We start from the raw sequence: 57671 nt of genomic DNA on the forward strand, positions 1-57671 counted from the left end.
CGAGCCCCACCGGCTGCTCCAGGTCGAGGGTGGCGCGGGCCCCGTAGAGGATGGCGTGCGGGTCGCGCAGATCGGCGTCGAGGTAGGAGGTGCGCCCCTCGGGGCCGCCCGTCAGCAGCGCGCGGGCGTGCGCGAGCACCACCGGGTCGTGATCGACGTACACGACGCGCGCGTCGGGCACGACGGACCGGGCGATCTCGTGCACGTTCGGCGACGTGGGCAGCCCGGTGCCGATGTCGAGGAACTGGCGCAGGCCCGCCTCGCGGGTCAGATGCAGCACCGCGCGCCGGATGAAGTCCCGGTTGTGCCGCACGTCGAGGTAGCCGCGCGGATTGCGCTCCAGGGACTTGAGGGTGACCGCGCGGTCGACGGGGTAGTGGTTGCGGCCGCCGAGGAGCGCGTCGTAGACCCGCGACGGGTGGGGGCGTGTGGTGTCGATGCGGTCGCGGACGCGGGCGGCGGTCTCGGCGTCCGCCTCCGTGTCTTTGTCGAGGTCGGGGGAGGTTCTCGGGGACGGTGCGGAGTCGGCCATCGGGTGTCCCTGTCGCGGTCGTGGGGGCAGGTGAGGAGGGTCGGGCAGGGCACACGGTAACCCGGTGCCCTGTGCGACAAGTCCCCTTCGGCCCAGGCGCGTTGGAGAGACCCGGGGTGACAGCGGTGGTTACGGACGGACCGTCAGCACCAGCTTGCCGGTGACCCGGCCCGTCTCGCCCTCCTCGTGCGCCTTCGCGGCGTCGGCGAGCGCATACGTCCCCGAGACGTGCACCCGCAGCTTTCCGGCGTCGACGAGACCGGCGACGGCCCGCATCCCCGCCTGGTCGTGCTCGACCAGCATGGCCGTGGCCCGCACCCCCAGCTCCCGGGCCCGCTCCGGGACCTCCCCGAAGCCGTTCGGCAGGATCGAGACGAGGATGCCGCCGGGCCTGAGGACCTCCAGCGAACGCAGCCGGGTCTCCTCGCCCAGTGTGTCGAGGACGACGTCGATGTCGCGGGCCTCGGCACGGAAGTCCTGGGTGCGGTAGTCGATGACCTCGTCGGCGCCGAGCGACCGGACGAAGTCGTGCTTGGGCGCCGAGGCCGTGCCGATCACGTACGCGCCGCGCGCCTTCGCGATCTGTACGGCCACGTGGCCGACGCCGCCCGCGGCGGCGTGCACCAGCACGCGCTGGCCCGGCCGCACGTCGGCCAGGTCGACGAGGGCCTGCCAGGCGGTGAGGGAGACCAGCGGCAGCGCGCCCGCCTCGACGTGGCCGAGCCCGGCGGGCCTGGGCACGAAGGCGCGGGCGGGCCCGGTCACGTACTCGGCGTGCGAACCGGCGCCGTACGGGTACGGCAGCATCCCCATGACCTCGTCGCCGGGCTTGTGCAGGGCCACACCCACGCCGACGGCCTCCACGACGCCGGACACGTCCCAGCCGAGCGTGAACGGCGGCGTGCGCAGGAAGGCGCCGAACCTGCGGTGCTTCCAGTCCGTCGGGTTCACCCCCGCCGCGTGCACGGCCACCAGGATCTGGCCGACGCCGGGCTCCGGCCGGGCGGTCTCGATCTCCTGGAGCACGTCGGGCTCGCCGAGGGCGTCCTGGCTGATGGCCTTCATGGTGGGCTGTGCGGTCGTGTCACCGCTGTTCTTGGTCATGCGTCCAGCCTGCGCCAGGGCCACCGCACCGGCAATGGCAAGATGGTCATTAACCGATAGGATCGTGCCATGTCCGCGACCCCTTTTTCTCCCGGCTCCGTCCAGCCGGTCGACTTCCGTGCGGCCCCGCCGCACCGCGTCGTCGTGCTCGCCCTCGACGGCGTCTACCCCTTCGAGCTGGGCATCGCGAACCGGGTCTTCCCGATGGTCCCGGGCGCGTACGACGTGGTGACCTGCGCGGCCGCGCAGGACCGCACGGTGGCGACGAACGCCGACTTCACCATCACGGTCGGACACGGCCCGGAGGCCCTGGAGACGGCGGACACGGTGATCGTGCCCCCGTTCGACCTGCGCTTCCTCTCGGCCGAGCTGCCGGATCCGGTACGCGCCGCGCTCGCCCGGATCCGGCCCGGCACCCGCATCGTCTCCATCTGCACGGGCGCGTTCACGCTCGCCGCGGCGGGCCTGCTCGACGGGCGGCCCGCGACGACGCACTGGGCGCTCGCCGACCTGTTCCGCCGGATGTTCCCGCACATCGCCCTGGACCCGGACGTGCTCTTCGTCGACGACGGCGACGTCCTCACCTCGGCGGGCGCCGCCTCCGGTGTCGACGTGTGCCTGCACGTGGTCCGCTCCGACCACGGCAGCGCGGTCGCGAACCGGGTGGCCAAGCACTGCGTGGTACCGCCGTGGCGGGAGGGCGGCCAGGCCCAGTACATCGAGCAGCCCATGCCCGACGACAGCGGGACCGGCACCGCCGACACCAGGTCCTGGGCCCTGTCGCACCTCGAACGGCCGCTGAAGCTGGGCGAGTTGGCCGATCACGCCCGGATGAGCCGGCGCACGTTCGCCCGGCGTTTCCAGGAGGAGACCGGCACCAGCCCGGGCCGCTGGATCGTCCAGCAGCGGGTGCACCGGGCCCGGCAGTTGCTGGAGACCAGCGACCTGCCGGTGGACCGGATCGCGGCGGAGGTGGGCTTCGCCACGGGGACCTCGCTGCGCCAGCACCTGCATGCGGCCATCGGGGTGTCGCCGCGGGACTACCGGCGGACGTTCAGGGCGGGTGCCCTGGAGGAGTCCCGCGGCTGAGCCGGACGCCCCTTACAGCGCCGCCGTCACGATCGCCCGCAACTGCGCCACGATGGTCACCCGGTTCCGTACGAACTCCGGGTCGGTCACGGTCCCCGTCGCCGGGTCCGTGTTGGTCTCCGCGAACTGCAGCACCGGCGTGTGGACATGGCCGCCGGGAAGGGTGTCGTGCAGGCCGAGGCGGTCGCGGAGCAGGGTCGCGCGGTAGGCGATCTCGTTGGAGAGATAGTCGCCGCCGCCACCCGCGCGGGCCGTCGAGCCGGGGGTCGGGCCGTCCGGACGGACGACCGGGTCCGTGCCGCCCGCCGGGATCTCGGTCACCGACGTGTGGTCGTAGACCGGGAAGGCGCCGGTGTCGGCGGCCGTGATCTTCGCGTACGGCAGTGTCGTCGACGTCCATTGCGGCTGGGTCGCCGGATCGGAGACGGGGACGGTCTCCGTGCGTGAGACGTTGTCGTTGTCCGGATAGCCGCCCCGCCAGGCGCCGTTGGTGCGCTCGATGTCGAAGCGGCCGACGCGGCCCTGGCTGACCGTGGTGAACAGGTCGGCCTTCGGCAGGACCCCCTTGAGCGCGCGCTCCACGGTGCCGTCGGCGAAGTCCTGCCACAGGACGGGGAAGGTGACGGCCTCGACGCGGGCGGGCCCGTCCGCCGTCCTGACCACCGTGCCGTCGAGCGCGAGGGCCCCGGCGCCGGACGGATTGGAGCGACGTACGTCGATGTCGAGCTGGAACGGGTCGAAGCCGGTCACGAAGACCCGCTTCAGTCCCTTGCCGCGTGGATACCCGACGTCGCTCCGCCCCCGCGAGGTCTCGTCGAGCCGGTCGAGAAGGGCGTCCCTGCGGGACTCGCCCAGCCCGAACTCCGGCTCCCAGGCTCGCAGTTCACGCGTCATCGACAGCCGCGCCCAGTACAGCGGCCGGTCGTCGTCGCGGCTGAGGTCACCGCCGGCCGGGCCGCGCCCCTGTACCCGGTCCACGGCCCGGCGCCACAGCCGCTCGCCCTCCCGCCCGACGATCTGCTCGGCCTGCCGGTACGTACGGGCGTCGGTCAACGCCCGTACGAACCGGGGCCGTATCGCGTCGAAGCCCGAGCGGCGCAGGATCTCCTGGGGCGCGGCCCGGTCGAGCCGGGCCTCCTCGACGGTGTCGGTGGTGCTTGTGGGGGAGGCGGCGGCCGCCGGCACCGGAGCGGCGAGCCCCGCCAGCAGTGCGAGACCAACGGCGGTGAGACGAACACGTGGCGCTCTCAAGGGAGTTCGGTCCTCTCGGTCGACGATCAAGACGTCCGAGAGGACCGTAGCGCGATCAGTCGCCGATGTCGGCGGGGTCCCAGCGGTCCAGGTCCCGCAGCCAGGCCCGCGCCGAACTGTCCGACGGCATCCGCCAGTCGCCGCGCGGCGAGAGCGAACCGCCGGCCGACACCTTCGGCCCGTTCGGCATCGCGGACCGCTTGAACTGGGCGAACTGGAAGAAGCGACGGCAGAAGTACTCCAGCCACTGCCGGATCTCGGCCAGGTCGTACGCCTTGTGGTCCGCGTCCGGGAAGCCGGGCGGCCACGCGCCCGCCGTGGTGTCCCGCCACGCGTGCCACGCCATGAAGGCGATCTTCGTGGGCCGGAACCCGTACCGCAGCACGTAGAACAGCGTGAAGTCGTGCAGCGCGTACGGCCCGATCTTGTCCTCGGTGGACTGGAGTTCCTCGCCGGGCACCAGCTCCGGGCTGATCTCGGTGTCGAGGATCGCGGTGAGGATCTCCCCGGCCTCGTCCCCGAACTGCCCACTGCTGACCACCCAGCGGATCAGGTGCTGGATGAGCGTCTTCGGCACGCCGCTGTTGACGTTGTAGTGGCTCATCTGGTCGCCGACGCCGTACGTGCACCAGCCCAGCGCCAGCTCGGACAGGTCGCCGGTGCCGAGCACGATGCCGCCGCGCTGGTTGGCCAGGCGGAAGAGATAGTCGGTGCGCAGGCCCGCCTGGACGTTCTCGAAGGTGACGTCGTAGACCGGGTCGCCGCCCGCGAACGGGTGGTCCATCTCCTTCAGCATCAGCCGCGCGGTGTCGGTGATGTCCAGCTCGGCGGCGGTCACCCCGAGGGCCTTCATCAGGGCGTGCGCGTTCGACTTGGTGTGCTCGCCCGTCGCGAAGCCCGGCATGGTGAAGGCGAGGATGTCGCTGCGCGGCCGCCCCGCCCGGTCCATCGCCCGAGCGGCGACGATCAGCGCGTGCGTGGAGTCGAGGCCGCCGGACACCCCGATGACGATCTTCGGGCCGCCGATGGCGCCGAGGCGCTGCATGAGGCCCGCCACCTGGATGTTGTACGCCTCGTAGCAGTCCTGGGCGAGCCGCTCGGCGTCGGCCGGCACGAAGGGGAACCGCTCCAGGCTGCGGCGCAGGCCGAAGTCGGTCGCGGGCGCGTCGAGCCGGAAGGAGACCCGGCGGAAGTCGCCGGTGCGCGCGGTGTGCGTACGCCGGTTGTCGTCGAAGGTGCCCTGGCGCTGCCGCTCCTGGCGCAGCAGGTCGAGGTCGATGTCGGCGATCGCGGCGCGGTCGCCGAGCGGGAAGCGCTCGGTCTCGTCGAGCAGCGCCCCGTTCTCGTAGATCATCGTCTGCCCGTCCCAGGACAGGTCCGTGGTGGACTCGCCGAGTCCGGCCGCCGCGTAGACATAGGCGGCGAGGTAGCGGGACGACGCCGACCGGCACAGCAGCTTGCGGTCCTCGGCGCGGCCGACGGTGATCGGGCTGCCGGACAGGTTGGCGATGACCGTCGCCCCGGCGAGGGCCGCCTCCGCGGCGGGCGGCACCGGCACCCACATGTCCTCGCAGATCTCGACGTGCAGCACGAGGCCGGTCACGTCCTCGGCGGCGAACAGCAGGTCCACGCCGAAGGGCACCTCGGCGCCGCCGAGCCGGATCGTTCCGCCGCGCTCCGTGTCACCGGCCGCGATCTGGCGGCGCTCGTAGAACTCGCGGTAGTTCGGCAGGTACGACTTCGGGGCGACACCGAGGATCCGGCCGCGGTGCACGACGACCGCGCAGTTGTAGATCCGGTCCCGGTGGCGCAGCGGGGCGCCGACCACGAGCACCGGCAGCAGCTCGGCGGACCCGGCGACGACGGCGGCCAGCGCCTGCTCCACCTCGTCGAGCACGACGTCCTGAAGCAGCAGGTCCTCGATGGAGTAGCCGCAGAGCCCCAGCTCGGGGAAGACCGCGACGGCCACCCCGTCGGCGGCGCGCTCACGGGCCTGGCGCAGGATCGCCTCGGCGTTGGCGTGCGGATCGGCGATGGCGGCGTGGCCGGTGCATGCCGCCACCCGCGCGAATCCCTGACTGTAGATCGACCGGAAGTTCACGTGCCCCATGATGTCAAGCGGGCGCGGGCGGTGCCCGCCGGGGCCCCGGGTGCGGGTCCCGTCGTGGCTGGTCGCGGGGTCTTGAGTCTCCCGTGACGGGAGACATCAGGATGGCCCCATGGAGAGCCACAACTTCCCCATCGGTGAACTGGCCCGCCGCACCGGTCTCACGGTCAAGGCGATTCGGTTCTACTCCGACACCGGGATCGTCGTTCCGGCCTGCCGCACCCCCGCCGGCTACCGCCTCTACGGCACCGATGCCGTGGCCCGTCTCGCGCTCGTGCGCACCCTGCGCGAACTCGGCCTCGACCTGCCGACGATCCGGCGGGTCGTCGTGGACCGGGAGGTCTCCATGGCACAGGTCGCGGCCGCGCACGCCGAGGCCCTCGACGTACAGATCCGCACGCTGCGCCTGCGCCGCTCGATGCTGACCGCGGCCGCCCGACGCGGTTCCACCCCCGAGGAGTTGGACCTGATGCACCGCCTCGCCACGCTCTCCGACGCCGAACGCCGCCGCCTGGTCGACGACTTCCTGGCCACGGTCTTCGACGGGCTCGACACCCACCCGGTCCTCGCGGGCGTCATGCGCTCGCTCACCCCCGAGCTCCCCGACGACCCGTCCGCCGAACAGATCCAGGCGTGGGCGGAGCTCGCCGAACTCCTCCAGGACACCGCATTCCGTACGCGTCTGCACGCCATGGCCGAGGATCTGGCCGGCCAGGACGCCCGCACAGGGCCGCTCCTCGTCCTCGCCGAAGAGGTACGCCGCCTGGCCGGGCCGGCGCTGGACGAGGGCGTCGCCCCGACGGATCCGGGCGCCGGGCCGGTCGTCACGGCGCTGGTGACGCAGTACGCGCGCAGCACGGACCGCCCTGACGACCCCGGCCTGCGCCGCCGCCTCGCGGCCCACCTGGAGGACATGAACGATCCGCGCAGGGACGACTATCTGCGCCTTCTCGCGGTGGTCAACGCCTGGCCCGCGCCGGAGAGTCTCGCGCCCGTGCTGGAGTGGAGCGTCCGGGCGCTCACCGCTTCGGCTCCGTGACGGCCCGCGGCGGACCGGCGAGCAACCGGTCGACCAGCCCGTCGACGTACTCGGCGGTGAGCGGGCCCACGTCGAACAGGACGCGGATGTACATCGGCGCCATGACGTGATCGAGGAAGGTCAGGGCGTCGAGCGGCTGTTCGCCGCGGTCGCGGGCGCGGTCGAGCATGGACTGGAGCCGGCGGGCCCGGTCGGCGAGGAAGTCGTCGCGGGCCCGCAGGCCCTGCTCTCCGGTGCCGGACAGGGCGACGGTGAGGCGGAGCACCGTCAGGCCGTCGGGGCCGGTGATCTCACGGGCCACTTGGGCCGCGTAGGTGTGCAGGTCGCCGGCCAGGCTTCCGGTGTCGGGCATCGGTGAGCGGGTGTTGAGCCGGGTGAGCGTCACGTCGGCGAGGAGTTCCTCCAGGCTTCCCCAGCGCCGGTAGACGGTGGTGTCGGCCACGCCCGCGCGGGCCGCGACCTCGCTCACGGTGAAGCCGCTGTAGCCCCGTTCCCCCACCAGGTCGGTGACCGCCTGGTGCACCGCCGCGCCGACGCGGGCGCTGCGTCCGCCGGGGCGCCGGGAGCGCTGCTGCTTGTCGTCCATGCCCTCACTCATGCCCTCACTCATGCCCCCACCTTAACGCAGTCAGTGGTTGCGTTTGTGGGGGGAGGTGCTCTACATTCCCGTCTAACGCAGTCGATGGCTGCGTTTAGGTGAACGGGGTGTCATGGCTGCAACATCTGCTACATCCGCATCCGCTGTACCGGCCGCGTCCGGAGGCGGCCGGTCGAACCGGGCGGCTCTGCTCGCGGTGACCTGCCTGGGGCAGTTCATGGTGCTGCTCGACAACACGATCGTCGGCGCGGCGCTGCCCGACATGCAGCACCGGCTGCACACGCGGCTGACCGGCCTGCAGTGGATCGTCGACGCGTATGTGCTGCTGGTCGCGATGCTGCTGCTGACCGGCGGGGTCTTCGCCGACCGGTTCGGCCGCAAGCGGGTCTACCTGAGCGGCGTCGCGGTGTTCACCGTCGCGTCGGTGCTGTGCAGCGTCGCGCCGTCGGTCGGCTGGCTGGTGGCCGGGCGGGCGGTGCAGGGGATCGGAGCGGCCGCGGTGAGCCCCGCCTCGCTGGCGCTGCTCGTGGCCGCCTACCCCGCGGCGCAGGAACGGGTGAAGGCGATCGGGCTGTGGGCAGGGCTCAGCGGAATCGGCCTGGCCGCCGGGCCCGTCGCCGGCGGCGTACTGACGGAGGCCTTCGGCTGGCCCGCGATCTTCCTGGTCAACGTTCCCATCGGCCTGGTCCTGCTCCTTGCCGGCCGGCGCGTCCTGGGCGAGTCCCGCAATCCGGCCGCACCCCCGCTCGACATCCCGGGGACGGTCCTCTCCGTCCTGGGAGTGGGGGCCCTGACCTACGGGCTGATCGAGGGCGGTGCGCGCGGCTGGACCTCACCGGTGATCCTGGGCGGCTTCGCCGCAGCGATCGCCCTGCTCGTCGCCTTCGTCGCCGTCGAAGGGCGCCGCGCCGCGCCGATGCTGCCGCCGCGCCTGTTCCGTCAGCGGCTGTTCACCGTCTCCAACACCGCCATGGTCGTCGTGGGCTTCGCGCTCATGGGGTCGTCGTTCTTCTTCTCCCAGTTCTTCGTGTACGTCCAGGGCAGTTCGATCCTGATGGCCGGACTGAAGACCCTGCCGATGACCCTCGCCATGGTGGTCGTCAGCCCGTTCGCCGGCCGCCTCGCCGCCCGGTACGGCTTCCGGGGCGTGGTCGCCGTCGGCCTGTCGCTGGCCGGTCTCGGGCTGCTCACCCTGGGCTCGGTGCACGCCGACACCGGCTACGCGAACGTGTGGTGGCGCCTCACGACGGCCGGTGTCGGCTTCGCCCTGACCCTGTCCCCGCTGACCGGCGCCGCCATCCAGGCGGTCAGCCCGCGCGAAGGCGGCCTCGCCTCGGGCATCAGCAGCACCACCCGGCAGATCGGCGCGGTGCTCGGGGTGGCCGTGCTCGGCGCCGTGGTCCGCAGCCGGCAGTCCGGTGGCGCCTCCTTCGAGGCCGGTCTCGACAGTGCCTTCGTCGCGGCGGGCGTCGTCACCCTGGTCTGCGCGGCCTTCACCGGCCTGTGGCTGGTGCGGTCCGGGCCGGACCCGGCGCTCAGCGCCCCGCCCACCCGTCGAGCATCAGCCTCAACGGCTCCACCACCTGCCGCCGAAGCCACTCCCTCCGCCCCGCGTCGTACCGGCGCGGTGCCACCTCCACCCACATGATCAGATACAGGTACGCCTGATAGAGCGCGAGCCGCCGGCGCCCGCCCCCGTCGATGACGGCCGGGCCGCCGGCGGCCCGGTATCCGGCCAGGAAGTCCTCGTCCCGCTCGATGTCGTCGAACAGGGCGAGCGACACGAACTCCGCCAACGGGTCGCCCCAGAAGGCCCGTTCGGCATCGATCAACGCGCTGACGCGGCCCTTCTCCACGAGGATGTTCCCGTCCCACAGGTCGAAGTGGACGAGCCGCGGCACGGTCACCTCGTCCAGTGACCCGCCCTGCCCGGCGAACAGTTCCCGCACCTCGTCCACCGGCCGGGGCAGGGCGACGCCGAACCGCTCGGCGTCCAGCAGAACGGCGTCGACCATCCCGAGGAACGCCTCCCGCCAGGTGGCGCGCAGGGGCCCCAGGGACAGTGCGGGATACCCGAAGCCGTCGTTCCCCTTCAGGGAGTGCAGCCCGGCGACGTGCCGCCCCAACTCGCCCCGCAAAAAGCGCCGTTCATCGTCGCTCATCCCCTCCCCGAGCTCGGACCACGGTCTGCCCGCGCACTCCGACATCACGAGGTGATCGGCGGTGGCAGGCGCCAGCGCGACGGGCGTGGGCACCTCGGGCGCCCCGTCCCGCACGACGTCGTAGAACCACGCCTCGGTCCCGAGGATCCCCTCCTCGTACCGCAGCACGGGCACGCCCGCCCCCGGCGCGAGCTTGACCACGATGCCGTCGCGACTCCCCGAACTCCGCACGCGGAAAACCGTGTTGAAGGTGCCGCCGTCGATTTCCTCGTACGCGTCGACCTCACTCCATACGACACCCGCGGCGGCCAGCGCCGCGGCGAGACGTTCCGGCGCACCGGTGCTCATCATGCTCCTCGCAGTCGCTTCGGCGGGCTCACGGAGTCCGCGGCATCGTCGCCACCGCGGCCATGACGCTCTGGCGCGGCAACCTTTCGCGTACCGGCGGCGACCAGTTCACCGGACGGCCGCGGCACACCGCACCGCTCGCCCCATGCCGCAGACGCCCCTCGCCTCGGCACGCAGAGGGCGGCCGGCGCGGCGGTGGCGGCCGTCCCGGCCGGGGCGGCGCACGGGACCGCCGCCCCGGCCGTCCAGATCACCGGCTCACCGCGCCGCGACCTCACCGAAGACGAAGGTGAACTCGGCGGGCTCCGGCGTCAGGCGGTACCGCGGCAGGGTGCCCGGGCCGCACGACTGCGAGCCGATGCCCTGCTGGCCGTGGTCGAGGTTCACCCATACCGTGTCGCCGTCGCGGCTGAGGTCCGTGCGGTGCTCGGCCGCGTCCAGCTGCTCCGTCGTCCAGCGACGCGCGGTGAGGAAGAACGCCGGGTCGCCCTCGATGCGCAGCCCGCCCAGCTCGGCCCAACGGACGTCCGCCCGCGCCCCGTTCTCCTGCGGCCGCACGTACGGGGTCTGCAGACCGTCCACGGTGTCGTGCCACAGGCCGACCGACGACGCCTCCCTCGTGTCCGGGTACGCCTCGCCCGGGCCGCCGCCGAACCAGCGCACCCGGTCGGCGCCCCCGGGCAGACCGAGCCGCACGCCGAGCCGGGGGAGCGGCAGCCGCCAGTCGCCCTCCGGTGCCACCGACACCGTCAGCCGCAGGCGGCTCGCGTCGGCGGTCCAGCGGTAGACGGTGCGCAGGCCGATGTCCCGGCCCGCCGGGGCGACCCGCGTCCGCACGGTCAGCGCGTCGTCGCCCAACTCCACACCGTTCGATCGGTGTTGCATGCGGTGCAGGCCGAACTCCCGCCAGCGCAGGCCGAGTCGCTCGCCGTCCTGCCAGCTCGCCCCGTTGTCGTTGTCGGTCGGCGCCCGCCACACGTCGAGCCGGGGCGCGAGCACCTCGACGCCGCCGATCGTGCGCAGTTCACCGGTACGGGCGTCGAACGCGGCCGGGCCGAGCGTGACCAGCCGCCCGCCCAGGACCGGACGGTCGTCGAAGAGACCGGCCGGAGCGGGCCGCGGCGCGGCGACTGCCTCGCCCCAGGCCACCTCGTGAGCGTCGCCGTCGACGGCGCGCACCGTCCACTGCGTCTCCGCGCCCCGGCCGTCGGCGGGCGGCGCGGGCAGTTTGACGTCGGCGCTCTCGCCGGGGCCCAGCGCGGGCACCGAGAGCGTGCCCGCCTCCGCCGTCTCGCCGTCCACCTGGTACGACCACTCGAAGGACAGGTGCGACAGGTCGCGGAAGTCGAAGCGGTTGGTGACGCGCGCCGTCCCGGCCGGGCCGTCGACCGCGATCAGGACCGGCTCGATCACCTTCGCGAACTCGACCAGGCCCGGCGACGGCGTCCGGTCGGGGAAGAGGAGCCCGTCGCAGACGAAGTTCCCGTCGTGCAGCTCCTCGCCGAAGTCACCGCCGTACGCGTACCCGAACCGGTCGTCGGCGATCCCGTGGTCGATCCACTCCCACACGAACGCCCCCTGAAGGCGCTCGTACCTCTCGAACAGCCGCTGATAGTCGGCGAGTCCGCCGGGACCGTTGCCCATCGCGTGCGCGTACTCGCACAGGATGAAGGGCAGGGCGCGGCGCCGCTCCGGGCCGCCGTCCAGGCCCTGCCCGATCCGCTCGACCTCGTCGTGCGGCGCGTACATCCGTGAATAGACATCCGTGTCACGGCAGTTGACGTCACCCTCGTAGTGCACCAGGCGCTCCGGGTCACGGCCGCGGATCCACTCGGCCATGGCGGTCAGCCCGCGCCCGGTGCCCGCCTCGTTGCCGAGCGACCACATCACCACCGACGGATGGTTCTTGTCGCGCTCCACCGTGCGGGCCGCACGGTCCAGGAGGGCCGGGGTCCAGCGCTCGTCGTCGACGGGGTTGTCGCGCCAGCCCTGCTCGACGAAACCGTGGGTCTCCAGATCGCACTCGTCGACGACCCACAGACCGTACTCGTCGCACAGGTCCAGGAACGCGGGGTGCGGCGGATAGTGGGAGGTGCGCACGGCGTTGATGTGGTGACGCTTCATCAACTCCACGTCCTGGCGCATTGTTTCGATGTCGAGGGCGCGGCCGTGCTCGGGGTGCCACTCGTGCCGGTTGACGCCCTTGAAGAGGACCGGGGTGCCGTTGACCTTGATCAGGCCGTCCTCCAGGGCCACCGTCCGGAACCCGACGCGCAGCGGCACGCGCTCGCCGGCCGTGGTCAGCTCGGCCGCGTACAGGCGCGGTGTCTCCGCCGTCCACGGCTCGACCGGCACGGTCGCCGACTCGCCGGTGGCGATGTCGAGCCCCAGCTCGGGCACGGTGACCCGGCCGTCCACGTCACTGTCGACGCGCAGCGTGCCGAGTCCGGCGGTGTGGTCGTAGGACGCGTGCGTGAAGAAGTCCAGGACGCAGCCGGCCGGGCGGTGCAGCAGTGTCACGTCGCGGAAGATGCCGGGCAGCCACCACTGGTCCTGGTCCTCCAGGTACGAGCCCGACGACCACTGATGGACCCGGACGGCGAGGGTGTTCCCGGCCGGCCTCAGCAGATGGCCGACGGCGAACTCGTGCGGGAGCCGGCTGCCCTTGAACTCGCCGAGGTCCGTGCCGTTCAGCCAGACCCGGGCGCAGGACTCGACCCCGTCGAACCGCAGCACGGCGCCGCCGTCCCCGCCCGGCCAGTCGGCGGGCAGGTCGAAGGTGCGCAGATGGTCGCCGGTCGGGTTCTCGGTCGGCACGTGCGGCGGGTCGACGGGGAACGGGTAGAGGTGGTTCGTATAGATCGGGGCACCGAAGGCGCCGTCGCCCTGGAGGACCCAGTGGCCCGGCACCCGCACCTCGGCCCAGTCCCCGGCGTCGTACCCCTCGGCGGCGAACGACTCGTCGTGCGCGTCGGCGGCCGGCGCCACCCGCAGCCGCCACGAGCCGTTCAGCGAGAGGGAGTGCGCGGACGAATCGGCGTACCAACTGCGCGGCGGGAGCGCTCCCGAGCCCGGCAGGACGTCATCGACGTATGAGAAGGACATGCGTCTCCTAGCGAGAGGGCGGCTGATCCTCACGCTAGGCGCCCCGTCCGGGAGGTCGGGAGAAAAGGCGGCGAAAGTCCAACAAGTGGCGTAAAAGTCCAGCAGGCGCCCGGGAGTTCAGTCCTTCGGCAAGAGGTGGCGCACGAAGGTGTTGGCGAACTTGCCCTGGGGGTCGAGCCGTCCGGCGAGCGCCCGGAAGTTGGCGGCCCGCGGATAGCGCGCGGCGACATCGGCGGGCTCGGCGGTGAACACCTTCCCCCAGTGCGGCCGCGCACCGAAGTCCCGCAGCCGGTCCTCGACCAGCGACACGACGGGCAGCACGCGCGCCGTGTCCGCCACCCACGTGAAGTGGAAGGCGACGGTGTCCCGCCCGTAGGCCGGGCTCAGCCACTGCGCGTCGGCGGCCACGGTCCGCACCTCGCACACCTGGAGCACCGGCGCGATCCGGTCCCGTACGCCGTCCAGCGCGGCCAGCGCCGCGACCGCGTGCTCGCGCGGCAGCAGGTACTCCGACTGCAGTTCGTCGCCGCTGCTCGGGGTGAACTCGGCCCGGAAGTGCGGCAGTCGCTCGTGCCAGGGGCCCGGCACCCCGAACTGCTCCGTGCAGTTGACGGCCGGCATGCCGGGGACGGGGTGCTGCTTGTCCGTGGCCGGTTCGGCCCACGGGAAGTCGACGCCCAGCGGGTGCCGCTGCTTCACCCACACCTGGTCGAAGTGCGGCCCGCGCCACTTGGTGAACAGACTCACGCTGTACGCGGACGACGTGACCGCCTCGAAGTCCAGCCCCTGGAAAGGCAGTTCACGGAAGACGTGCTGGCTCACCTCGTAGTCCGGCTCCACGTCCAGGGTGAGGGAGAGGACGACGCCGAGGGCGCCGAGCGAGACGACGGCGCCGTCGAACCCGTCGTCGCCGCGCGCGAGGGTGACGGTGTCGCCGCTCGCGGTGAGTATCTCCACGGCGCGGACCGCCTCGGCGAGCGACCTGTTCCCGTTCCCCGAGCCGTGGGTGCCCGTCGCCACCGAGCCGGCCACCGAGATGTGCGGCAGGGACGCCATGTTCGGCAGCGCCAGACCCTGGGCGTGCAGTTCCGCCGCCAGCTCGGCGTAGCGCACGCCGCCGCCGACCCGTACCGTGCGGGCGGCCGTGTCGACGTCCACCCCGCCGGGCAGGCCGCCCAGCGAGACGAGGGCCCCGCCGCGGTCCTCGTCCACGTCGGCGATCCGGTTGAAGGAGTGGCCGCTGCCGAGGACCCGGACGTGCGGGCTCCGCGCCACCAACTGCCGCAGGGCGTCGGGGGTGGCCGGGCGGTGCACCCCGGCTGCCGAGAAGGTGATGTTGCGGGCCCAGTTCGTGGGGCGGGTGTCGGGCATGGCGGTCGGCCTTTCAACGCGGTCCTGGGGTGATTGGATCACGGGTCGGGTTCCGTGGTTCCGGGGGTCTGCCAGGTGGCTCGAAGGCGGTCACAGCGCGTGCGCACCCTCCCGGGCGGACCGGTCATCGGCCGGGAGTACTGTTCCGGCGCATGACGCACTCGGAACTGCCCCGCACGCTCACGCCCACCGACCGCACGCGACTGCGTCGCTTCAAGGAGAACGCGAGTTTCGAGCGGGCGGACCTGGAGGCGATCCTGGACGCGGGCTTCGTCTGTCACCTGGGCGTCATTGTCGACGGCGCCCCCATGGTCGTACCGACGGTGTACGGGCGTGACGAGCGGTACCTCTACGTGCACGGGTCGGTGGCCAGCCGCAGTCTGGCGGCGGATCCGGAGGCGACGATATGCGTCACCGTCACCCACGTCGACGCACTCGTGCTCGCCCGCTCCGTCTTCGAGCACGGCGTGAACTACCGGTGCGCGATGCTCTACGGCGTCCCGCGCACCCTCACCGACGACGCGGAGAAGACCGAGGCGCTGCGCCTGGTCACCGAGCACACGGCGCCGGGCCAGTGGGACTACGCCCGCCGCCCCAACCGCAAGGAACTCGCCGCGACGACCGTCCTCGCCCTCTCCCTCGAAGAGGCCTCCGTGAAGATCAGCGCGGGCCCGCCGGACGACGGCGACTCGGCAGACGCCGCGCTCGGCCTGTGGGCCGGCACACTGCCGCTGACCTCGCGCTGGGGAGCGCCCACCGCCGACCCCCTGCTCCCCGCCTCGCGCACCGCGCCCGCGCACATCGTCGCCCGAGCGGGGACCCGGCAGGGCTGACCGGGGGACGGGGGATACCGTGGGAAGGACTGTGGCCGTCGATCGAGCAAGGAGAACGGGATGCAGAGCCGTACGGCGCTGGTAGAGGACCTGATGGAGCGCTTCCCGCACGTTCCGAAGGAAGCGGTCTTCAAGGAGGACCTGCTGCGCGGCGGCGTCGCCTTCGACCCCTCGGCTCTGAGCGACAACGAGGACGGCGAGGTCAAGCCGAAGTCGTACTTCATCTTCTCCTTCGACCACGGCACCCTGCCCGAACTCGGCGAGGCCGCGCTGCGCCGCCCGCCGGAGGAGATCGTCCTCACCGGCGGCCCCTACGACCTGCGCCGCACGGTCGTCTCGGTCCGCGTGAACCCGGCGTCCCCGTACCGCGTCGCGGCCGACGACGACGGCGTCCTCGGCCTCTACCTGGACGGCAAGCGGATCTCCGACGTGGGCGTGCCGCCCATGCCCGAGTACTACCGGCACAAGCTCTCCAACGGGAAGTCGGTCATGGAGGTGGCCCCCACCATCCAGTGGGGCTACCTGATCTACCTGACCGCGTTCCGCGTCTGCCAGTACTTCGGCGCCAAGGAGGAGTGCCAGTACTGCGACATCAACCACAACTGGCGCCAGCACAAGGCGGCGGGCCGCCCCTATACGGGCGTGAAGGACGTCGACGAGGTCCTGGAAGCCCTGGAGATCATCGACAAGTACGACACCGCGAAGACGTCGACCGCGTACACGCTCACCGGCGGCGCGATCACGTCGAAGGTCCAGGGCCTGGACGAGGCGGACTTCTACGGGCGCTACGCCAAGGCCATCGAGGAGTACTTCCCCGGACGCTGGATCGGCAAGGTCGTCGCGCAGGCGCTGCCCAAGGACGACGTCCAGCGCTTCAAGGACTACGGCGTCCAGATCTACCACCCCAATTACGAGGTGTGGGACGAGTACCTGTTCAAGATGTACTGCCCCGGCAAGGAGCGCTACGTCGGCCGTGACGAGTGGCACAAGCGCATCCTCGACTCGCGGGACGTCTTCGGCGCGCGCAACGTGATCCCGAACTTCGTCGCGGGTGTCGAGATGGCCGAGCCGTTCGGCTTCAAGACCGTCGACGAGGCGATCGCCTCCACCACGGAGGGGCTGCGCTTCTTCATGTCGAACGGCATCACGCCGCGGTTCACCACGTGGTGCCCGGAGCCGACGACGCCGCTCGGCAAGGAGAACCCGAACGGGGCGCCGCTGGAGTACCACATCCGGCTGCTGGAGTCCTACCGCGCGACGATGGACGAGTTCGGGCTTTCGTCCCCGCCCGGATACGGCCCGTCGGGCGCCGGCCGGGCCGTCTTCTCGGTCAGCTCCTTCATGGACAGCCTCGCGCCCAACCAGGAGGCCGTGGAGGTCTGACGGGCGGGTGCCGGCCCGGTGGGGCTTCTCGCGCAGTTCCCCGCGCCCCTGGAAGCGAGCTTCGCTCGCCCAGGGGCAGGGGAAGGCGCGCGTAGCGCATGCCTTCAGGGGCGCGGGGAACTGCGCGACCAGCCACGACGCAACCCGCACCCGGCAACGGCTACGCGGCGACCGGATCCTGATCCGCAACCAGCTGCCGCAGCACATCCGAGTCGGCGCCCGCCAACAGCGTGGCCAGCACAGCGACGCGCGCCTGCCCCGCCCGCAGCGTCCCGGTGAGCACGGCCCCCGCGGCGACCAGATCCACGGCCCCGCCCCCCGTGTAGATCTCGGCGAGCGGCCCCGCCGGAACGCGCGAGGTGACGGCGACCAGAACCCCGTCGCGCACCGCCGCGGCAATGGCGTCGGCGAACGCCGGAGTCGCGTTCCCGGCACCGGTGGCGACGAGCACGACGCCCCGCGCGCCCGCGGCGATCGCGGCGTCGAAGAGGGTGGGGTCCGCGTCGCTGTGGTGCATGACGATGTCGACGCGCGGCACCGTGCCGTCGTCCGTCTTCGGCATGAGGAGCGGTGCGGGGCGCTCCGGAGTGCGGCGGATGTCGACCCGGCCGAAGCCGAGCCGCCCGAGGGCCTGGGGGCGTGACGGGTCGCTGAACGCGTTCGCCGCGAGCGTCTGCGTCTTCACCGTGCCGCGCGCCGCGTACACGGAGCCGTCGAACGCGATCAGGACACCCAGGTCGCGCACCGACGCGGCGACCTGAAGCGCGTCGTACATGTTCCCCGGACCGTCGCCGTCACTGGCGCCGAGCGGCTTCTGCGCGCCCGTGAACACCACCGGGCGCGGGTCGTCGTGGTGCAGGTCGACCAGGAACGCGGACTCCTCCAGGGTGTCCGTGCCGTGGGTGACGACGATGCCGTCGACGTCCGGGTCGCCGAGCGCCTCGTGCACCGCGCGCAGCAGGGTCAGCTGGCGCTCGCTGGTCATCTGCGAGCTGTTGATGTTGAACAGGTCGACGACCTTCACCTCGACGCCGTCCGGCACGGCGGCGCTGGCCAGCACGGTGTCCCCGCCGGCGTCGGCGGCGTAGCCGGTGCCCTGCCAGCGGCTGGCGATGGTGCCGCCGGTGCTGATGAGCGTGATGCGCTTCATGGAGGGGTGCCTCGCGAGTGGGGGAGAAGGGGAGGGGGGCGTGCCTGTCTACGCGCGTACGTGCGTATGTACGCGTTCCGAGAACACATTCGTGCACCGCAAGGATAGGGCGAAAACCGCGCAATTTGATTGCCAATTCTGGCCCGCGGGCGCCGAAAGTGTGGTGGATAATTGCGCCATGGACGCGATCGACCTGCACATCTTGCGTGAGCTCCAGAGCGACGGGCGGCTCAGCAACCAGGAGCTGGCCCAGCGGGTGGGGCTGAGCCCGTCGCCCTGTCTGCGCCGGGTCCGGCAGCTCGAACAGGACGGTGTCATCCAGGGCTACCGCGCGATGGTCGACCCGGCGGCGGTCGGCCGCGGCTTCGAGGTCCTCGTCTCCATCGAGGTGCGCCGCGACCGCGAGTCCGTCGAGGCCTTCGAGCGGGCGCTCCAGGACATCCCCGACGTGATCGAGGCCTATCGCCTGTTCGGCAGCCCCGGCTGTCTGCTGCGCATCGCGGTCGCCGACCTCGCCGCGTACGAACGCCTCTGGATCGAGCGGCTCACCACCCTCGGCGGGGTCACCGAGGTGAACTCCCAGATCATCATGAAGCGCATCAAGGAGCCGCGGGGCCTGCCCGTCTGAGACCCACCCGTGCCCGCTCGCCCACTCGTGCGACCCTCCACGGCCGCCCGGCGTGGAAGCCCGTACACGCGTGAAGATCGTCGTATCAGTGCCACATGGCCGCTCCTTCTCGTCCGCGCAGGGCGTTCGCCGCAGCACCGCGCGGCGGCGCCCTCCTCGCCGCCCTGACGCTCACCCTCGCCGCGCTGCCCGCCGCGCTCTCCGGCGGCGCGCGGGCGGCATCGGGGGATCCCGTCTCGTCGGCCGCCCAGGGCGCCGTCGCGGACTGCGCCGAGCCGACCCGGACGCTCACCGGCGGCTCCTCCCAGGCGCTGACGTTCACCTCGGACGAGACGGTGCTGCTGACGTCCGGCACGTACCAGGGCGGGATCAACGCCTATCCGGCCGGAGCGACGGTCTGCGTCGCGCCGGACGCGACGTTCGCCCCGTCCTACCTGAACAACCCGATGGGCGCCCTCGTCGTCGACGGCACGGCGAAACTCCCGTACGTGACGGCCTCCGGCGGCTTCATCCTGGTGAACCGGGGCACCACCACCGCCGAGGGGTTCACCGCGGACGGCACCGCCCTCGTCGAGAACACCGAGGACGCCACCCTCGACCTGCCCAACTCGCTGGCCCTGCGCGGCAACAGCATGCTCATCAACAGCGGCACGATGACGGCCGGCTCCGTCACGGTCGCCGCGAACTCCCAGCTCGCCAACAGGGGCACGCTCACGGAGAAGGGCAGCGGCTTCGCCCTCGACGGCACCTTCACCAACACCGGCACCGCGTCCATCACCAACTACCTGAACGCGTCCGGCACTTCACGGCTCGACAACGCCTGCCGCATCACCACCGGCCAGGGCTGGGCCAACGCGGGCACCGCCGTCAACAGCGGCGTGATCACGCTGAAGTCCGAGTACCTCAACAACAGCGGCACCCTCAGCCAGAACAGCAAGGGCCGGATCGTCGGCGCGGACTTCACCAACGGCGGCACCGTCACCGGATACGGCGGCTACCGGTTCACCGGCAACACGACCAACTTCGGCACGTTCCGCGGCGACGCGGCCGACACACCCGTCAGCTTCTGGGACACCTCCTCGACGGGAGCCGTCTTCGACACCACCGGGGGAACCGTCGAGAACGTGGTGCGCGCCGAGATCACCGTCGACGACGGCGAGACACCCAGCGGCTGCGCAGGCCGGAGCACCACCGGGGTCGCCACCCCCACCGCCGACCTGTACGTGTACAAGTCGGGCCCCGCCGAGGTCACCACCGGCGACACCGTGACGTACAAGGTCAACGTCAGCAACCTCGGCCCCGACACCGCCGAGGACGTCGTGGTCACCGACCGGCTGCCGGACGGACTCGCGGACGTCTCCGCGAGCGACGGCGGCACCGTCGCCGCCGATGCCACGAAGGTGACCTGGAACGTCGGCTCCCTCTCCGACGGCGCGGTGCGCACGTTCACCGTCACCGGCAGGGCCGCGGCCGAGGGGACGCTCCTCGACGTCGCGTCGGGGACCAGCTCCACCGCCGACCCCGACGCAGCCAACAACGACGGCAGCTCCACGCCCGGCCGGGTCACCACCACCGTCACCGGACCGGTCGCCGTGAACCACGCGCCCGCCCTCGACGACGAGGACGCCGTGACCACCGCGTACCGCCCGGCCACCGGAACGCTGACCGCCAGCGACCCGGACGACGGCCAGACCCTCACCCACCTGCTGCCGGGCGCCACGCGGGAGGGCGGCCTGCGGGTGACGTCGGCGCGCGGCACGCTCACCCTGGAACCCGACGGCAGATACACGTACACGCCCAAGGGCGGCTTCACCGGCAACGACGTCTTCCGCATCGAGGTGTGCGACAACGGCTCCCCGGTGCTGTGCGACACCGCGAAGTTCACCGTCACGGTCCGGCCCGTCGCCAGGGACGACCGGGCCACCGTGACGGAGTCCACCCCGTACAGCGGCGACGTCACCTACAACGACGTCGGTGACACCAGCCCGCCCGAGATCACGGATCCGGCCCGGCACGGCAAGGTCACCGACAACGGCGACGGCACCTACACGTACACGCCCGACACCGGCTACACGGGCACCGACACCGTCGGCTACCGCATCTGCAGCCCGACCGCGCCCACCGTGTGCGCCACCGCCGTCGTGCACCTCACCGTCGTCCCCGAGGACCGTCCGCCGCTCGTCGGCGACGACACCGAGACCATCCGCACCGGCGAGACGGCGGCGGGCAGTGTCGAGGTCAGCGATCCGCAGGGCAGCGAGGTCGAGGTCGGTCTCGGCACCGGGCCGCGGCACGGCACCGTGACCGTGCGCCCCGACGGCAGCTTCGTCTACACGCCCGACGACGGCTGGACCGGCACCGACACCTTCACCGTGATCGGCTGCGAGAGCGCGGGGCGCAAGCTGTGCGCCACGGGCACCGTGACCATCAACGTCCTCGCCCAGAAGCCGCCCACGCCCAGCCCGACCCCCACGCCCACCCAGACCTCGACGGTCGCCCCGACGCCCACGCCGTCCCCGTCGGTGACGTCCTCCGGCCCGGCGCCCTCCGCGACCGGCACCGCCTCCGGCGGCCCCGTGCCGCCGACCGCCGGGTCGCCCGGACCGACACCGCCGACGCGAACCGCCTCCCCGGCACCGGGCGGCGGACCGGGCCTCGCCGCGACCGGCTCCGGCACCTTCCTGATCGCGCTCGGCTGGGCGGCGGGAATCGCCGCTGCGGCCGGCACGCTGATCCTGCTGCTCGCCAGGCGGGCACGGCACCACTGACCGCGCGCACGAGGGGGACCGGCCCACCCGGCCGGTCCGCCGTTCGAGTTGCGTCGTCAGCGCTCCAAGGGAGGATGAACCGGGGGGCGGCACTCGCCGCAGACAGGGTTCCGGCACCGGTTTCCGAGGAGTCCCGGGCCCGTCCCACCGGGCCGCCACGGCCCCTCACCACGGAGCAGACATGACCGATCTTCCGCCTCCCGTCACGCCCTACCTCGAACCGGCCGCCAGGGAACTGGCCGAAGCGACGGATCCACACCCGAGGATCTACGAGGTCGAGCCGGAGAAGGGCCGCGACATCCTCCTGGGCCTCCAGAGCGACACGAGCGTGCCGCGGCCGGACGTCGACGAGGAATGGGTGGACGTGGACGCCGGGCAGTGGGGCACCGTCCGCACCCGCATCATCAAGCCCAAGGGCGCGACGGGACCGCTGCCCGTCGTGTTCTACATCCACGGCGCCGGCTGGGTGTTCGGCGACGACAAGACCCACGACCGCCTCTTCCGCGAACTCGCGGTCGGCGCGGGCGCCGCGGGCGTCTTCCCGGTGTACGACCGGGCGCCCGAGGCGAAGTACCCCACTCAGGTCGAACAGAACTACGCGGTGGGCCAGTGGGTCCTGGAGCACGGCGCGGAGCACGGCCTGGACACCTCCCGCATCGCGGTCACCGGCGAGTCCGTGGGCGGCTGCATGTCCGCGGTGTTCGCGCTGATGAACAAGGAGCGCGGCGGCATCGACCTCAAGGCCCAGGTGCTGCTGTACCCGGTGACGAACGCGGACTTCGACACCCCGTCGTACCTGCAGTTCGCCGACGGCTACTACCTCACGCGCGACGGCATGATCTGGTTCTGGGACCAGTACTCCGAGCCCGGCGACCGCAAGGAGCCGCACGCCTCGCCGCTCCAGGCGTCGCTCGAGGACCTCAAGGGGCTGCCCACGACCCTGGTCATCACCGACGAGGCCGACGTGCTGCGCGACGAGGGCGAGAGTTACGCGAACAAGCTCCGGGAAGCCGGTGTGGACGTCACGGCCGTGCGCGTCGCCGGCATGGTCCACGACTTCCTGCTCCTGGACAGCCTGCGCGACACCCGGGCCGCCAACGTCGCCCGCCACCTCGCCGTCGACGCCCTGAAGAAGGCGCTGCACGACAGCTGAGACCGGGCAGCGGTACAACGCGTGAGGGGCGGTGCGACCTGTCGCACCGCCCCTCACGCCGTCCCGTGTGCTCAGCGGCCGCAGCGGGCACCGATCCGTGCCGCGCGGATCAGCGGCGGCGCGACGTCCGGCCGCGCGCCGCCCAGCCGCCCGCTCCCGCCAGATGGAGAGCGAGCGCGGTGAGACCGAGGAGCATGACGTTCACGGACGCGAAGACGTCGTTCGTCGAGATGTCGGCCGCGTTGATGAGGAACGCGAGGAAGAACAGCACGGCTGCGGCGATGGCGAACATGGGAACTCCAGTTCCTTGTCGGGGTGTTGTCGCCCGTGTGCCCCCATTCCTGTTCTGTACGGCTCCGTGTTCTGTCCGGCATCCGGGGTAAGCGACTCGATGAACGAGCCGAACGACATCACGGAGGCGTCATGCCGGGCATCCTCGACCGGATCAAGCAGTACAGCCGCAGCCCGCAGGGCCGACGGACCATCGCGACCGCGCGCCGGACCGCCTCCGACCCCCGCCGGCAGGCCCAGGCCCGCGCCTGGCTCGGACGGCTGCGCCGCCGCTGAGGGGCAGGGGAAAAAACCACTGGCGCCGGGTCGGCGCCGGTGGCTAACGTGAGATCCGTTCCCGCGGCGCCTTCGGGCTGCCGCTTCAAGCCGTGTGATCTGGGGGTGTTGACCGATGGCTGTCGTCGCGCCGGGCGTTGCCCGCATCCGGAAGTTCGTCAAGTCCACCTCCGTGGCCACCGGCTGATCTCACACGCCTTCTTTTTCCGCGTCCGAGGACGCGGCGCCGGGGCCACCCCTGTGAAGGGTCCCCCTTGTCTTTCTCTTCGTCCTCCTCTTCTCTCTCCTCCTTTTCTCTTCCGGACTCTCCCTCGGGCTCGCCGCTCGCCGCGCACGGCTGGGACGCGGACTGGGAGTCCGCCTTCGCTCCGTACGGCGCGCAGGGCCTGCTGCCCGGCCGGGTCGTCCGGGTCGACCGCGGGCTGTGCGACGTCGTCACCGCCGACGGCGTCGTCCGTGCCGACACCGAGTTCGTCGTTCCCCGCGACCCGATGAAGGTCGTGTGCACGGGGGACTGGGTCGCCGTCGATCCCGAGGGCGGCGATCCGCGGTACGTACGTACGCTGCTGCCGCGGCGTTCCGCCTTCGTCCGGTCGACGTCGTCGAAGCGGTCCGAGGGGCAGGTGCTGGCGACCAACGTCGACCACGTCATCATCTGCGTGCCCCTCACCGCCGAGCTGGACCTCGGCCGGATCGAGCGGTTCCTCGCCCTCGCCCACGCGAGTGCGAGCGGCGCCGCCCTGCTGCACGACGCGGGACTCTCCCCGGAATCGGCCGCACAGCCCCTCGTCGTCCTCACCAAGGCCGATGTCGTGCCCGACGCGGTCGGTCTGTCGTACCTGGTCTCCGATGTGGAGGCCGCCGCGCCGGGCGTGCAGGTGCTGTCCGTCAGCGCCCTGGACGGCGACGGGATCGATGTGCTGCGGGCCGTCGTCGCGGGCGGCACCTCCGTGCTGCTCGGACAGTCCGGCGCCGGCAAGTCGACCCTCGCCAACGCGCTGATCGGCGCCGACGTCATGGAGGTCCAGGCCGTCCGCGACATGGACGGCAAGGGCCGGCACACCACGACCACCCGGAACCTGTTCGTGCTGCCCGGCGGCGGCGTCCTCATCGACACGCCGGGGCTGCGCGGGGTCGGGCTCTACGACGCCGAGGCGGGCGTGGAGCAGGCGTTCTCGGAGATCTCCGAACTGGCGGAGCAGTGCCGGTTCCACGACTGCGGGCACGCGGTGGAGCCCGGCTGCGCCGTGCTCGCCGCCGTCGACGACGGGACGCTCGGGCAGCGCCGGCTCGACAGCTACCGCAAGCTGCTCCGCGAGAACCGTCGGCTCGCCGCCCGGACCGATGCCCGGCTGCGGAGCGAGATGCTCAAGGGCTGGAAGCAGCGCGGGCAGGAGGGGCGGGCCGCGATGGCCGCCAAGCGGGGGCGGCCGATGTAGGGGCCGGTCCCGGTTCGCGGGCGGGTGCGGCTCTCGTCGTGGCTGGTCGCGCAGTTCCCCGCGCCCCTGAAGCGAGCTGCGCTCGCCCAGGGGCGCGGGGGCATCCGGCGACGGCCCCCGGAGGGCAACGTCGTGTCCGATTCCCGCCAGCCCGAGCGGCGCGGACCGGCGACACTGGAAGCGTGATGATCGACGAGGACACACGCTACGAAGCCGTGCGCAGCCGGGACGCCCGGTTCGACGGTGAGTTCTTCTTCGCCGTCGAGACCACCGGGATCTACTGCCGGCCCAGCTGCCCCGCGGTCACCCCGAAGCGCCAGAACGTCCGCTACTACACGACGGCCGCCGCCGCCCAGGGCTCCGGCTACCGGGCCTGCCGCCGCTGCCGCCCGGACGCCGTGCCCGGCTCCGCCGAGTGGAACGTACGGGCGGACGTCGTCGGCCGCGCCATGCGGCTGATCGGCGACGGGGTCGTCGACCGCGAGGGCGTCGGAGGGCTCGCCGGCCGGCTCGGCTACAGCGCCCGCCAGGTGCAGCGCCAGCTCACCGCCGAGGTGGGAGCGGGACCCGTCGCGCTCGCCCGCGCCCAGCGCGCCCACACCGCCCGCGTACTGCTCCAGACGACACCGCTGCCGGTCACCGAGATCGCTTTCGCGGCCGGGTTCGCCAGCGTGCGCCAGTTCAACGGCACCATGCGCGAGGTGTACGCCCGCACGCCCACCCAGTTGCGGGCCGACGCGCCCGACCGGCGCAGGGCCGTCGCGTCCAGCGCCGGCATTCCGCTGCGCCTCGCCCACCGGGGCGCCTACCAGGCACGGCCCGTCTTCGACCTGCTCGCCCGCGAACGGGTCCCCGGCGTCGAGGAAGTGACCGGCGCCCCCGGGTCCCGGATCTTCCGGCGCACCCTGCGGCTGCCCCACGGCACCGGCATCGTCTCCGTCGACGAGGCCGGGCACGAGCAGCCCGGCGCACGGGCCGAGCACCGCGGCGGCTGGCTCGACGCCCGGATCCACCTCACCGACCTGCGGGACCTGACCACCGCCGTGGGCCGGCTGCGCCGCCTGTTCGACCTCGACGCCGACCCGTACGCGATCGACGAACGGCTCGGCGCCGACCCCCGGCTCGCCCCGCTCGTCGCCGCCCGCCCCGGACTGCGCTCGCCCGGCGCCGCCGACCCCGACGAACTCGCTCTGCGCATCGTCGCCGGGCCCGCCGAGGCGGCCCGCCTCACCGAGCGGTACGGCAAGCGGCTCGACGTGCCCTGCGGCGCCCTCGACCGGATCTTCCCCGCCCCGGACGACCTCGGCGGCGAACCCGGCACGCTCGGCGCCCTGGCCCGCGCCCTCGCCGACGGCACCCTGCGGCTCGACGCGGGCGCCGACCGCGACGACGCCGAGGCCGCCCTGCGCGCCCTGCCCGGCATGGACGCCCGCACCGCCGCCCTGATCCGCATGCGCGCCCTCGGCGACCCGGACGTGACGCTGCCGGGCGGCGACAGCGCGGTGTGGCGGCCCTGGCGCTCGTACGCACATCAACACCTCGACGCAGAAGGACAGTTGTGACCTCCATGAACGCCACCCGCTACACCACCCTCGACAGCCCGCTCGGCGAACTGCTGCTCACGGCCGACGCGTCCGGCGCCCTGACGTCCCTGTCCGTCCCCGGGCAGAAGGGCGGCCGCACCGTCCAGGAGGGCTGGGTGCGCGACCCTGAGCCGTTCGCCGAGGCCGTACGCCAGCTCGCCGCCTACTTCGCCGGTGAACTCAAGGATTTTGACCTGGAGTTGAAGCCGGAAGGGACGGAGTTCCGGCGCCGGGTGTGGGACGCGCTCGACGCCGTCCCCTACGGCTCCACCACCACCTACGGCGAGGTCGCCGCCCGGATCGGCGCCTCGCGCGCCGCGGTGCGGGCCGTCGGCGGCGCGGTCGGCGCCAACCCGCTGCTGATCCTGCGCCCCTGCCACCGCGTCATCGGCGCCGACGGCTCCCTCACCGGCTACGCGGGCGGCCTGGACCGCAAGGTGCGGTTGCTGAGCCTGGAGGGAATCCAGTCCTAGCGCGGCGCGACGGCGACCGCCGCCAGATACCCCTGCGGCACCGGCACGTCCCGCACCGCCCAGCCGCCGGGCGCCCCGGGCGAGTCCGGCAGCGTACCGACGTAGTCGAGGTCGGCGGCGCGGGCCAGGCCGGTGCCGATGCCCTTGAGGTAGGCCTCCTTGCGGACCCAGGCGCGGCCCAGGGCGACGCGGTGCTCGGGCAGCTCGCCGAGCGCGGCGAGTTCGGCCCGCTCGCGCGGGTGCAGGACCGCCGAAAGATCTTGGGCGACCTCGGCCGACGGCAGCTCCTCCACGTCCGCGCCGACCGGGGCGGGCGCCAGCGCGATCAGTGCCAGGTCGCCGCTGTGGGAGAGCGAGAAGTGCAGGCCCTGCGCGTCCGCGACAGCCGGCCGGCCGTGCGGCTCGTCGCACTCCGGGCAGGGCTCGCGGACGAACCGCACCTCACCCGGAGCGCACCCCAGCCGCTCGCCGAGGACGCCCCGCAGCGCCAGATGGGCGGCCACATACCGCACCCGGTGTCGCGCGAAACGGAAGCCGGCGGCCCGCCGCAGCTCACCCGCGTCGAGCACCCCGGCGCCGTCCCCGGACGGCTCCCCGTCCGTGCGCACCAGCCACAGCCGGGCCCGGTCCCGCGGCGCCAGCTCCCTCACGTCGTCCATGTCACCCGCACGGAGAGCGAGCCTACCGGCCCTGTCCGGCCCGGTGGCGGCCCTTTTGCCTGGGCTCCCGCACGCGTACGACGACGTAGGCGACCACCGCGACGAGGGCGGCGCCGAGCACCACCTTCGACAGGACGCCCACGTACCGCTCGACCAGGTCCCACTGGTCGCCCAGCCAGTAGCCGGCGAGCACGAGCACGCTGTTCCAGACGAACGAGCCGAGCGCGGTGAGGGCGAGGAAGGCCGGCAGCCTCATGCGCTCGACGCCCGCCGGGACCGAGACGAGGCTGCGGAAGACGGGCACCATGCGGCCGAGCAGCACCGCCTTCGTGCCGTGCCGCTGGAACCACGCCTCCGTCCTCTGCAGGTCGGAGACCTTCACCAGGGGCAGGCGGGCCCACAGCGCGTACATCCGGTCACGGCCGATCGCGCGGCCGATGCCGTACAGGGCCGCCGCGCCCACCACCGACCCGAGCGTCGTCCAGAACAGCGCGGAGGCCAGGCTGATCGCACCCTGGCCCGCCGCGAAACCGGTCAGCGGCAGGATGATCTCGCTGGGCAGCGGCGGGAACAGGTTCTCGAGCGCGACGGCGAGGCCCGCTCCGGGGCCGCCCAGCGCCTCGACGAGACCGGCCGCCCACCCCGCGATCCCGGTCGTCGGCTCGGCGGAACCGGAACCGGAGACCACACCGGATCCAGAACGGGAGCCGGAGTCGGGGGAGGAGGCGGCGGCCAGGGTCACGAGGTGCATGCAAGGGTAAACGATTGGCAAAGTCAGGAGTTCCCGGTCCGGCGACCGGGCCGGTCTAGGCGGGAAGACCCCAGCGCGGCGCGCCGGCGTTCGGCGCGACCGGCGCGACCCTCGGAACCGGGCGGTCGCCCGCCGCCGTGACCAGCGCGGACGCGCCCTTCGCCAGCTCGATCCGGATCGCGCCGTCACCCGCGTCCGCGTACGGCAGCCGGTGGCCGCGCCCGTCGCGGACGTCGACCGGGCCCGCGATCCCGTGCCGCACCACGCACGGCGCGCCCGCCTCGCTCACCACCCGCACCCACCGGGTGACGCCCTTCTCCCGCACCGCGCTCAGCAGGAACGCGCCCTGTGTGCGGAAGTCGTGCACCGCGAGGTCCGCCCAGGCGGCGGGCAGCGCGGGGAAGACACGGATGATCCCGCCCCAGGACTGGCAGACCATGTCGTGCAGCGACTGGGCGGCCGAGAGCGGTGTCTCGATGACCGGGCCCGACTCCTTGTACATCGTGTTCGCCTGGATGAAGCGGCTCATCAGCTCGCCCAGATACGTCAGCGCGTCCTCGCCCTTGCCGAGCAGCGCCGACATCGAGGCCGCGCCCGTGAACGTATAGCCCTGGAGGGCGCCTTCGAAGCCGACCCAGTGGGCCAGCGACCTCTCGATCAGGGCGCGTTCGTCGGCGGTGCGGCCGGTGAGCTCGTACAGCGGGTAGACGGCCAGCATGTGCGAGTAGTGGCGGTGCGACTTCGCGAAGGGGATGTCCGCGCCGATCATGAAGCCGTTCGCGTCCGTCGGGTACGCGACCCGTTTCGCGAGCACCTCGCGCCAGCGCGGAGCCGACTTGTCCTCGACGCCGAGGAGTTCGGCTGCTTCGAGGAGCGTCCGGCAGCCCCACGTCAGCAGCATCAGGTCGTAGTTGCAGTCGCGGGAGTTGCCGCCGTACTCGGGCGAGAAGGTCGCCGGCAGGTGGAGCCGGCCGTCGTCGCCGGGCTCCAGGAAGTGCAGGTAGTAGGCGATCGCCTTGCGCAGCAGGGGGAACAGGACGTCGCGCAGGATCCGCTCGTCCATCGTGTGGCGGTAGCTCAGCCAGACGTTGTGCAGCGCCCAGGTGAGGTTGCCGACCTCCGGGGTGGGCGGGTCCTGGCCCGGGATGCCGACGCCGTAGCCCTCGTCGGTGGCGGTCGCGCCGCCGTTGACCAGGCTCGCGTCGGTGGTGCGCGGAATGCCGAGCGAGTCGGCGCGGTAGGCGGGCGCCATCTCGGCGCTGAGGTGGTCGCGGAACTCGCCGAGCGCCCGCGTCGGCGCGTCGAGTTCGAGGTGGTTGGAGCCGTGGATCAGCCAGTACTCCAGCTGCACGTTCAGGTTCCACCAGGTCGCGGGCCACGGCGTCGGCTCCAGCCAGGGGCCGCTCGTCGCCATCACCGGGGCGTCGCGGCGGGCGGCCGACGCGGCCTTGTACAGCTGGATCCAGTAGAAACGCTGGATGCGGGCGTCCGGCACGGACAGGAAGCTCTTGCGGTAGTACGCGTCCCACCAGGCGCGGTGCGCCGTGGCCAGCTCCGCGTACGGCAGCCGCGCGGCGGCCCGGACGGCGGCGAGCGCCTTGTCGCGGGCGCTCGCCCTCGGGAACGAGTGCCGGACGTGCGCGTACAGGGTCCGCGAGCCGTCGGCGCGGGTCCGTTCGTGCCAGGCGGTCACGTGCTCGCCGCCGGCCAGCAGCGGCTGGACGGCCGCCGAGACGTTCCCGTCGTACGTGGCGACCTCCGCCGGCGGGTTGCCCTCGTACCCCTCGGGTGTGTCCTTGAAGGCCGCGCGCGGGCTGATCGCGTCGGCCGGGTGGAACACCCAGCGGAAGTCCCGCTCGCCCGCGCTCGGGGTGATCTCGACGACGAGCACGGAGCGGGCGTTGTCGACCTGGGCGCGCAGGGTGAGGGTGCCCCGGTCGGTGGTGAGGGTGCCGGTCAGCTGGGCGGTGCGGAGCCTGAGACGCCAGTCGAGCGCGGTGATCGTGCCCACGGGCTCCAGGGTGAAATGGCCGATCGGCAGCCGGGCGAGGCCGAAGAGCGAGCCGAACTCGGGACGGTGGTCCTGCACCTCGGAGTGCTGGACGTTGAAGCGGACCGCGTTGCGGTCCGGCTCCTGGTAGATGCCGGAGCCGAGGAAGCCGTTGCCGAGGTACGGGCCCTCGTACCAGGTCCGCGGCATCTTCTGCCAGACGAGGTCGGCGTCGTCCAGGACGGTGCGCCAGGCATCCGGGTCCACCTGGACGGGCTGTACGGGCCGGCCGGCAGCTGGCTCGGCCGCGCCCGCCTGTGCGGGCAGCCCGCCCACGAGGGCCGCGCCCCCGAGCGCGGATCCGGTGGCGAGCAGGGTGCGTCTCGACGGGCTGGAGTGACCGGCATGGCTGACGTGACGGGGCACAGCGCCTCCTGGCGGCTCGATGATTCATCGGAGCTATCCCGCGCTGCAAGCTAGAGAGGAGACGGAGGTGCGTCAATAGCAAGGGATAGATCCGATGGATCGGTAACTCGCGTCCGGCGCAGACCGGATCGGCTCAGCCCCAGATCACCGCGCCGATCCACGCCCCCACGATCAGCAGGCACGCGAACAGCTCGGCGAGGACGCTGGAGCCGCCCGCCCGCATGGCCGTCCGGGTCGAGGCGACCGCGTCGCCGTGGCTGCCGAGCCGCAGCCGCTCGGAGACGTAGATCCCGCCGACGTACCCGGGAATCGCGCCGATCACCGGAATCACGCAGAACCCGGCGAGCGCCCCGATGCCCGCCCACATCGCCAGCCGCCAGGTCGCCCCGGCCTGCCGCAGTCGGCGCGGCGGCAACTGCCAGCGCAGCACCTGCGCGGCGAGCAGGACGGCGGTGGCGCCGACGAGGATCCCCCAGGCCAGACCGCTGGGCTCACGCAGGGCCCAGACCGCGACCGCGGCCCACACCAGCCACGACCCGGGCACCCCCGGCACCAAGACTCCGCACAGACCGAGGACGAGCACCGCCCCGACCAGCAGGAGTTCCCACGTTCCCATGCGGCAACGGTGCCATGGTCATGCCGCTCCGGCACGGCCAGCGCAGCGTCACCGGGCGACCCAGCCCCGCTCGAAGGCGTGCCAGCCCAGTTGCAGCCGCGTCGTCACCCCGGCCAGCTCCATCAGCCGCTTCACCCGCCGCTGCACCGTCCGCAGTCCGAGATCGAGCTGTTTCGCCACGCTCGCGTCGGTCAGCCCGGCGAGCAGCAGCGACAGGATCCCCAGATCGGTCGCGTCGGGGCCGTCCGGGCCCTCCTCGGCCACCCGTCCGTCCTCGCCGAGCCGCAACGGCAGCGACTGCCGCCACACCGCCTCGAAGAGCCCGCTCAGCGATTCGAGCAGCCCGCTCGCGTGCACCACCAGCGCCGCGGGCTCGGCGGACCGGGACGTCAGCGGCACCATCGCCAGCGACCGGTCCGCGATCACCAGCTTCGTCGGCACCCGGTCCACGAGACGCACCTGCTCGTCCCGGCCGATCGCCGCGGACAGCTCCGCCAGCCCCCTGGGCAGGGACAGCACCTCGCGCTCGATGACGACCCGGTAGCCCACACCACGGCTGACGGCCTGCGGCTCCGCCTCGTTGTCCGTACCGGACACGGCGATCGGATTGTCGGTGACCAGGGCGCACACCTCCTCGGTCGCGCCGAGCTGGATCTGGAGGAAGCGCTGGGTGACGGCCGCCGACCCGGTGACCACCTCCACCAGATCGTGCACGGCCGTCTCGGACGCCTGCGCCCGGTACTCCTCGACGAGCCGGGCGGCCGTCAGCTCCGCCTTCTCCAGCTCGTGCCGCTGCTGGGCGAGCAGGGCGCCGAGCGCGATCCCGGGCGGCGCCGCCACCCAGCGGCCGGGCCGCGCCGACGACTGGGCGGCGAGACCGTGCCGTTCGAGGCGGCGCAGGATGCGCTCCGTCTCGTACTCGGCGTGCGCGAGCCGCAGCGCGAGATCCGGCACGTCGGCGGCTCCCACCGCCACCAGGGCGCGGTACGCCGTCTCGTGCGCCTCGTCCAGACCTATCGCGCCCAGCATGCGGTGACGCCCCTCCCTCGGCTTGCGTTCCGTCGCCCCCGTGGCGGGAAACAGCCACGGCATGTTCCCGCCGCGCTCATCTTCCCCGCACCTGACGTCACTCTGCCAATGTGGCGCCACCGCAGCACCAACACCCGCCGGGAATACGGGCTTTGCCCTGTATTCACCTGCGCATTCACTTGGGGAGAGCGATGCGCCCGATAGCGCGTACGGCCCTGGTGGCGGCGACCGCCGCCGCTCTGGCCGTCACGGTGGCCGTGCCGTCCGGGGCAGCGGAGGGGGCCGCCCCGGACCATGGCCGTCCACTGGTCGGCAGCACCGCCGCGGCCGCGACGTCCACGACCGCGACGGTGACCCTGGTGACCGGAGACCGCGTCCTGGTCACCACCGACGCCGACGGCAACAGCTCCGCGACGGCCCTGCCCGCCGAGGACGGCTCCACGCCACTGCTGCAGACCCGCCGCTCCGGCAAGGACCTCTACGCCTACCCGGACGGCGCCGCGCAGGCGCTCGCCACGGGCCGGGTCGACGAGGAACTGTTCAACGTCACCGGGCTGATCCGGCAGGGCTACGACGACCAGCACAGCGCGACACTCCCGCTCATCGCCACCTACGACCGCTCCGTCGACGTCGCCCGCAGCGTGCCCGCCACCCCGCGCGGCGCCGAGCGCGGCCTCGTCCTCGACCCGATCGACGGCGTCGCCCTCAAGGCCGACAAGAAGAAGGCCACCGCCTTCTGGGCCGACATCGCCACTCCCCGCTCCCGCGCGGCCGGTGACCTGAAGAAGCTGTGGCTCGACGCCAAGGCGGAGTCGCTGCTCGCCGATTCGACGAAGCAGGTGCACGCCGATCAGGCGTGGGCCGCGGGCTACGACGGCAAGGGCACCAAGGTCGCCGTCCTCGACACCGGCGTCGACACCGAACACCCCGACCTCAAGGGCCGGGTCGCCGCGTCGAAGAACTTCACCGACTCCGCCGACGCCGACGACCACAACGGCCACGGCACCCACACCACGTCCACCGTCGGCGGCACCGGCGCGGCGAGCGGCGGCAAGGAGAAGGGCGTCGCCCCCGAGGCCACCCTGCTCAACGGCAAGGTCCTGAACGACAGTGGCGGCGGCGCCACTTCGTGGATCATCGCCGGAATGCAGTGGGCCGTCGACGAGGGCGCCGACGTGGTCTCCATGAGCCTCGGCAACCCGTCCGAGCTGGACTGCTCCGACCCCATGGCACAGGCCACCCAGGAACTCGCCCGGTCCGCGAAGAACACCCTCTTCGTCATCGCCGCGGGCAACTCGGGACCGCACAACAACACGGTCTCCTCGCCCGGTTGCGTCCCCGAGGTGCTCACCGTCGGCGCCGTCGACAGCGACGACGCCACCGCGAACTTCTCCAGCCGCAGCCCCGTCCAGCGCACCCACACCCTGAAGCCCGAGATCGCCGCACCCGGCGTCGCCGTCAAGGCCGCGGCGGCAGGCGGCCGGGGCGTGTACGCGTACCAGTCCATGAGCGGTACGTCGATGGCCACCCCGCACGTCGCGGGCGCCGCGGCCGTCGTCAAGCAGCGCCACCCCGACTGGAGCGCGCAGCAGATCAAGCAGGCCCTCGTCTCCTCCGCCGACGCCGGCATCCCCGGCGACGTGCGCGAGACCGGCGGCGGCCGGCTCGACGTGAAGGCCGCGATCGACCAGACCGTGCTCGGCGCCGACGCCGTCCAGGGCGGCACCTTCAACTGGCCCCAGGACAAGAGCGACCGCACCACCGTCCAGGTTCCGTACACCAACACCACCGGCAAGCCGGTGAAGCTGACCCTGTCCGTCGCCCGCGTCACCGGCAACGACGGCTCCACGGTCCGCTCGAAGACCGCCGCCCTCGGCGCGCGCACCGTCACGGTCCCCGCGGGCGGCACCGCCCGGGTGCCGCTGACCCTCGACCCGGCGGCGCACCTCACGGCCGCCCAGTACGGCGACGTCACCGGCCGCGTCCTCGCCACCGGACCGGGCGGCGTGCACCTGAGCACCCCGTTCTCGCTGTACGTGCAGCCCGAGACGGTGACCCTGCGCGTCAAGGTCGTCGACCGGCAGGGCAACCCCGCGACCGGCGCTTCCTCGCTCGACGTCATCGGCATGGACGAGGCGTCCGGCGAGCGGCGCGTGAACGACGGCGCCACCGACCAGACCTACCAACTGCGCCCCGGCGCCTACTTCCTGTCCAGCTTCGTCGCGACGCCCGCCGCCCAGGGCACGCTCGTCGACTCGGCGACCTACCTCGGCCGCCCCCAGCTGACCCTCACCAAGGACACCACCGTCGTCCTGGACGCCCGCAAGGCCCACAAGCTGAGCATCAGGACGGACCGGGACAGCGAGGTGCGCGGCGTCTCCCTCGGCTTCGCCCGCACCTTCGGGACCGACAACTGGCTGCACTCGGCGTCCATCCAGGGCTCGCGCACGGTGCGCGCCTACTACGCCGACGTCCAGGGCCGCGCGACCGACGGCACCTTCGAGTTCGACAGCTTCTGGCGCGCCGCAGCCCCGCAGATCAGCGAGTTCGGGGTCGTCGGCGGACCCGCCCTGCACCCGGTGACCGGCTCCACCAACTCCGCGAACCTCGACGGCACCGGCACCGCCGGAATCGTCGACGGCGGCTCCGGCACGGCCGCCGAACTGGCCGCATCCAAGGACAAATTGGCGCTGGTCAAGCTGCCCGACGGCGGCTCCGCGTCCGCTGTCGCCCAGGCCGCGGCCAAGGCCGGCGCCAAGGGCGTCGTGCTCTACCGCGAGGCCGCGGGCCGCTGGTACCCGGCGACCGGCTTCACCGGCGGCCCGCTGCCGACGCTCGCCCTGGAGACGGCCGAGGGCACCGCGCTCGCCGCCCGCATCGCCTCCGGCGCCACGACGCTCCACTGGAAGGCCACGGCCACGAGCCCGTACAGCTACACCCTGGCCTTCCCCGAGAGCGGCCAACTGCGCGACGACCGCACCTACCGCGTCGCCGACCGCGACCTCGCCACGAACAAGGCGACGTACCGGGCGATGGGCACCGCCGCCGACTACCTGGACTTCCCGTCGGTGACCCGCCCGAACGGCCTGACCGCCGGCTTCGGCGACCTGCTGACGGCCCCCGCGCCGTCCACCCGCACCGAGCTGTACTCCACGGGCGGCACCGGCTTCGGCCACGAGGTGTCCAGCGCCTTCCCGTTCGGCGAGTTCATGAGCGACCCGGCGCGCACCTACAAGAAGGGCGAGCGGCGCACCGAGGAGTGGTACGGCGGTGTCCTCGCCCCCACGACGCCGCTGACCGCCACCGGTGAGCAGGCCCTCGCCGCCGAGCGGCAGGGCAACCTGATCGGTGTCGCGCCCGGCTTCTGGGGCGACGGGCAGCACCAGGGCGTCCAGGGCTCGTTCGGCGACATCGGCGGCATGCAGCTGACGCGTGACGGCGAGGAGATCGGGCGCAGCGCCTGGCCTTACGGGGTGTTCGAGGTCCCGGCCGACGACGCCGCGTACGAACTCACCCTCCAGACCACCAAGATCGGCTCCAAGGTCTGGAACCGCTCGACCCTGACGAGCACGACCTGGTCGTTCCGCTCGCACCTCGACGAGGACGTCTACTCGCAGGGAGTCCCGCTGCTCTTCCCGCACCTGGCGCTTCCCGAGGACGGTCTCAAGACCCTCGCCGCGAAGGGCGGCCAGAAGATCGCCCTGACGGCGACGGGCCACGCGGGATACAAGCCCGGTGACCTCACCGAGGCCGCGCTCTCGTACTCCTACGACGGCGGGGAGACCTGGACGGAGGCCACCACCTCCCGCCACGACGGCAGTTGGACCGCGACCGTGGACCACGCGGGCGCTTCCGGCAAGCAGGTCACGCTGAAGGTGCGGCTCACCGACGCGAAGGGCGCCTCGGTCACCCAGACAGTGACCCGCGCGTACGACGTTCGCTAGTTCGAGCCGTCACACGAACCGGTCCGCCGGGCGGTCTCCCCGTGGGGGGTGGGGCCGCCCGGCGGATCTTTTGTGCGGGGGTTTTTCCCGATGCCCCGTTTTCGTACGGCCCGTGACGTGGACAATAAGGGCATGAGCCAGCAGGGGGAGAGGTCCACCGGCCACCGGTCCCAGGAATCCCGCAAGTCCAGGGAGTCCCGGGAGGACGACTGGTGGGGGCAGTTGTACGAGGACGAGGCAGCCGCCGCCGACACCGGTCCGACCCCGGCCGCGGACTCGCTGGACGACCGCTTCGCCTCGGTCGGTTCGGTGACGACCGCGCCCGCGGACCGGCCCGCGATCCCGTCCCCGCCGCCGTGGGATCCGCCGCCGCCCGAGCCGCCCGCACCCGGCGGCCTGCCCTCGCTGCCGTCCGACACGGCCGGACCGAGCGGCCCGCCCGCCCCGAAGGCGCCGCCCCGGCCCGCCGGGGCACCCGCCGCCGTGCCCGACGCGTCCGTGCCCGACACGTCCGTGCCCGCACCCGGTGGCCCCGGTGGTCCACCTCCGCCCCCGGCCCCGCTCCCTCGGCAGGCGGCACCTCCCGGCCCCGACCCACGGACCGCCCCGGCGGCCGAACAACCCCCCGAGCCCCCGGTTCCCGCCCGGCCGCCGGAGCCGCCCGCCCCGCCCACGGTCGCGTACGTGGGTGACGGCCCGCCCACCTACGAGCCCGAGCCCACCGCGCTGCCCGTCGCGGACCCCGACGACCTGGACGACCTCGTGGCCGACACCGTGCTCGACGGGGCGCGGTACGGCTCCTGCGTGCTGCGGGCGGCCTCCGTGCGCGGCGACTCCGCGCGCTACCGGGGCGAGCCCCGTCGCGACAGCCTCCTGACCGCACGCTTCGGCAGCGGGTCCGGCGCGCTGATCCTCGTCGCGCTGGCGACCGGCGCCCGCGCCACCCCGGGCGCGCACCGGGCCGCCGCCGAGGTCTGCGACTGGATCGGGCGGGCCGTCGGGCTCAGCCACGCCCGGCTGGCCGAGGACATCAGGGCGGGCCGGCGCGGCGACCTCAAGTCGGGGCTGCACCGGCTCACCGACCGCAGCCTGGGCAAGCTGCGCGCCGCCGCCGCCGAGCAGGGCCTCGACCCCGACGAGTACAGCGCCACCCTGCGCTGCCTGCTCCTGCCGGCCGACCCCGCCTGCCGCACCCGCGTCTACTTCGGCGTCGGCGGCGGCGGCCTGTTCCGGCTGCGGGACGGCGCCTGGCAGGACATCGAGCCGAGCATCGTCGAGCAGCGCACCGGCGCGCCCGTGGTCGGGTACGGATCGTCCCCGCCCGCCGAGACGCCCGAGGGCGACCACCTCACCATGGACCTGGGCATCACCACCCCGCCCAGCCCCTACGAACCGGCGCCGCAGCCGCCCCGCGACCCGTTCCGGTTCCGCGCCTCCGTCGCCCGCCCGGGGGACACCCTGCTGCTGTGCACGGCGGGCCTCGCCGAGCCGCTGCGCGGCGAGCCGGACCTGGCCCGCCACCTCGCGGACCGCTGGACGGACGCCGAGCCGCCGGGCCTCGCCGCGTTCCTCGCGGACACCCAGGTCAGGGTCAAGGGGTACGCGGACGATCGCACGGCCGCCGCCGTTTGGGAGGCGTAACGCGGCGCCGTGTGAATTCATGGAACCCGGAAGCAGTGATCGGCCCCGAGACCGAGCCCGGGGCCGAGACCGACACCGGGTTCCGAAGGGGCACACACGTCATGGCCAAGCAGAACGTCGCGGAACAGTTCGTCGACATCCTCGTCCGCGCGGGCGTCAAGCGCATGTACGGCGTCGTCGGCGACAGCCTCAACCCGGTCGTCGACGCCATCCGCCGCAACAGCGCCATCGACTGGATCCACGTACGCCACGAGGAGACCGCCGCCTTCGCCGCGGGCGCCGAGGCCCAGATCACCGGGCAGATGACCGCCTGCGCGGGCTCCTGCGGCCCCGGCAACCTGCACCTCATCAACGGCCTGTACGACGCCCACCGCTCGATGGCGCCCGTGCTCGCCCTCGCCTCGCACATCCCGTCCAGCGAGATCGGCCTCGGCTACTTCCAGGAGACCCACCCCGACCGGCTCTTCGCCGAGTGCTCGCACTACAGCGAGATGATCTCCAGCCCGAAGCAGATGCCCCGGGTGCTCCAGACCGCGATCCAGCACGCTGTGGGCCGTTCGGGTGTCAGTGTCGTCTCGCTGCCCGGCGACGTCGCCGACGAGGCCGCCCCGGACAGCGGCATCGAGACCGCGATCGTCACGTCCCGGCCCACGATCCGCCCCGGCGACGCCGAGATCGACAAGCTCGTCGAGATGATCGACGAGGCCGGCAAGGTCACCCTGTTCTGCGGCAGCGGCACCGCCGGCGCGCACGCCGAGGTCATGGAGTTCGCCGAGAAGATCAAGTCGCCGGTCGGCCACGCGCTGCGCGGCAAGGAGTGGATCCAGTACGACAACCCCTTCGACGTCGGCATGAGCGGACTGCTCGGCTACGGCGCCGCCTACGAGGCCACCCACGAGTGCGACCTGCTGATCCTGCTCGGCACCGACTTCCCCTACAACGCGTTCCTGCCGCAGAAGGACGTCAAGATCGTCCAGGTCGACGTCCGGCCCGAGCACCTCGGCCGCCGCTCCAAGCTCGACCTCGCCGTGTGGGGCGACGTCCGCGAGACGCTGCGCTGTCTGACCCCGCGCGTGAAGCCGAAGAGCAGCCGGCGCTTCCTCGACAAGATGCTGAAGAAGCACGCCGACCACCTCGAAGGCGTCGTCAAGGCGTACACCCGCAAGGTCGAGAAGCACGTCCCGATCCACCCCGAGTACGTCGCCTCCGTCGTCGACGAACTCGCCTCCGAGGACGCCGTGTTCACCGTCGACACCGGCATGTGCAACGTGTGGGCGGCCCGCTACATCTCGCCCAACGGGCGGCGCCGCGTCATCGGCTCGTTCTCCCACGGCTCGATGGCGAACGCGCTGCCGATGGCGATCGGCGCCCAGTTCACCGACCGGAACCGGCAGGTCATCTCCATGTCGGGCGACGGCGGCTTCTCGATGCTGATGGGCGACTTCCTCACGCTGGTCCAGTACGACCTGCCCGTGAAGGTCGTCCTCTTCAACAACTCCGCTCTGGGAATGGTGGAGTTGGAGATGCTCGTGGCCGGTCTGCCGTCCTACGGCACGACCAACAAGAACCCCGACTTCGCCGCCGTCGCACGGGCCGCCGGGGCGTACGGCGTGCGCGTCGAGAAGCCCAAGCAGCTGGAGAGCGCGCTGAAGGACGCCTTTAAGCACAAGGGCCCGGCGCTCGTCGACATCGTCACCGACCCGAACGCGCTGTCCATCCCGCCGAAGATCAGCGCCGAGATGGTGACGGGCTTCGCGCTCTCCGCCTCCAAGATCGTCCTCGACGGCGGGGTGGGCCGCATGGTGCAGATGGCCCGCTCCAACCTGCGCAACGTGCCGCGCCCCTGACGATCCGCCGCAGGGCGCGGCACCCGCGGCCGCGGCTCAGGCGGGCCGCAGCCGCAGCGTCACGATCTGGAACGGGCGCAGGGCCAGCGACAGGCCCGCGTCCGACGTGGCCGCGGGGTGCAGCGGACGCTCCAGGAGGTCCGTCTCGTCGGCGCCGGCCACCGGGAACGACGTCGTCAGCGTCGCCGCCGCACGGCCGCCCCGCGACTCGTAGAGCCGCACGACGACATCGCCGCTGCGGTCCTCGGCGAGCTTCACCGACTCCACCGTCACCGCCGGATGGTCGACCGCGACGAGCGGGGCGACGTCCGGCGCGTCCGCGATCCGCAGCGGCAGATTGAGCGCGAGCCCCTCGGCCACCGCGTCCCCCGTCGTCGCGCCCGGCAGCAGCGCGTACGTGAAGCGGTGCGTGCCGAGATCGGTCTCCGGATCGGGGCTGTGCGGGGCGCGCAGCAGCGTCAGCCGGACGGTGGTGCCGAGTCCCTCGCCGTGCGGTGCCCGCGTCACATCATGGCCGTACGTCGAGTCGTTGAGCAGCGCGACCCCGTACTCCTCCTCCGCGACCCGCAGCCAGCGGTGCGCGCAGATCTCGTAACGGGCCGCGTCCCAGCCGGTGTTGGCGTGCGTGGGCCGCTGCACATGGCCGAACTGGATCTCGGCGGCGGACCGTTCGGCGTGCACGTCCAGCGGGAAGGCCGCCTTGAGGACCTTCTCGGACTCCTGCCAGTCGATGTCCGTGACCACCTCCAGGCGGCGGCTGCCTGCGGCGAGCCGGTACTCCTGGGTGACACGGGACTTCCCGAAGGAGCGGACGACGCGCACCGTGACCCGCAGGGGCCCGTCCTCGACCAGCTCCACCGACTCGGCGTCCGTCAGATCGGTGCGGGTGTGCCGGTAGTGGGCGTCCAGGTCCCAGGCGTCGTACTGGGTCGGGTGGTCGGGGTGCAGTTGCAGGAGGTTCCCGCGGGCGCCGGGGGTCAGCACCTCGCGGCCGCCGTGCTCCAGGTCCCGCACGGAGGCGAGGAGCCCGTCGGCATCGATGGCCACGGTCAGGTACTCGTTCGCGAGCACGATCTTCTCGTCCGCCTCCCGGGTCGCCGCCGCGTGCGCGCCGGGACCACGGGTGTGCGCCGCGGCTTCGGCCAGCGACCTGCCGCCGAGCCCGTCGACGTTCACGTGCACCAACTGACCCTCGTGCGCGACGACTTCACTGCGCGAGTAGGGCGACGCGTTGAGCGCCGACGGCTCCCCGCCGCCGAGCCGGCGCACCGCGTCGGCCGTGAGCGCGTCCAGCTCGGCGAGGACGCGTGCGTAGGTCTCCCGGGCCTCCCGGTGGACCCAGGCGATCGACGAACCGGGGAGGATGTCATGGAACTGGTGCAGCAGCACCGTCTTCCAGATCCGGTCCAGATCGTCGTACGGGTACGAGTACGACGGATCGCGCAGCGCGGCCGCCGTGCACCACAACTCGGCCTCGCGCAGGGCGTGTTCGCTGCGCCGGTTGCCCTGCTTCGTCTTGGCCTGCGTGGTGTACGTGGCCCGGTGCATCTCCAGGTACAGCTCGCCGGACCAGACCGGCGCCCGCTCCCCGTACTCCTGATATGCGGCCTCGAAGAACGCCGCCGGCTTCTCGATCTCCACCGTCGGCGAGCCCTCCAGCGAGCGCAGCCGGCGCGCCTTCTCCAGCATCTCGCGGGTCGGACCGCCGCCGCCGTCGCCCCAGCCGAACGGCACGAGCGAGCGCGACGCGCCGCCCTTCTCCGCGAAGTTCCGCTCCGCGTGGGCCAGTTCACGGGCGTGGAACTGGGCGTTGTACGTGTCCACGGGCGGGAAGTGGGTGAAGACCCGGGTGCCGTCGATGCCCTCCCACCAGAACGTGTGGTGCGGCATCTTGTTCGTCTGGTTCCAGCTCAGCTTCTGCGTCAGGAACCACTTGGCGCCCGCCAGCTTCGCCAGCTGCGGGAAGGCGGCGGTGTATCCGAAGGAGTCGGGCAGCCACACCTCCTCCGTCTCCACGCCCAGCTCGTCGAGGAAGAACCGCTTGCCGTGGACCAGCTGCCGGGCCAGCGCCTCGCCGCCCGGCATGTTGGCGTCCGACTCCACCCACATCGAGCCGACCGGCGCCCAGTTGCCGTCCGCCACCGCCTTCTTGATCCGCTCCCAGATGTGCGGCTGGTGCTCCTTCACCCACGCGTATTGCTGGGCCTGCGAGCAGGCGAAGACCAGCTCCGGATAGTCCCGGGCGAGCGCCGTGACGTTGGCGAACGTCCGGGACGCCTTGCGGACCGTCTCGCGCAGCGGCCACAGCCACGCCGAGTCGATGTGGGCGTGCCCGGCCGCCGAGATCCGGTGGGCGCTGGCGTGCGCGGGACGGGCCAGGACCTCGGCCAGCTCGGCGCGGGCCGCGGCCGCCGTGCCGGACACGTCGTGCAGATCGAGCGCGTCCAGCATCCGCTCCAGGGCACGCAGGATGTCGTGGCGCCGGCCCCGGTCCGCGTCCAGCTCGTGCATCAGCTCGGAGAGCACTTCGACGTCGAGCACGAGATGCCAGACGGTCTCGTCGAGTACGGCCAGATCGGCAGCGCGGAATCGGTAGACGGGGCGATCCCCGGCCGTCAGCACGTCACCTAGCGGGGTGGGCGTGAAGTCCCGGATCACCGTCGGATTGGCCGCCGCCTCCAGCAGCAGATGTACCGGTTCGCCTCCCACCGCGCGCTGCGCCACGGTCAGCTGCCGGTTGCGCGGGTGGATGCCCTTGAGGGGGACGCCCGAGGCGTCGTAGAGCAGCCCCTCGGCCTGGAAGCCGGGCCCCTGCCCGGTGAACCCGGGGTCGACGACGGCCTCGACGTGCTGCCCGGCCCAATCCTCGGGCACCGCCCCGTCGAGGCGGAACCAACTGGTCGCCCAGGGACGGCCCCAGACGGTGCCGGGTGCGAAACGTTCGTAGTCGGCCTTCAGCGCCTCGGCGACGGGCACCGGCTCACCGGGCGCGTGCCACACGCTCAGTGTCAGCGGTGTGCGCTGCGCGTACTGCGCGGGTCGTACGAACTGACGCATCGCCCGATCGAGTCGGCCCTCCACGAGCTGTCGGTCGTCGTGCACGGCGGCTCCTTTCCCGTACTCGTCTCGCGTGGATCCCTCGCTTCCCTTCCCCGCACCGCCGGTGGACACCCCGTCGGTGATGGACGAATCAACAGGAGTGCGGACAGAGCAGCGGGGAATGCATGGCCGTGTACGCGTTCGACAGACAGGCCGAGGAGTGCGAGTCCGGAAGCGAGAGAGGCATCGTGATCGGCGTGTGGGCGGGGGTAATGAAACGGCAGGTGCACGACACCAAGGACAGGGTGGCCCCGACGATGGAGGGGGCACCACGGCAGCTCAAGCGGAAGCTGGGCCGCGCGGACCTGCGAGCGGTACCGGAGACCAGGCGCGAACTGCGCGAACTGCTCCGGCTCTGGGGCAGGCCGGGACGAACGGAGATAGCCGAGCTGCTCACCAGTGAACTGGTCACCAACGCGCTGGTGCACACCGACCGGGACGCGGAACTCATCGCGACCGTGGGCCCCAGGGGCCTGCGAGTGGAGGTACGGGACGAAGCGGCCCACCGGCCGAAGCTGCGGGTACCGAACGCCGACGACGGTACGCACAGCACACACGGCCGGGGTCTGCTGCTGGTCCAGTCGCTCGCGGACGCCTGGGGCGTCGCGGCGCTCGGCGCCGGAAGGGTGGGGAAGGTGGTGTGGTTCGAACTGCACACGGGTGCGGGCGGCGTCCTGTGACACCGCCCGCACCCGTGTGACGGAACGTCAGCCGAACTGCTGCTCAAGGTCCTTGAGCTTGCGCTCCAGGGTGTCGAGCCGGGGCAGCGCCTGAGTGTCGTCCTCGGCCGTCAGGTCGACGGTCACGGGCGGTTGCTCAGTGCCGCCCCTGACGGCTTGGAGCGAGGGCCGGGCGCGCAGCGGAAGCTGGTCCTGTGAAGGCTGGGTTCCCGAGGATATGGCGGGCTCCGTGCTGCCCTGCGCGGAGCCCGCCGACGCGGCGACGGCCGGCACCTCCACCTGTCGGCCGCCGCGCCCGGTCAGGCCGCGGTGGCCCCGGCTGAGCGCCCGCAGTTGCGCCCGCTCCAGCTTCTGGTGCTCGCGCTGCCGCATCCGGTTCTGCACCTTCTGCCGCTTGTCCTCGCGGACCTCGTCCACCGCCTCGTCCAGCGTCCGGACGTTCTCCAGGAGCATCAGCGACCAGGCGCTGTACGTCTCCCGCGGCGCGCGCAGCCAGCGCACTATCCGGATCTGCGGCAACGGCCGCGGCACCAGGCCCTGTTCACGCAGCGCCGCGCGGCGCGTCTGCTTCAGGGCGCGGTCGAACAGGACCGCCGCCGACAGGGACATCCCCGCGAAGAAGTGCGGGGCGCCCGCGTGGTCGAGCCCTCGTGGCGCGTGCACCCAGTTGAACCAGGCGGCCGCACCGGCGAACGTCCATACGAGTATCCGCGAGCCGAGGGCGGCGTCGCCGTGGCTGGCCTCGCGCACCGCGAGCACCGAGCAGAACATCGCGGCGCCGTCGAGGCCGAACGGGACGAGGTACTCCCAGCCCCCGGACAGGCTCAGGTTCTGCCGGCCGAAGCCGACCAGGCCGTGGAAGGAGAGCGCGGCGGCGACGGCGGCGCAGCAGAACAGCAGCACGTACGAGGCGGTGCCGTAGACGGCCTCCTTGCGCCTGCGGCGCTCCTCGCTGCGTTCCCACGTCTCGTCCATCGACCCGCCCTTCTTGCCGTCCCCCGAGCGCCTGCCGCGCGCGAGGACCGCAACCGCCGCCAGTCCACCCAGGAGCAGTACGGCGCCCGGAAGCAGCCAGTCCAGCGATATGTCGGTCAGTCTCATCTGGGGTCCCTTGCGTTGCGGTAGGGCTTTCGGGCGCCATAGTGGCCCAGCCGTCCGAGCCCGCAGGGGGTTTCGGGACAAGAGAACGCCATTGGAGTGCAAGGGGGCGCGTAAAGCGGTCGTACGCTCGAACTCCCGCTGGAGAAAAGCAAGTTGAGTTCGATTTACGTCACTCGTACGAGTGGTTCAGGCCGCTGTGGTAGCCGTGAGGCGTGCGATGCGGTCCGCGTCGCAGGTGCGCGGACAGGTCACACAGGTGTCCTCGGGGCGCAGCGTGTAGAAGAGGCAGCAGCTGGCGCGGTCCCGGGTGGGCAGGGCCTCGCCCTCCGGTCCGGTCAGCTCCCGGAAGGCGGCCCGGCCGACGTACGGCTTCGTGGTGCCGGGCAGCAGCTCCTCCAGCTCGGCCATCGCGCGCCGCTCCTCGCCGAGCAGATGACCGACGTACCAGAGGCTCTCGACGATCTCGTCCGTCGCCATGCCCCACAGGGCGCGCGGGCCGCGCCGCATCCGTGGCCCGAAGCCGCTCAGGACGGGCAGGAGGTGGTCGGCGACCGCCGCGCGGACCTCCGCGCGCAGCGCCTCCTCGTCGGGGACGACGTGGGCGCCGGGCAGCCCCGCCGCCGGGTCGTCGGGCAGGCAGGCGAAGTCGGTGACGCGTACGGCCATCCGGCCCAGCGCCCGCTGGAAGGAGACGTGGGCGGCCGGGAAGCGCGGCACCCTGCGGTGCAGGAACCAGGGGGCGGTGATCAGCAGGCAGGCGGGCCAGGCATAGCGGTGCAGACCGAAGCTGGCGATGACGTCGGGGCGGGCCTGCTGCCCGTAGTCCTTGAGAACCTGCGCGTTGTCCCAGGCCAGGAAGGCGTCCAGGGCGGGGCCCTGCTGCGCCAGGTCCTCGGTGCGGACCCAGCCCGCGCCGTGGGGGAGGGGCTCGTCCGGGCCGAGCTCGATGATGCGCAGGCTCGGGAACACCTCGGTGAGGCGGGCGTACGCGGCCGACACCGCGCTGTCCGTCGCGGCATGCGCCGGGGTGAGGAGAGTCATGCAGGGACCACCGAATCGGGATCGTTTGCAGGTAAGCCTTACCTTACCCGACGTTTTCGGGGTTTGAACTGCGGGCCGGGCGCCCTATGGTTCTGGGTTGGGATAGGGACAAAGAGCGACGAACGGCTAGGAACGGCGGCGATGGGGATGACCGGGGTGGAGCAGGCCAGACCACGCGTCGCGCCTTTCGCGGTGCCGGAGCAGCGCGGTGCCGACTCCGCCGCCGCACTCTCCGAGCGCAGCCGGGGTGACCACACCCACAGCGAGCCGCCCGCGCCGCGGGTCACCGTCGAGCGGACGTCGGTGCGCGGGCAGGTCCTCGACGCCCTGCGGGCCGCGCTGCTCTCCGGTGAGCTGGCGCCCGGCGAGGTGTACTCGGCGCCGGTCCTGGGGGAGCGGTTCGGGGTCTCGGCCACGCCCGTGCGCGAGGCCATGCAGCTGCTGGCCCGGGAGGGCGCCGTCGAGGTCGTGCCGAACCGCGGGTTCCGGGTGACCGAGCGGACCGCCCGGGAGCTGGCCGAGCTGGCCGAGGTGCGGGCGCTCATCGAGGTGCCGGTGGTGCTGCGGCTCGCTCGCGCGGTGCCGGCCGGGCGCTGGGCCTCCCTGCGGCCCGTCGCCGAGGAGACCGTCTCGGCGGCCGCCTGTGGGGATGTCGCGCGCTATGTCGAGGCGGACCGGGCCTTTCATCGGGCCGTGCTGGGGCTCGGGGGGAACGAGCAGCTGGTGCGGGTTGCTGATGATCTTCGGCGCCGGATGATCTGGTCGGCCTGTGACCTCGCGGTCGATGCCGGGCAACATGTGGCGCTGCTCGACGCCTTGGAATCCCAGGACACGCTGTCCCTCCACCACGTCCTGGACGCGCACTACAACGCCTGATCCGCGATCTGCCCCCACCCGCCCTGGGCGAGCCCCGCCCGTCTTGGGCAATCTGCCGCCTGGGGCGGCAGGGTGGGCAAGGCGGCACCCCGGCGCGGGGTGAGCGCCTAATGGGCGGCCAGTTCAGCGCCGTTCGCGGGTGCGGCCCCGGTGGGGGCTGGTCGCGCAGTTCCCCGCGCCCCTGGCGGGGCGGATGCTGAGCCGCGATCAGAGCGCACCCCCGGCGGGGTACGGACCAGCCCGCGACGAATGTCTACGCCGCCGCAGGCAAGGTGCCCGCCAGCCACGTCGGGACCCCTCCCAGGAGGCGGAAGAGGCGGGTGGCCTCGGCGGTGAGGCGGGCCTTGGTCTCCGGTTCGGGTTCGGCCTCGGCCAGGGAGACCAGCGCGGGGGCGGTACCCACGAGAAAGCCCAGCTCCTCGCGCAGCCGCAGCGACTCGGCGAACCCCCGGCGGGCCTCCGCCAGCTCCCCCTCCCGCAGCGCGAGCCCGGCCAGATGCCGCCAGGTGAAGGAGAGCAGGAGAGGGTCACCGTGGGCCGTGGCCCCGGCATGGGCGCGCCGGTACGCGGCACGGGCGGCCTGCGGCGCGTCCGACAGGTTCTCCGCCATCAGCCCGCGCCGGAAGTCGAGCAGCGCCCGCCCGGCCGCGCCGGGAGCGATCAGCGCCGCCGCCCGCCCGAACGCGGAGCGGGCTTCGTCGACCCGGTCCCGGACCTTCAACAACGTAGCGGCGTAAGCGAGTTGACCGCGCTCACAGGCCGCGGCACCCCGCTCCTCGTCGGTGTGGGCCAGCGCCTCGGCGGCCCGCAGCGCGTCCTCGGCCTCGGCCCAGCCCTGCTCCGTGTAGAGACAGCGCTCACCGAGCAGCGCCGCCCGCTGGAGCGCGGCGGCCGGGTCGCCGACCGCGTGCCGGTCGAGGAGCGCCGCCGCGTCGGCCCAGCAGCCGCGCGAGCGCAGCCGCCACACCGCGGTCTGGAGTGGATCGTCCCCTGCGTTCGTTCCCGTACCAGACATGGCGGGATGCGCCACGTTGCCCTCCCCGAGCACGCCATCGAGCCGAGTTGATGAGGGGCATCTCAGCACGGATCACGGCACGGGGCCAAGGGGTTAGGTGAAAGAATTCACAAAGGCATGGGGTTGCGCATCAGCTCATCCTCAGGGCCAGGAAGAAGTCCAACTTGTCCTCCAGGCGGGAGAGATCACGGTTCGTCAGCTGTTCGATTCGGCCGACGCGATAGCGCAGCGTGTTGACGTGGAGGTGCAGCCGCGAGGCGCAGCGGGTCCACGAGCCGTCGCAGTCGAGGAACGCCTCCAGGGTCGGGATCAGCTCCGCGCGGTGCTTGCGGTCGTAGTCGCGCAGCGGGTCCAGGAGCCGGGCGGTGAAGGCGCGGCGCACGTCGTCCGGGACGAAGGGGAGCAGCAGGACGTGCGAGGCCAGCTCCTGGTGGCCCGCGGCGCAGACCAGGCCCGTGCGGGCCCCCGCGACCCGGCGGGCGTGCCGGGCCTCCTCCAGGGCGCCGCGCAGTCCCTCCGCCGAGTGCACGGCGGCGCTGACGCCGATGGTCAGCCGCCCGTCGTCGGCGAGCCCCGCCGACAGCGGATCCCGTACGGAGGCGAGCAGTGCGTCGGCGATCAGGCCCTGCTCCGCCCCGTTCTCCTCCGTCGGCACCGCGGGCAGCGGGACGAGCGCGATCGCCTCGTCGCCGGTGTGCGCCACGGCGATCCGGTCGGACGGCTCGGGGCCGGAGGACAGCGGGTCGACGAGGATCTCCTCCAGGAGGGACTGGGCGACGGGGCCGCCCTCGATGTCACCGCCCTCCCACTCGACCTTCGCCACGACGACCTGCCAGTGCGGAGCCGCGCCGAGCCCGGGCAGCAGCACCGGGGCGGCGACCCGCAGCCGGGCGGCGATCTCGGCCGGGGCGGCACCCGACTGGACCAGTTCGAGCACTTCCTGGGCGAGCCGGCGGCGTACCGTACGGGCCGCGTCGCGCCGGTCGCGCTCGACGGAGATCAGCTGGGTGACGCCCTGGAGCAGGTCGAGCCGCTCCTCGGGCCAGTCGCCCGCGTCCGCCTCGACGGCGAGCAGCCAGTCCGACAGCACCGTCTCGCGCACGTCACGGGAGCCCGCGAGGGCCGCGCCGCGGGCCCCGGAGCGGATCGGGAAGAGCGAGTACGTGCTCCCCTCGACGGTGACGCGGTGCGGGGCGCGGCGGCCCGTGCGGGTCGCCGACAGGTGCTCGGCGGCCAGCCGGGCACAGACCTCCCGGGGCAGCTCGGGCCCGCCGGCGGCTGAGCCCGCTATCGCCCGCCCGGCCGGGGAGAGCACCCAGGCGCGCAGGTCCAGGTCGCTGCCGAGCAGGTCGAGGACGACGTCGGGGCCGCCGCCCGTGGGGCCGGACGTCATCAGGCGCCGGTGCCGGTCCACGACCGCGGCGAGGTCGCCCGCGCGCTCGCCGGAGACCTGGCGCACCACGTGCTCCGTGATGGTCGCGAACGCCACCGACTCGTTCACGGCGAAGAGCGGGAGGCGGTGCTGTGCGCAGGCCTGGACGAGGTCGTCCGGGACGGCGCCCAGCTCGGCCTCGCCGGCCGCCAGGGCCGTCACCCCGGCCGCGTTGAGTATCCGTACGAAGGGTTCCGAGTCCGCCGCGTCCCGGCGCCAGGCCAGGCCCGTGAGGACCAGCTCGCCGCCGGACAGATAGCGGCTCGGGTCCCGCAGGTCCGTGGTCATCACGCCCCGGACGGTACGGTCGAGCTCTCCTTCGCCGCCGAGGAGCCTGAGGCCCAGCGCGTCCGTGTCCAGCAATGCGCGCAGCCGCATTCTTCGTCGCCGCCGATCTGTCTCGAAGTGTGCGTGGGGGAGTGCGTCGCCCGTTTCCCAGGGGAAACGGAGAGGTTACTGATGCCCTCCATTCATACGAATCTACAAGACACCCGTCTTGGTCAGCCAACTCCTTCATGGTTTCCGTGACTGACCCCCGTGCGGTACACCCCTGTGTACTGGGCCCACTCCGCGTGAACAGCACATGAACGAGCCTCTGTGATCCGCACATCCGTGGCTCGATCGCTTCGCCAGACGCTCACTGAACATCTGTACGACGCGAACGATTCGAACGATCCACGCACGACGCCGAACGATTACGAAGAAGAGAGCCGCTCATGGACTTCCTTCGCCCCGCCAGCTGGGAGGAGGCGCTCGCCGCCAAGGCCGAGCACCCCACGGCTGTGCCGATTGCGGGTGGCACCGATGTGATGGTCGAGATCAACTTCGACCACCGGCGGCCCGAGTACCTGCTCGACCTCAACCGCATCAGCGAGCTGAGCCAGTGGGAGGTGGGAGAGGGAGCCGACGGCACGGTCCGGCTCGGCGCCTCCGTCCCCTACACCAAGATCATGGAGGAGCTGCGCACCGAGCTGCCCGGCCTCGCGCTGGCCTCGCACACCGTCGCCTCGCCGCAGATCCGCAACCGCGGCGGCGTCGGCGGCAACCTCGGCACCGCCTCCCCGGCCGGTGACGCCCACCCCGCGCTCCTCGCGGGCGGCTGCGAGGTCGAGGCCGAGTCGGTGCGCGGCACCCGCATGATCCCGATCGACGAGTTCTACACGGGCGTCAAGCGCAACGCCCTGGCGCCCGACGAGCTGATCCGCGCCGTGCACCTGCCCAAGGCGCAGGGCCCGCAGCAGTACTCCAAGGTCGGCACCCGCAACGCCATGGTCATCGCCGTGTGCGCCTTCGGGCTCGCCGTCCACCCCGAGACGCGGACCGTGCGCACCGGCATCGGCTCCGCCGCCCCCACCCCCGTCCGCGCCAAGGAGGCCGAGCAGTTCCTCAACGCCGCGCTCGACGAGGGCGGCTTCTGGGACAACGGCAAGATCGTCACCCCGTCGGTCGCCAAGCAGTTCGCGGACCTGTGCGCCGCCGCCTGCAACCCGATCGACGACGTACGCGGCACCGCCTCGTACCGCCGGCACGCCGTCGGCATCATGGCCCGGCGCACGCTGACCTGGGCCTGGGAGTCCTTCCGCACCACGAACACGATGGGGGGCGTGGCGTAATGCGCGTCAATTTCACGGTCAACGGCCGCCGGCAGGAAGCCGACGACGTGTGGGAGGGCGAGTCCCTGCTGTACGTACTGCGTGAGCGGATGGGCCTGCCCGGCTCCAAGAACGCCTGCGAGCAGGGCGAGTGCGGTTCCTGCACCGTCCGGCTCGACGGCGTCCCGGTCTGTTCGTGTCTGGTCGCCGCCGGACAGGTCGAGGGCCGCGAGGTCGTCACCGTCGAGGGGCTCGCCGACTTCGCCCACCAGCGCTCCTGCGCGGGCGGTTCGCACGGCACCACGCTCCAGGAGGCCCAGGGCTGGTCCGCCAAGGGCACCGACTCGCAGACCGGCGAGGGCTCCGAACTCGCCCCGATCCAGCAGGCGTTCATCGACGCCGGCGCCGTCCAGTGCGGCTTCTGCACCCCCGGTCTGCTCGTCGCCGCCGACGAGATGCTGGAGCGCACCCCTAACCCGTCGGACGCGGACATCCGCGAGGCGCTCTCGGGCAACCTGTGCCGCTGCACCGGCTACGAGAAGATCATGGACGCGGTACGGCTCGCCGCCGCGCGCCAGTCCGAGGAGGTCTGAGGACATGGCTGACACCCGCACCACCGGTATCCCCTTCGACGTCACGCAGGGCGCCCCGACCAAGGGCGGCATCGGCGAGTCCACGCTCCGCCCGGACGGCACCCTCAAGGTCACCGGCGAGTTCGCGTACTCGTCCGACATGTGGCACGAGGACATGCTCTGGGGCCAGATCCTGCGCTCCACGGTCGCGCACGCCGAGATCGTCTCCATCGACACCGGCGAGGCCCTCGCCACCCCCGGCGTCTACGCGGTCCTCACCTACGACGACCTGCCGACCGAAGTGAAGACGTACGGCCTGGAGTTCAAGGACACCCCGGTCCTCGCGCACGGCAAGGTCCGCCACCACGGCGAGCCCGTCGCGCTGGTCGCGGCCGACCACCCGGAGACCGCGCGCCGCGCGGCCGCCAAGATCAAGGTCGAGTACCGCGAGCTGCCCGTCATCACCGACGAGGCGTCCGCGACCGCGCCGGACGCGATCCTCGTCCACGAGGGCCGCGACGACCACCACGCCGGTCACGTCCCGCACCAGAACATCGTGCACCGCCAGCCGATCGTCCGCGGCGACGTCGAGGAGGCGGCGAAGCGCGCCGACTTCGTCGTCGAGGGCGACTACGTCTTCGGCATGCAGGACCAGGCGTTCCTCGGCCCCGAGTCGGGTCTCGCCGTGCCGTCCGAGGACGGCGGCGTCGACCTGTACGTCGCCACCCAGTGGCTGCACTCCGACCTCGGGCAGATCGCGCCCGTCCTCGGCCTGCCCGAGGACAAGGTGCGCATGACGCTGGCCGGCGTCGGCGGCGCGTTCGGCGGCCGCGAGGACCTGTCGATGCAGATCCACGCCTGCCTGCTCGCCCTGCGCACGAACAAGCCGGTCAAGATCGTCTACAACCGGTTCGAGTCCTTCTTCGGGCACGTCCACCGCCACCCCGCCAAGCTCCACTACGAGCACGGAGTGACCAAGGACGGCAAGATCACGCACATGAAGTGCCGGATCGTGCTCGACGGCGGCGCCTACGCCTCCGCCTCCCCCGCGGTCGTCGGCAACGCCTCCTCGCTGAGCGTCGGCCCGTACGTCATCGACGACGTCGACATCGAGGCGATCGCGCTCTACTCCAACAACCCGCCCTGCGGGGCCATGCGCGGCTTCGGCGCGGTCCAGGCGTGCTTCGCGTACGAGGCGCAGATGGACAAGCTCGCCGACGTCATCGGCATGGACCGGGTCGCGTTCCGCCAGCTCAACGCCATGGAGCAGGGGACCATCATGCCGACCGGGCAGCCGGTCGACTCACCCGCTCCGGTCGCCGAACTGCTGCGCCGCGTCAAGGCGATGCCGCTGCCCATGGAGCGCCAGTGGGAGTCCAGCGAGGGCTCCGACGTGCGCCAGCTGCCGGGCGGCCTGTCCAACACCACGCACGGCGAGGGCGTCGTCCGCGGTGTCGGCTACGCGGTCGGCATCAAGAACGTCGGCTTCTCCGAGGGCTTCGACGACTACTCCACCGCCAAGGTGCGCATGGAGGTGGTCGGCGGTGAGGCCGTCGCCACCGTGCACACCGCGATGGCGGAGGTCGGCCAGGGCGGCATCACCGTCCACGCGCAGATCGCCCGCACCGAACTCGGCGTCGCGCAGGTCACCATCCACCCCGCCGACACCCAGGTGGGCTCGGCCGGCTCGACGTCCGCCTCCCGGCAGACGTACGTCACCGGCGGCGCCGTCAAGAACGCCTGCGAGCTGGTGCGCGAGAAGGTCCTGGAGATCGGCCGCCGCAAGATGGGCACCTACCACCCGGCGTGGGCGACGGCCGAACTCCTCCTGGAGGGCGGCAAGGTCGTCACCGACGGCGGCGAGGTCCTCGCGGACCTGGTCGACGTACTGGAGGGCGAGGCCGTCGAGCTGGAGGAGGAGTGGCGCCACCGGCCCACCGAGGCCTTCGACCTGGTCACCGGCCAGGGCAACGGCCACGTGCAGTACTCCTTCGCCGCGCACCGCGCCGTCGTCGAGGTCGACACCGAACTCGGCCTGGTCAAGGTCATCGAACTGGCCTGCGCCCAGGACGTCGGCAAGGCGCTCAACCCGCTGTCCGTCGTCGGACAGATCCAGGGCGGCACCCTCCAGGGCATGGGCATCGCGGTGATGGAGGAGATCGTCGTCGACCCCAAGACGGCGAAGGTGCGCAACCCCTCCTTCACCGACTACCTGCTCCCCACGATCCTCGACACGCCGACCATCCCGGTCGACGTGCTCGAACTCGCCGACGAGCACGCCCCGTACGGGCTGCGCGGCATCGGCGAGGCACCGACCCTGTCGTCCACCCCGGCCGTCCTCGCGGCGATCCGGAACGCGACCGGTCTCGAGCTCAACCGGACTCCGGTCCGGCCCGAGCACCTGACGGGCACGGCCTCGGCCTAGTCCCGCCCTCCGCGGGATGCCGGTCCCGGTACCGGCATCCCGCACCCCGTTACGTCTCGGGCCGTCCCCCGGGTCGTGCAGCCATCCCAAAACCCGCGCAACGTCGAGAAGTTCGCGGGTGCCCCTGTGAACCTTGGGAAACGAGGCACCATGACCCAGCAGTCCGTGGAGCCGAAGACCGCCGCGGAGGACGCGGGCGCGGGAACGCGCCAGCCCTCCGGACGATCTTGGCTCGACCGCTACTTCCACATCTCCGAGCGAGGGTCGACGTTCGCGCGCGAGGTGCGCGGCGGCATCACCACCTTCATGGCGATGTGTTACATCCTCCTGCTCAACCCGCTGCTGCTCGGCGGCCCCGACGTGGACGGGAACAAGCTCAGCCACGCCGGGCTGATCACGGCCACCGCGCTCGCCGCCGCCGTGTGCACCCTCCTGATGGGCTTCGTCGGCAAGGTCCCGCTCGCACTTGCCGCGGGCCTGTCCGTCTCCGGCGTCCTCGCCACACAGGTGGCGCCCAACATGACGTGGCCGCAGGCCATGGGCATGTGCGTGCTCTACGGCGTCGTGATCGTGCTGCTGGTCCTCACCGGGCTGCGCGAGATCATCATGAACGCGATACCGCTCGCCCTGAAGCACGGCATCACCATCGGCATCGGCATGTTCATCGCCCTGATCGGGCTGGTCAACGCCGGGTTCGTGGGCAAGGGCAACCCGGTCACCCTGGGCACCGGCGGTCAGCTCTCCGGCTGGCCCGTGCTGCTCTTCAGCGTCACCCTGCTGCTCATCTTCATGCTCCAGGCGCGCAACATCCCCGGCGCGATCCTGATCGGCATCGTCGTCGGCACCATCCTCGCCGTTATCGTCAACGCGGCCTTCGACCTCAGCCCCAAGGTCTGGAACGGCAGCCCGCCCGCACTGTCCGGCAGCGCCGTCTCCATGCCCGACTTCGGACTCTTCGGCCACGTCGAGTTCGGCGGCTGGGGCTCCATCGGCGGCATGACCGTCGGCATGATCGTCTTCACCCTGGTCCTCGCCGGCTTCTTCGACGCCATGGCCACCATCATCGGCGTCGGCACCGAGGCCAAGCTCGCCGACGACAAGGGCCGCATGCCGGGCCTGTCCAAGGCGCTGTTCATCGACGGCGCCGGCGGCGCGATCGGCGGTGTGGCGGGCGCCTCCGGGCAGACCGTCTTCATCGAGTCGGCGACCGGCGTCGGCGAGGGCGCCCGCACGGGCCTGTCCTCCGTCGTCACCGGCCTGTTCTTCGCGCTCGGCCTGTTCTTCACGCCGCTCGCGCAGATCGTGCCGGGCCAGGTGGCCGCCGCCGCGCTCGTCGTCATCGGCGCCATGATGATGCAGAACGCGCGGCACGTGGACTGGGCCGACCGGTCCGTGGCCGTGCCGGTGTTCCTCACCGTCGCCCTGATGCCGTTCACCTACTCGATCACGGCGGGCGTCGGCGCGGGCGTCATCTCGTACACCGCGATCAAGGCCGCCCAGGGGAAGTTCCGCGAGATCGGCGCCTTCATGTGGGTGCTGACCCTCGTCTTCCTCGTCTACTTCGGCCTGCACCCCATCGAGAGCTGGCTGGGCGTCAAGTAACGCCCGCGCTCCTACCCCTGCGTATCCGTTAAGGAGACCGAGACATGCTGGACATCGCCGAAGAGCTCGACCGGTGGGTCGGGCAGGGACGCGACTTCGCCGTGGCCACCGTGGTGGCCGTCGGCGGCAGCGCGCCCCGGCAACCGGGAGCGGCGCTCGCCGTCGACAGCGAGGGCACCGCGATCGGCTCGGTCTCCGGCGGCTGCGTGGAGGGCGCGGTCTACGAACTGTGCCGACAGGCCCTGGAGGACGGCGAACCCGTCCTCGAACGGTTCGGGTACAGCGACGACGACGCGTTCGCCGTGGGGCTCACCTGCGGCGGCGTGATCGACATCCTCGTCACCCCCGTACGCGCCGGTGACCAGGCCGTACGCGGCGTGGTCGGGGCCGCGCTCGCCGCCGCCGCACGGGGGAGGGCGGCGGCGCTCGCGCGGATCGTGTCGGGTCCCGCCGAGCTGATGGGGCGGGCGGTGCTCGTCCGCCCCGACGGCTCGCACGAGGGCGGGTTCGGGGCCCATCCCGAGCTGGACCGCACGGTGGTGCGGGAGGCCGCCGCGTACCTCGACGCGGGCCGCACCGCCACCCTGGAGATCGGTGAGCAGGGCTCGCGCTGCGGAGCACCGCTCACCCTGCTGATCGAGTCGTCCGTCCCCCCGCCCCGCATGATCGTGTTCGGCGCGATCGACTTCGCGTCGGCGCTGGTCCGGATGGGCAAGTTCCTCGGCTACCGCGTCACCGTGTGCGACGCGCGGCCCGTCTTCGCGACGGCCGCGCGGTTCCCGGACGCCGACGAGATCGTCATCGAGTGGCCGCACAAATACCTGGCACGGACCGAGGTCGACGGACGCACCGTGCTGTGCGTGCTCACGCACGACGCCAAGTTCGACGTCCCCCTGCTCCAGCTCGCGCTGCGGCTGCCGGTCGCGTACGTCGGGGCGATGGGCTCCCGCCGCACCCACCTGGACCGCAACGAACGGCTGCGCGAAGTGGGCGTGGGAGAGATGGAGTTGGCGCGGCTGCGCTCACCCATCGGCCTCGACCTGGGTGCCCGCACACCGGAGGAGGTGGCGGTGTCCATCGCCTCCGAGATCGTGGCCGGCCGGCGCGGTGGCAGCGGGGTCTCGCTGACCGGCGCGCACACGCCGATCCATCACGAGGCGGGCCCCGCGGTACGGATCGGTTCGGTGGCCTGAGGGGGCTTGAGGGCCCTGAGGGGGACGGAGGAGGCGGGGGCCGTGCGCGGCCCCCGTCAGCCGCCGTTCCGCAGCAGCCCGTCCACCGCCCGCCCGAACATCCACCGCCCGGCGATCCTGAGCACAGGATCCGCCGCGCGCGGCACCCAGCGGACCGCCAGTTCCTCGCGCCACTCCACCCGGGAGCCGCCCCCGCCGCCGAGCGCCCGCACCTCGAACTCCGCCCAGCCGGTGACGAAGCGGCCGCGCTTCTCCAGCCGGCAGCGGCGCGGCGGCTGCCACACCACGACCTCCATCGGGTCGTCGAAGCCGAGCCGGCCCGTGGTGCCGGTGCGGGCCACGAAGACGGTGCCCGCGGCGGTCGGCGGCGGTGTGGTCACGGTGATGCGGGTCAGGGGGACGACGTCGCCGTGCCGCTCCCAGTCGGTCAGCCGGAGCCATGCCTCGGCGGGGCTGAGGGATGTGTCGCGGACGATCCGGATTTGGGCGCTCATGCCGCGATGCTAGGCCGCCGGAGCCGTCACGGCTTGTAGATCTTGCCCGGTTCGGCCTTGCCCGGCGCCAGGAGCTGGGGGACCGTCACGAAGACGTAGCCCTTCGCCTTGAGCCGGTCGATGATGGCGGGCACCGCGGGCACGGTGTTCTTGTAGATGTCGTGCAGCAGGATGATCGAGTCCCGGTGCGTCTGCTGCACGGCCCGCTCGGTGATCGTCTTCGACGGCGGCAGCGTGTAGTCCTTCGTGGTCACGTCCCACAGGACCTGCGCGAGCCCCTCCTCCTTGGCCAGCTCGCTCACATGGTCGTTCGTGCGGCCCTGCGGCGGGCGCATCAGCGTGGGGCGCTTGCCGGTGAGCTTCTCCACCGCGTCGTCGGTGCGCTTGAACTCGTCGCGGACCGCGTCGTCGTCGAGGTCGGTGAGGATCTTGTGGTCCCAGGTGTGACTGGCGAGTTCGTGCCCCTCGCGCGCCATCCGCTTCACCAGCTCGGGGTGCTCGGCGATGTGGTTCTTGCCGAGCAGGAAGAAGGTGGCCGGGACCTTCTTGTCCTTGAGGATGTCCAGCAGCCGGGGGCTGTTCTCGCTCGGGCCCGCGTCGAAGGTGAGCGCGACGCACTTGGCCCGGCGGCAGTCGACCGTGCCGAACGCCGCCACGGGCTTGGCGTCGGCCGCGCGGGCGGCGCTCGGCTTCGACGTGTCGTACTTCGTACAGCCGCTCAGGCCGACGGAAAGGGCTCCGGCTGCGGCGATCGCCGCCCCTGCCCGGAACCCTTTCCGTATTTTCATCATCTTTTCATGTGCGGCAAACATGCTGCGCACTATACACATGGTTTGTACACCGAGTGTATAGCTACTTGAGCTGCCGTTTTACTGTCAGGTGACCTGCTTCACGCCGCCTTGTAGGCGGTGATCAGCTTGGCCAGCGCACCCGCGTAGTCGCCGCTCAGCGACAGATGATCGG

At 72.4% G+C, this 57671-nt stretch carries 45 protein-coding genes (2 of these 45 running past the window's edge); 22 read left to right on the forward strand and 23 right to left on the reverse strand.

The window, feature by feature from the left end:
- Together ACFVDP_RS22915 and ACFVDP_RS22920 are read right to left on the reverse strand one after the other, a co-directional pair.
- Positions 1-532, reverse strand: partial view of an SAM-dependent methyltransferase gene (locus tag ACFVDP_RS22915; protein ID WP_383492397.1) — the 5' portion only. Its footprint begins 404 nt before the window's first position; only the first 532 of its 936 coding nucleotides appear in the window; it begins with the start codon at positions 530-532; its stop codon lies beyond the left edge, outside the window.
- Between the two features lie 129 nt (positions 533-661).
- Positions 662-1636: an NADP-dependent oxidoreductase gene (locus ACFVDP_RS22920; protein WP_383492401.1), complete on the reverse strand. Its 975-nt coding sequence runs from the start codon at positions 1634-1636 to the stop codon at positions 662-664.
- A 69-nt stretch (positions 1637-1705) separates the two neighbouring features.
- On the opposite strand from ACFVDP_RS22920, the gene ACFVDP_RS22925 reads away from it, so the two are divergent.
- Positions 1706-2725, forward strand: a complete 1020-nt coding sequence (locus tag ACFVDP_RS22925; RefSeq protein WP_383492405.1) for a GlxA family transcriptional regulator — start codon at positions 1706-1708, stop codon at positions 2723-2725.
- A gap of 12 nt (positions 2726-2737) precedes the next feature.
- Here ACFVDP_RS22925 and ACFVDP_RS22930 read toward each other — a convergent pair whose 3' ends face one another.
- Both ACFVDP_RS22930 and ACFVDP_RS22935 read right to left on the reverse strand, forming a co-directional pair.
- On the reverse strand, positions 2738-3976 hold the full coding sequence (locus ACFVDP_RS22930) for a pyroglutamyl peptidase (RefSeq protein WP_383492408.1): 1239 nt from the start codon (positions 3974-3976) through the stop codon (positions 2738-2740).
- 55 nt (positions 3977-4031) lie between these two features.
- On the reverse strand, positions 4032-6086 hold the full coding sequence (locus ACFVDP_RS22935; protein ID WP_383492411.1) for an NAD(+) synthase: 2055 nt from the start codon (positions 6084-6086) through the stop codon (positions 4032-4034).
- A gap of 109 nt (positions 6087-6195) precedes the next feature.
- Between ACFVDP_RS22935 and ACFVDP_RS22940 the strand changes: the two genes are divergently transcribed.
- Positions 6196-7122, forward strand: a complete 927-nt coding sequence (locus ACFVDP_RS22940) for a MerR family transcriptional regulator (protein WP_383492414.1) — start codon at positions 6196-6198, stop codon at positions 7120-7122.
- On the opposite strand, the gene ACFVDP_RS22945 is transcribed toward ACFVDP_RS22940, so the two are convergent.
- Entirely contained in the window at positions 7103-7732 is a 630-nt protein-coding gene (locus tag ACFVDP_RS22945) for a TetR/AcrR family transcriptional regulator (RefSeq protein WP_383492417.1), read from the reverse strand. The genes ACFVDP_RS22940 and ACFVDP_RS22945 overlap by 20 nt on opposite strands.
- Before the next feature lie 100 nt (positions 7733-7832).
- Here ACFVDP_RS22945 and ACFVDP_RS22950 point away from each other — a divergent pair, with 100 nt between their 5' ends.
- Entirely contained in the window at positions 7833-9368 is a 1536-nt protein-coding gene (locus tag ACFVDP_RS22950; protein ID WP_383492420.1) for an MFS transporter, read from the forward strand.
- Here the strand turns inward: ACFVDP_RS22950 and ACFVDP_RS22955 are convergent.
- The 3 genes from ACFVDP_RS22955 to ACFVDP_RS22965 all read right to left on the reverse strand — a co-directional run bounded on the left by ACFVDP_RS22955 (position 9256) and on the right by ACFVDP_RS22965 (position 14706).
- Positions 9256-10230, reverse strand: a complete 975-nt coding sequence (locus ACFVDP_RS22955; RefSeq protein WP_383492423.1) for a phosphotransferase family protein — start codon at positions 10228-10230, stop codon at positions 9256-9258. The genes ACFVDP_RS22950 and ACFVDP_RS22955 overlap by 113 nt on opposite strands.
- A 258-nt stretch (positions 10231-10488) precedes the next feature.
- Positions 10489-13335, reverse strand: coding sequence for a glycoside hydrolase family 2 TIM barrel-domain containing protein (locus ACFVDP_RS22960; RefSeq protein ID WP_383492426.1), 2847 nt, complete (start codon positions 13333-13335; stop codon positions 10489-10491).
- Positions 13336-13452: 117 nt separating this feature from the next.
- A complete protein-coding gene (locus ACFVDP_RS22965; protein ID WP_383492429.1) occupies positions 13453-14706 on the reverse strand; it encodes an FAD-binding protein in 1254 nt (417 codons plus the stop codon).
- A gap of 152 nt (positions 14707-14858) precedes the next feature.
- Between ACFVDP_RS22965 and ACFVDP_RS22970 the strand changes: the two genes are divergently transcribed.
- Both ACFVDP_RS22970 and ACFVDP_RS22975 read left to right on the forward strand, forming a co-directional pair.
- Positions 14859-15539 carry a pyridoxamine 5'-phosphate oxidase family protein gene (locus tag ACFVDP_RS22970; RefSeq protein WP_383492432.1) on the forward strand — a complete coding sequence of 227 codons (681 nt, stop codon included), beginning with the start codon at positions 14859-14861 and terminating at the stop codon, positions 15537-15539.
- A 60-nt stretch (positions 15540-15599) separates the two neighbouring features.
- Complete coding sequence (locus tag ACFVDP_RS22975) at positions 15600-16922, forward strand: radical SAM protein (protein WP_383492435.1); 1323 nt, start codon at positions 15600-15602, stop codon at positions 16920-16922.
- A gap of 160 nt (positions 16923-17082) precedes the next feature.
- On the opposite strand, the gene ACFVDP_RS22980 is transcribed toward ACFVDP_RS22975, so the two are convergent.
- Complete coding sequence (locus tag ACFVDP_RS22980) at positions 17083-18072, reverse strand: asparaginase (protein ID WP_383492437.1); 990 nt, start codon at positions 18070-18072, stop codon at positions 17083-17085.
- 178 nt (positions 18073-18250) lie between these two features.
- On the opposite strand from ACFVDP_RS22980, the gene ACFVDP_RS22985 reads away from it, so the two are divergent.
- From ACFVDP_RS22985 to ACFVDP_RS22995, 3 genes are all read left to right on the forward strand, one after another.
- The gene (locus tag ACFVDP_RS22985; protein WP_383492440.1) at positions 18251-18700 is read left to right on the forward strand and encodes an Lrp/AsnC family transcriptional regulator; all 450 of its coding nucleotides are present in this window, start codon (positions 18251-18253) and stop codon (positions 18698-18700) included.
- 95 nt (positions 18701-18795) lie between these two features.
- Positions 18796-21468, forward strand: a complete 2673-nt coding sequence (locus tag ACFVDP_RS22990) for an Ig-like domain-containing protein (RefSeq protein WP_383492443.1) — start codon at positions 18796-18798, stop codon at positions 21466-21468.
- Positions 21469-21649: 181 nt separating this feature from the next.
- Entirely contained in the window at positions 21650-22621 is a 972-nt protein-coding gene (locus ACFVDP_RS22995; protein ID WP_383492446.1) for an alpha/beta hydrolase, read from the forward strand.
- 109 nt (positions 22622-22730) lie between these two features.
- Here ACFVDP_RS22995 and ACFVDP_RS23000 read toward each other — a convergent pair whose 3' ends face one another.
- The gene (locus tag ACFVDP_RS23000) at positions 22731-22913 is read right to left on the reverse strand and encodes a hypothetical protein (protein WP_383492449.1); all 183 of its coding nucleotides are present in this window, start codon (positions 22911-22913) and stop codon (positions 22731-22733) included.
- Between the two features lie 131 nt (positions 22914-23044).
- Between ACFVDP_RS23000 and ACFVDP_RS23005 the strand changes: the two genes are divergently transcribed.
- The 4 genes from ACFVDP_RS23005 (at position 23045) to ACFVDP_RS23020 (ending at position 26683) form a co-directional block, all read left to right on the forward strand.
- Positions 23045-23188, forward strand: coding sequence for a hypothetical protein (locus tag ACFVDP_RS23005; protein WP_383492452.1), 144 nt, complete (start codon positions 23045-23047; stop codon positions 23186-23188).
- A 254-nt stretch (positions 23189-23442) separates the two neighbouring features.
- The gene (rsgA, locus tag ACFVDP_RS23010; RefSeq protein WP_383492454.1) at positions 23443-24627 is read left to right on the forward strand and encodes a ribosome small subunit-dependent GTPase A; all 1185 of its coding nucleotides are present in this window, start codon (positions 23443-23445) and stop codon (positions 24625-24627) included.
- A gap of 185 nt (positions 24628-24812) precedes the next feature.
- Complete coding sequence (locus tag ACFVDP_RS23015) at positions 24813-26189, forward strand: bifunctional transcriptional activator/DNA repair enzyme AdaA (protein ID WP_383492611.1); 1377 nt, start codon at positions 24813-24815, stop codon at positions 26187-26189.
- Positions 26190-26194: 5 nt separating this feature from the next.
- A complete protein-coding gene (locus ACFVDP_RS23020; protein WP_383492457.1) occupies positions 26195-26683 on the forward strand; it encodes a methylated-DNA--[protein]-cysteine S-methyltransferase in 489 nt (162 codons plus the stop codon).
- Here ACFVDP_RS23020 and ACFVDP_RS23025 read toward each other — a convergent pair.
- The 5 genes from ACFVDP_RS23025 to ACFVDP_RS23045 all read right to left on the reverse strand — a co-directional run bounded on the left by ACFVDP_RS23025 (position 26680) and on the right by ACFVDP_RS23045 (position 32154).
- A complete protein-coding gene (locus ACFVDP_RS23025) occupies positions 26680-27342 on the reverse strand; it encodes a 4'-phosphopantetheinyl transferase family protein (protein WP_383492460.1) in 663 nt (220 codons plus the stop codon). The genes ACFVDP_RS23020 and ACFVDP_RS23025 overlap by 4 nt on opposite strands.
- A gap of 22 nt (positions 27343-27364) precedes the next feature.
- Positions 27365-28093, reverse strand: a complete 729-nt coding sequence (locus ACFVDP_RS23030; RefSeq protein ID WP_383492463.1) for a DedA family protein — start codon at positions 28091-28093, stop codon at positions 27365-27367.
- A gap of 55 nt (positions 28094-28148) precedes the next feature.
- Positions 28149-30509, reverse strand: a complete 2361-nt coding sequence (locus ACFVDP_RS23035; protein ID WP_383492466.1) for a glycoside hydrolase family 95-like protein — start codon at positions 30507-30509, stop codon at positions 28149-28151.
- A gap of 133 nt (positions 30510-30642) precedes the next feature.
- Positions 30643-31125, reverse strand: a complete 483-nt coding sequence (locus tag ACFVDP_RS23040) for a DUF456 domain-containing protein (RefSeq protein WP_383492469.1) — start codon at positions 31123-31125, stop codon at positions 30643-30645.
- A gap of 48 nt (positions 31126-31173) precedes the next feature.
- On the reverse strand, positions 31174-32154 hold the full coding sequence (locus tag ACFVDP_RS23045) for a helix-turn-helix transcriptional regulator (protein WP_383492472.1): 981 nt from the start codon (positions 32152-32154) through the stop codon (positions 31174-31176).
- A 191-nt stretch (positions 32155-32345) separates the two neighbouring features.
- Between ACFVDP_RS23045 and ACFVDP_RS23050 the strand changes: the two genes are divergently transcribed.
- The 3 genes from ACFVDP_RS23050 to ACFVDP_RS23060 all read left to right on the forward strand — a co-directional run bounded on the left by ACFVDP_RS23050 (position 32346) and on the right by ACFVDP_RS23060 (position 39586).
- Positions 32346-36098: a S8 family serine peptidase gene (locus tag ACFVDP_RS23050; protein ID WP_383492475.1), complete on the forward strand. Its 3753-nt coding sequence runs from the start codon at positions 32346-32348 to the stop codon at positions 36096-36098.
- A 132-nt stretch (positions 36099-36230) separates the two neighbouring features.
- Positions 36231-37739, forward strand: coding sequence for a protein phosphatase 2C domain-containing protein (locus ACFVDP_RS23055; RefSeq protein WP_383492478.1), 1509 nt, complete (start codon positions 36231-36233; stop codon positions 37737-37739).
- Positions 37740-37840: 101 nt separating this feature from the next.
- The gene (locus ACFVDP_RS23060; protein WP_383492481.1) at positions 37841-39586 is read left to right on the forward strand and encodes a pyruvate dehydrogenase; all 1746 of its coding nucleotides are present in this window, start codon (positions 37841-37843) and stop codon (positions 39584-39586) included.
- 36 nt (positions 39587-39622) lie between these two features.
- Here ACFVDP_RS23060 and ACFVDP_RS23065 read toward each other — a convergent pair whose 3' ends face one another.
- Entirely contained in the window at positions 39623-42688 is a 3066-nt protein-coding gene (locus ACFVDP_RS23065) for an alpha-mannosidase (RefSeq protein ID WP_383492484.1), read from the reverse strand.
- A gap of 254 nt (positions 42689-42942) precedes the next feature.
- Between ACFVDP_RS23065 and ACFVDP_RS23070 the strand changes: the two genes are divergently transcribed.
- Complete coding sequence (locus tag ACFVDP_RS23070; protein WP_383492614.1) at positions 42943-43365, forward strand: ATP-binding protein; 423 nt, start codon at positions 42943-42945, stop codon at positions 43363-43365.
- A 27-nt stretch (positions 43366-43392) separates the two neighbouring features.
- Here the strand turns inward: ACFVDP_RS23070 and ACFVDP_RS23075 are convergent, their stop codons facing one another.
- The gene (locus tag ACFVDP_RS23075; RefSeq protein WP_383492487.1) at positions 43393-44466 is read right to left on the reverse strand and encodes a DUF2637 domain-containing protein; all 1074 of its coding nucleotides are present in this window, start codon (positions 44464-44466) and stop codon (positions 43393-43395) included.
- Positions 44467-44652: 186 nt separating this feature from the next.
- A complete protein-coding gene (locus ACFVDP_RS23080) occupies positions 44653-45507 on the reverse strand; it encodes a (2Fe-2S)-binding protein (protein WP_383492489.1) in 855 nt (284 codons plus the stop codon).
- 141 nt (positions 45508-45648) lie between these two features.
- Here ACFVDP_RS23080 and ACFVDP_RS23085 point away from each other — a divergent pair, with 141 nt between their 5' ends.
- Positions 45649-46383 (forward strand): GntR family transcriptional regulator, encoded by a 735-nt coding sequence (locus ACFVDP_RS23085; RefSeq protein ID WP_383492492.1) that lies wholly within the window; start codon positions 45649-45651, stop codon positions 46381-46383.
- A gap of 253 nt (positions 46384-46636) precedes the next feature.
- Here the strand turns inward: ACFVDP_RS23085 and ACFVDP_RS23090 are convergent, their stop codons facing one another.
- Both ACFVDP_RS23090 and ACFVDP_RS23095 read right to left on the reverse strand, forming a co-directional pair.
- On the reverse strand, positions 46637-47398 hold the full coding sequence (locus ACFVDP_RS23090; RefSeq protein WP_383492495.1) for a hypothetical protein: 762 nt from the start codon (positions 47396-47398) through the stop codon (positions 46637-46639).
- Positions 47399-47528: 130 nt separating this feature from the next.
- Positions 47529-49208: a PucR family transcriptional regulator gene (locus ACFVDP_RS23095; RefSeq protein ID WP_383492498.1), complete on the reverse strand. Its 1680-nt coding sequence runs from the start codon at positions 49206-49208 to the stop codon at positions 47529-47531.
- A gap of 338 nt (positions 49209-49546) precedes the next feature.
- Between ACFVDP_RS23095 and ACFVDP_RS23100 the strand changes: the two genes are divergently transcribed.
- The 5 genes from ACFVDP_RS23100 to ACFVDP_RS23120 all read left to right on the forward strand — a co-directional run bounded on the left by ACFVDP_RS23100 (position 49547) and on the right by ACFVDP_RS23120 (position 56214).
- Entirely contained in the window at positions 49547-50443 is an 897-nt protein-coding gene (locus tag ACFVDP_RS23100; RefSeq protein ID WP_383492501.1) for an FAD binding domain-containing protein, read from the forward strand.
- On the forward strand, positions 50443-51015 hold the full coding sequence (locus ACFVDP_RS23105; RefSeq protein WP_383492504.1) for a (2Fe-2S)-binding protein: 573 nt from the start codon (positions 50443-50445) through the stop codon (positions 51013-51015). Before ACFVDP_RS23100 ends, ACFVDP_RS23105 begins: the two co-directional genes overlap by 1 nt.
- A gap of 4 nt (positions 51016-51019) precedes the next feature.
- A complete protein-coding gene (locus ACFVDP_RS23110) occupies positions 51020-53419 on the forward strand; it encodes a xanthine dehydrogenase family protein molybdopterin-binding subunit (protein WP_383492507.1) in 2400 nt (799 codons plus the stop codon).
- 150 nt (positions 53420-53569) lie between these two features.
- The gene (locus ACFVDP_RS23115; RefSeq protein WP_383492510.1) at positions 53570-55021 is read left to right on the forward strand and encodes an NCS2 family permease; all 1452 of its coding nucleotides are present in this window, start codon (positions 53570-53572) and stop codon (positions 55019-55021) included.
- A 44-nt stretch (positions 55022-55065) separates the two neighbouring features.
- Positions 55066-56214 carry an XdhC family protein gene (locus ACFVDP_RS23120; protein ID WP_383492513.1) on the forward strand — a complete coding sequence of 383 codons (1149 nt, stop codon included), beginning with the start codon at positions 55066-55068 and terminating at the stop codon, positions 56212-56214.
- A gap of 56 nt (positions 56215-56270) precedes the next feature.
- Here ACFVDP_RS23120 and ACFVDP_RS23125 read toward each other — a convergent pair whose 3' ends face one another.
- From ACFVDP_RS23125 to ACFVDP_RS23135, 3 genes are all read right to left on the reverse strand, one after another.
- Complete coding sequence (locus tag ACFVDP_RS23125; RefSeq protein WP_383492516.1) at positions 56271-56708, reverse strand: SRPBCC family protein; 438 nt, start codon at positions 56706-56708, stop codon at positions 56271-56273.
- A 26-nt stretch (positions 56709-56734) separates the two neighbouring features.
- On the reverse strand, positions 56735-57520 hold the full coding sequence (locus ACFVDP_RS23130) for a polysaccharide deacetylase family protein (protein WP_383492519.1): 786 nt from the start codon (positions 57518-57520) through the stop codon (positions 56735-56737).
- 77 nt (positions 57521-57597) lie between these two features.
- Positions 57598-57671, reverse strand: partial view of a glycoside hydrolase family 3 N-terminal domain-containing protein gene (locus tag ACFVDP_RS23135; protein ID WP_383492521.1) — the 3' portion only. It continues 2989 nt past the right edge of the window; only the last 74 of its 3063 coding nucleotides appear in the window; its start codon lies beyond the right edge, outside the window; the stop codon is at positions 57598-57600.

Source organism: Streptomyces sp. NPDC057694 (assembly GCF_042799415.1).
GTDB lineage: Bacteria > Actinomycetota > Actinomycetes > Streptomycetales > Streptomycetaceae > Streptomyces.

Bases quoted from the DNA above. Each gene is read 5' to 3' on its own strand.
- ACFVDP_RS23100 (WP_383492501.1), top strand. From the start codon at position 49,547: ATGGACTTCCTTCGCCCCGCCAGCTGGGAGGAGGCGCTCGCCGCCAAG.
- ACFVDP_RS23030 (WP_383492463.1), bottom strand. From the start codon at position 28,093: ATGCACCTCGTGACCCTGGCCGCCGCCTCCTCCCCCGACTCCGGCTCC.
- ACFVDP_RS23025 (WP_383492460.1), bottom strand. From the start codon at position 27,342: ATGGACGACGTGAGGGAGCTGGCGCCGCGGGACCGGGCCCGGCTGTGG.
- ACFVDP_RS22970 (WP_383492432.1), top strand. From the start codon at position 14,859: ATGACGCACTCGGAACTGCCCCGCACGCTCACGCCCACCGACCGCACG.
- ACFVDP_RS23125 (WP_383492516.1), bottom strand. From the start codon at position 56,708: ATGAGCGCCCAAATCCGGATCGTCCGCGACACATCCCTCAGCCCCGCC.
- ACFVDP_RS23120 (WP_383492513.1), top strand. From the start codon at position 55,066: ATGCTGGACATCGCCGAAGAGCTCGACCGGTGGGTCGGGCAGGGACGC.
- ACFVDP_RS22940 (WP_383492414.1), top strand. From the start codon at position 6,196: ATGGAGAGCCACAACTTCCCCATCGGTGAACTGGCCCGCCGCACCGGT.
- ACFVDP_RS23045 (WP_383492472.1), bottom strand. From the start codon at position 32,154: ATGCTGGGCGCGATAGGTCTGGACGAGGCGCACGAGACGGCGTACCGC.
- ACFVDP_RS22965 (WP_383492429.1), bottom strand. From the start codon at position 14,706: ATGCCCGACACCCGCCCCACGAACTGGGCCCGCAACATCACCTTCTCG.
- ACFVDP_RS23070 (WP_383492614.1), top strand. From the start codon at position 42,943: ATGGAGGGGGCACCACGGCAGCTCAAGCGGAAGCTGGGCCGCGCGGAC.
- ACFVDP_RS22920 (WP_383492401.1), bottom strand. From the start codon at position 1,636: ATGACCAAGAACAGCGGTGACACGACCGCACAGCCCACCATGAAGGCC.
- ACFVDP_RS23040 (WP_383492469.1), bottom strand. From the start codon at position 31,125: ATGGGAACGTGGGAACTCCTGCTGGTCGGGGCGGTGCTCGTCCTCGGT.
- ACFVDP_RS22985 (WP_383492440.1), top strand. From the start codon at position 18,251: ATGGACGCGATCGACCTGCACATCTTGCGTGAGCTCCAGAGCGACGGG.
- ACFVDP_RS23000 (WP_383492449.1), bottom strand. From the start codon at position 22,913: ATGTTCGCCATCGCCGCAGCCGTGCTGTTCTTCCTCGCGTTCCTCATC.
- ACFVDP_RS22960 (WP_383492426.1), bottom strand. From the start codon at position 13,335: ATGTCCTTCTCATACGTCGATGACGTCCTGCCGGGCTCGGGAGCGCTC.
- ACFVDP_RS23115 (WP_383492510.1), top strand. From the start codon at position 53,570: ATGACCCAGCAGTCCGTGGAGCCGAAGACCGCCGCGGAGGACGCGGGC.
- ACFVDP_RS22995 (WP_383492446.1), top strand. From the start codon at position 21,650: ATGACCGATCTTCCGCCTCCCGTCACGCCCTACCTCGAACCGGCCGCC.
- ACFVDP_RS22925 (WP_383492405.1), top strand. From the start codon at position 1,706: ATGTCCGCGACCCCTTTTTCTCCCGGCTCCGTCCAGCCGGTCGACTTC.
- ACFVDP_RS23060 (WP_383492481.1), top strand. From the start codon at position 37,841: ATGGCCAAGCAGAACGTCGCGGAACAGTTCGTCGACATCCTCGTCCGC.
- ACFVDP_RS23095 (WP_383492498.1), bottom strand. From the start codon at position 49,208: ATGCGGCTGCGCGCATTGCTGGACACGGACGCGCTGGGCCTCAGGCTC.
- ACFVDP_RS22945 (WP_383492417.1), bottom strand. From the start codon at position 7,732: ATGAGTGAGGGCATGAGTGAGGGCATGGACGACAAGCAGCAGCGCTCC.
- ACFVDP_RS23085 (WP_383492492.1), top strand. From the start codon at position 45,649: ATGGGGATGACCGGGGTGGAGCAGGCCAGACCACGCGTCGCGCCTTTC.
- ACFVDP_RS22990 (WP_383492443.1), top strand. From the start codon at position 18,796: ATGGCCGCTCCTTCTCGTCCGCGCAGGGCGTTCGCCGCAGCACCGCGC.
- ACFVDP_RS22955 (WP_383492423.1), bottom strand. From the start codon at position 10,230: ATGAGCACCGGTGCGCCGGAACGTCTCGCCGCGGCGCTGGCCGCCGCG.
- ACFVDP_RS23090 (WP_383492495.1), bottom strand. From the start codon at position 47,398: ATGTCTGGTACGGGAACGAACGCAGGGGACGATCCACTCCAGACCGCG.
- ACFVDP_RS23055 (WP_383492478.1), top strand. From the start codon at position 36,231: ATGAGCCAGCAGGGGGAGAGGTCCACCGGCCACCGGTCCCAGGAATCC.
- ACFVDP_RS22980 (WP_383492437.1), bottom strand. From the start codon at position 18,072: ATGAAGCGCATCACGCTCATCAGCACCGGCGGCACCATCGCCAGCCGC.
- ACFVDP_RS23005 (WP_383492452.1), top strand. From the start codon at position 23,045: ATGCCGGGCATCCTCGACCGGATCAAGCAGTACAGCCGCAGCCCGCAG.
- ACFVDP_RS23050 (WP_383492475.1), top strand. From the start codon at position 32,346: ATGCGCCCGATAGCGCGTACGGCCCTGGTGGCGGCGACCGCCGCCGCT.
- ACFVDP_RS22935 (WP_383492411.1), bottom strand. From the start codon at position 6,086: ATGGGGCACGTGAACTTCCGGTCGATCTACAGTCAGGGATTCGCGCGG.
- ACFVDP_RS23015 (WP_383492611.1), top strand. From the start codon at position 24,813: ATGATCGACGAGGACACACGCTACGAAGCCGTGCGCAGCCGGGACGCC.
- ACFVDP_RS23110 (WP_383492507.1), top strand. From the start codon at position 51,020: ATGGCTGACACCCGCACCACCGGTATCCCCTTCGACGTCACGCAGGGC.
- ACFVDP_RS23075 (WP_383492487.1), bottom strand. From the start codon at position 44,466: ATGAGACTGACCGACATATCGCTGGACTGGCTGCTTCCGGGCGCCGTA.
- ACFVDP_RS23105 (WP_383492504.1), top strand. From the start codon at position 50,443: ATGCGCGTCAATTTCACGGTCAACGGCCGCCGGCAGGAAGCCGACGAC.
- ACFVDP_RS23130 (WP_383492519.1), bottom strand. From the start codon at position 57,520: ATGTTTGCCGCACATGAAAAGATGATGAAAATACGGAAAGGGTTCCGG.
- ACFVDP_RS23020 (WP_383492457.1), top strand. From the start codon at position 26,195: ATGAACGCCACCCGCTACACCACCCTCGACAGCCCGCTCGGCGAACTG.
- ACFVDP_RS22950 (WP_383492420.1), top strand. From the start codon at position 7,833: ATGGCTGCAACATCTGCTACATCCGCATCCGCTGTACCGGCCGCGTCC.
- ACFVDP_RS22975 (WP_383492435.1), top strand. From the start codon at position 15,600: ATGCAGAGCCGTACGGCGCTGGTAGAGGACCTGATGGAGCGCTTCCCG.
- ACFVDP_RS23080 (WP_383492489.1), bottom strand. From the start codon at position 45,507: ATGACTCTCCTCACCCCGGCGCATGCCGCGACGGACAGCGCGGTGTCG.